General features: G+C 62.7%; 56 protein-coding genes (1 of these 56 only partly in view). 43 read left to right on the forward strand and 13 right to left on the reverse strand.

All coding sequences use genetic code 11. From position 1 onward, the window contains the following. Positions 1-232 precede the first annotated feature (232 nt). Entirely contained in the window at positions 233-3,109 is a 2,877-nt protein-coding gene (locus DK261_RS16720) for an ATP-binding protein (protein ID WP_110176031.1), read from the forward strand. A 364-nt stretch (positions 3,110-3,473) separates the two neighbouring features. Beyond that, positions 3,474-4,295, forward strand: coding sequence for an alpha/beta hydrolase (locus DK261_RS16725; RefSeq protein WP_110176032.1), 822 nt, complete (start codon positions 3,474-3,476; stop codon positions 4,293-4,295). Between the two features lie 77 nt (positions 4,296-4,372). Here DK261_RS16725 and DK261_RS16730 read toward each other — a convergent pair whose 3' ends face one another. From DK261_RS16730 to DK261_RS16740, 3 genes are all read right to left on the reverse strand, one after another. Next, complete coding sequence (locus tag DK261_RS16730) at positions 4,373-5,011, reverse strand: LysE family translocator (RefSeq protein WP_016702183.1); 639 nt, start codon at positions 5,009-5,011, stop codon at positions 4,373-4,375. Between the two features lies 1 nt (position 5,012). Continuing rightward, complete coding sequence (locus tag DK261_RS16735) at positions 5,013-5,783, reverse strand: 2OG-Fe(II) oxygenase (protein WP_009047808.1); 771 nt, start codon at positions 5,781-5,783, stop codon at positions 5,013-5,015. Positions 5,784-5,884: 101 nt separating this feature from the next. Then, positions 5,885-6,511 (reverse strand): hypothetical protein, encoded by a 627-nt coding sequence (locus DK261_RS16740; RefSeq protein ID WP_009047809.1) that lies wholly within the window; start codon positions 6,509-6,511, stop codon positions 5,885-5,887. Between the two features lie 91 nt (positions 6,512-6,602). Here DK261_RS16740 and DK261_RS16745 point away from each other — a divergent pair, with 91 nt between their 5' ends. Then, positions 6,603-7,586 (forward strand): LysR family transcriptional regulator, encoded by a 984-nt coding sequence (locus tag DK261_RS16745; RefSeq protein ID WP_009047810.1) that lies wholly within the window; start codon positions 6,603-6,605, stop codon positions 7,584-7,586. Between the two features lie 76 nt (positions 7,587-7,662). Here the strand turns inward: DK261_RS16745 and DK261_RS16750 are convergent, their stop codons facing one another. Together DK261_RS16750 and DK261_RS16755 are read right to left on the reverse strand one after the other, a co-directional pair. Further along, entirely contained in the window at positions 7,663-8,070 is a 408-nt protein-coding gene (locus tag DK261_RS16750; protein ID WP_007931642.1) for a PA2817 family protein, read from the reverse strand. A gap of 84 nt (positions 8,071-8,154) precedes the next feature. Beyond that, a complete protein-coding gene (locus DK261_RS16755; protein ID WP_101282015.1) occupies positions 8,155-10,602 on the reverse strand; it encodes an acyl-CoA dehydrogenase in 2,448 nt (815 codons plus the stop codon). Between the two features lie 245 nt (positions 10,603-10,847). Here DK261_RS16755 and DK261_RS16760 point away from each other — a divergent pair, with 245 nt between their 5' ends. The 4 genes from DK261_RS16760 (at position 10,848) to DK261_RS16775 (ending at position 14,014) form a co-directional block, all read left to right on the forward strand. Beyond that, complete coding sequence (locus DK261_RS16760; protein ID WP_038580923.1) at positions 10,848-11,507, forward strand: transglutaminase family protein; 660 nt, start codon at positions 10,848-10,850, stop codon at positions 11,505-11,507. Between the two features lie 42 nt (positions 11,508-11,549). Next, on the forward strand, positions 11,550-12,173 hold the full coding sequence (locus DK261_RS16765; RefSeq protein ID WP_053268525.1) for a glutathione S-transferase family protein: 624 nt from the start codon (positions 11,550-11,552) through the stop codon (positions 12,171-12,173). Positions 12,174-12,305: 132 nt separating this feature from the next. Further along, positions 12,306-13,238, forward strand: coding sequence for an ABC transporter ATP-binding protein (locus DK261_RS16770; protein WP_009047814.1), 933 nt, complete (start codon positions 12,306-12,308; stop codon positions 13,236-13,238). After that, the gene (locus tag DK261_RS16775; protein ID WP_007931651.1) at positions 13,235-14,014 is read left to right on the forward strand and encodes an ABC transporter permease; all 780 of its coding nucleotides are present in this window, start codon (positions 13,235-13,237) and stop codon (positions 14,012-14,014) included. Before DK261_RS16770 ends, DK261_RS16775 begins: the two co-directional genes overlap by 4 nt. A 48-nt stretch (positions 14,015-14,062) precedes the next feature. On the opposite strand, the gene DK261_RS16780 is transcribed toward DK261_RS16775, so the two are convergent. Further along, positions 14,063-14,578 (reverse strand): DUF2062 domain-containing protein, encoded by a 516-nt coding sequence (locus DK261_RS16780; RefSeq protein ID WP_009047815.1) that lies wholly within the window; start codon positions 14,576-14,578, stop codon positions 14,063-14,065. Positions 14,579-14,726: 148 nt separating this feature from the next. On the opposite strand from DK261_RS16780, the gene DK261_RS16785 reads away from it, so the two are divergent. From DK261_RS16785 to DK261_RS16840, 12 genes are all read left to right on the forward strand, one after another. After that, a complete protein-coding gene (locus tag DK261_RS16785) occupies positions 14,727-16,958 on the forward strand; it encodes a DNA internalization-related competence protein ComEC/Rec2 (RefSeq protein ID WP_110176033.1) in 2,232 nt (743 codons plus the stop codon). Between the two features lie 102 nt (positions 16,959-17,060). Then, a complete protein-coding gene (locus DK261_RS16790; RefSeq protein ID WP_009047817.1) occupies positions 17,061-17,696 on the forward strand; it encodes a MotA/TolQ/ExbB proton channel family protein in 636 nt (211 codons plus the stop codon). Next, entirely contained in the window at positions 17,693-18,121 is a 429-nt protein-coding gene (locus DK261_RS16795) for a biopolymer transporter ExbD (RefSeq protein ID WP_009047818.1), read from the forward strand. Before DK261_RS16790 ends, DK261_RS16795 begins: the two co-directional genes overlap by 4 nt. Continuing rightward, positions 18,121-19,131: a tetraacyldisaccharide 4'-kinase gene (gene lpxK / locus DK261_RS16800; RefSeq protein ID WP_028683134.1), complete on the forward strand. Its 1,011-nt coding sequence runs from the start codon at positions 18,121-18,123 to the stop codon at positions 19,129-19,131. The genes DK261_RS16795 and lpxK overlap by 1 nt, the downstream gene beginning before the upstream one ends. Before the next feature lie 23 nt (positions 19,132-19,154). Further along, on the forward strand, positions 19,155-19,340 hold the full coding sequence (locus DK261_RS16805; protein ID WP_007931663.1) for a Trm112 family protein: 186 nt from the start codon (positions 19,155-19,157) through the stop codon (positions 19,338-19,340). Next, positions 19,337-20,101, forward strand: a complete 765-nt coding sequence (kdsB, locus tag DK261_RS16810) for a 3-deoxy-manno-octulosonate cytidylyltransferase (RefSeq protein ID WP_028683135.1) — start codon at positions 19,337-19,339, stop codon at positions 20,099-20,101. The genes DK261_RS16805 and kdsB overlap by 4 nt, the downstream gene beginning before the upstream one ends. Next, on the forward strand, positions 20,101-20,565 hold the full coding sequence (locus tag DK261_RS16815; RefSeq protein WP_007931667.1) for a low molecular weight protein-tyrosine-phosphatase: 465 nt from the start codon (positions 20,101-20,103) through the stop codon (positions 20,563-20,565). The genes kdsB and DK261_RS16815 overlap by 1 nt, the downstream gene beginning before the upstream one ends. Next, complete coding sequence (murB, locus tag DK261_RS16820) at positions 20,562-21,581, forward strand: UDP-N-acetylmuramate dehydrogenase (protein ID WP_110176034.1); 1,020 nt, start codon at positions 20,562-20,564, stop codon at positions 21,579-21,581. The genes DK261_RS16815 and murB overlap by 4 nt, the downstream gene beginning before the upstream one ends. A gap of 248 nt (positions 21,582-21,829) precedes the next feature. Further along, entirely contained in the window at positions 21,830-22,300 is a 471-nt protein-coding gene (locus DK261_RS16825) for a (2Fe-2S)-binding protein (RefSeq protein ID WP_016702177.1), read from the forward strand. Next, entirely contained in the window at positions 22,297-24,615 is a 2,319-nt protein-coding gene (locus DK261_RS16830) for a xanthine dehydrogenase family protein molybdopterin-binding subunit (RefSeq protein ID WP_110176035.1), read from the forward strand. Before DK261_RS16825 ends, DK261_RS16830 begins: the two co-directional genes overlap by 4 nt. After that, entirely contained in the window at positions 24,615-25,610 is a 996-nt protein-coding gene (locus tag DK261_RS16835) for an XdhC family protein (RefSeq protein ID WP_038580895.1), read from the forward strand. The genes DK261_RS16830 and DK261_RS16835 overlap by 1 nt, the downstream gene beginning before the upstream one ends. Further along, positions 25,607-26,200, forward strand: a complete 594-nt coding sequence (locus tag DK261_RS16840) for an NTP transferase domain-containing protein (RefSeq protein WP_110176036.1) — start codon at positions 25,607-25,609, stop codon at positions 26,198-26,200. The genes DK261_RS16835 and DK261_RS16840 overlap by 4 nt, the downstream gene beginning before the upstream one ends. A gap of 103 nt (positions 26,201-26,303) precedes the next feature. Here the strand turns inward: DK261_RS16840 and rne are convergent, their stop codons facing one another. After that, positions 26,304-29,495, reverse strand: a complete 3,192-nt coding sequence (gene rne, locus DK261_RS16845) for a ribonuclease E (RefSeq protein WP_110176037.1) — start codon at positions 29,493-29,495, stop codon at positions 26,304-26,306. A gap of 716 nt (positions 29,496-30,211) precedes the next feature. Here rne and rluC point away from each other — a divergent pair. From rluC to sppA, 3 genes are read left to right on the forward strand one after another with little or no spacing between them, the layout of a single operon-like run. Next, positions 30,212-31,168, forward strand: a complete 957-nt coding sequence (gene rluC / locus DK261_RS16850; RefSeq protein ID WP_007928042.1) for a 23S rRNA pseudouridine(955/2504/2580) synthase RluC — start codon at positions 30,212-30,214, stop codon at positions 31,166-31,168. After that, positions 31,158-31,820 (forward strand): HAD-IA family hydrolase, encoded by a 663-nt coding sequence (locus DK261_RS16855; RefSeq protein ID WP_038631117.1) that lies wholly within the window; start codon positions 31,158-31,160, stop codon positions 31,818-31,820. Before rluC ends, DK261_RS16855 begins: the two co-directional genes overlap by 11 nt. Before the next feature lie 20 nt (positions 31,821-31,840). Then, positions 31,841-32,830 (forward strand): signal peptide peptidase SppA, encoded by a 990-nt coding sequence (gene sppA / locus DK261_RS16860; protein WP_038631119.1) that lies wholly within the window; start codon positions 31,841-31,843, stop codon positions 32,828-32,830. A 56-nt stretch (positions 32,831-32,886) separates the two neighbouring features. Here the strand turns inward: sppA and DK261_RS16865 are convergent, their stop codons facing one another. Then, positions 32,887-33,465: a nucleoside triphosphate pyrophosphatase gene (locus DK261_RS16865; protein ID WP_110176038.1), complete on the reverse strand. Its 579-nt coding sequence runs from the start codon at positions 33,463-33,465 to the stop codon at positions 32,887-32,889. A gap of 105 nt (positions 33,466-33,570) precedes the next feature. On the opposite strand from DK261_RS16865, the gene DK261_RS16870 reads away from it, so the two are divergent. From DK261_RS16870 to DK261_RS16925, 12 genes are all read left to right on the forward strand, one after another. After that, complete coding sequence (locus DK261_RS16870; RefSeq protein WP_009047832.1) at positions 33,571-34,098, forward strand: YceD family protein; 528 nt, start codon at positions 33,571-33,573, stop codon at positions 34,096-34,098. Positions 34,099-34,111: 13 nt separating this feature from the next. After that, complete coding sequence (gene rpmF / locus DK261_RS16875) at positions 34,112-34,294, forward strand: 50S ribosomal protein L32 (RefSeq protein ID WP_003179396.1); 183 nt, start codon at positions 34,112-34,114, stop codon at positions 34,292-34,294. 3 nt (positions 34,295-34,297) lie between these two features. Continuing rightward, complete coding sequence (gene plsX, locus DK261_RS16880) at positions 34,298-35,308, forward strand: phosphate acyltransferase PlsX (protein WP_080577934.1); 1,011 nt, start codon at positions 34,298-34,300, stop codon at positions 35,306-35,308. 126 nt (positions 35,309-35,434) lie between these two features. After that, positions 35,435-36,373 carry an ACP S-malonyltransferase gene (gene fabD, locus DK261_RS16885; protein ID WP_009047834.1) on the forward strand — a complete coding sequence of 313 codons (939 nt, stop codon included), beginning with the start codon at positions 35,435-35,437 and terminating at the stop codon, positions 36,371-36,373. 16 nt (positions 36,374-36,389) lie between these two features. Further along, entirely contained in the window at positions 36,390-37,130 is a 741-nt protein-coding gene (fabG, locus tag DK261_RS16890) for a 3-oxoacyl-ACP reductase FabG (protein ID WP_009047835.1), read from the forward strand. A gap of 197 nt (positions 37,131-37,327) precedes the next feature. Beyond that, entirely contained in the window at positions 37,328-37,564 is a 237-nt protein-coding gene (gene acpP, locus DK261_RS16895) for an acyl carrier protein (protein ID WP_003175607.1), read from the forward strand. Positions 37,565-37,675: 111 nt separating this feature from the next. Next, positions 37,676-38,920, forward strand: coding sequence for a beta-ketoacyl-ACP synthase II (gene fabF, locus DK261_RS16900; protein ID WP_009047836.1), 1,245 nt, complete (start codon positions 37,676-37,678; stop codon positions 38,918-38,920). Continuing rightward, a complete protein-coding gene (gene pabC / locus DK261_RS16905; protein ID WP_038631123.1) occupies positions 38,920-39,735 on the forward strand; it encodes an aminodeoxychorismate lyase in 816 nt (271 codons plus the stop codon). Before fabF ends, pabC begins: the two co-directional genes overlap by 1 nt. Before the next feature lie 3 nt (positions 39,736-39,738). Next, positions 39,739-40,971: an endolytic transglycosylase MltG gene (gene mltG, locus DK261_RS16910; protein WP_110176039.1), complete on the forward strand. Its 1,233-nt coding sequence runs from the start codon at positions 39,739-39,741 to the stop codon at positions 40,969-40,971. A gap of 19 nt (positions 40,972-40,990) precedes the next feature. Next, positions 40,991-41,623, forward strand: coding sequence for a dTMP kinase (tmk, locus tag DK261_RS16915; protein ID WP_110176040.1), 633 nt, complete (start codon positions 40,991-40,993; stop codon positions 41,621-41,623). Beyond that, a complete protein-coding gene (locus DK261_RS16920; RefSeq protein ID WP_016702167.1) occupies positions 41,616-42,602 on the forward strand; it encodes a DNA polymerase III subunit delta' in 987 nt (328 codons plus the stop codon). The genes tmk and DK261_RS16920 overlap by 8 nt, the downstream gene beginning before the upstream one ends. 82 nt (positions 42,603-42,684) lie before the next feature. Beyond that, positions 42,685-43,470 carry a TatD family hydrolase gene (locus DK261_RS16925; RefSeq protein WP_007928065.1) on the forward strand — a complete coding sequence of 262 codons (786 nt, stop codon included), beginning with the start codon at positions 42,685-42,687 and terminating at the stop codon, positions 43,468-43,470. A 217-nt stretch (positions 43,471-43,687) separates the two neighbouring features. Here the strand turns inward: DK261_RS16925 and DK261_RS16930 are convergent, their stop codons facing one another. Then, positions 43,688-44,821, reverse strand: coding sequence for an aminotransferase class V-fold PLP-dependent enzyme (locus tag DK261_RS16930; RefSeq protein ID WP_053268538.1), 1,134 nt, complete (start codon positions 44,819-44,821; stop codon positions 43,688-43,690). A 78-nt stretch (positions 44,822-44,899) separates the two neighbouring features. Here DK261_RS16930 and DK261_RS16935 point away from each other — a divergent pair, with 78 nt between their 5' ends. From DK261_RS16935 to DK261_RS16970, 8 genes are all read left to right on the forward strand, one after another. Further along, positions 44,900-45,538, forward strand: coding sequence for a TetR/AcrR family transcriptional regulator (locus DK261_RS16935; protein ID WP_007928069.1), 639 nt, complete (start codon positions 44,900-44,902; stop codon positions 45,536-45,538). Positions 45,539-45,677: 139 nt separating this feature from the next. Continuing rightward, positions 45,678-46,646 carry a GTP 3',8-cyclase MoaA gene (locus tag DK261_RS16940; RefSeq protein ID WP_009047842.1) on the forward strand — a complete coding sequence of 323 codons (969 nt, stop codon included), beginning with the start codon at positions 45,678-45,680 and terminating at the stop codon, positions 46,644-46,646. 234 nt (positions 46,647-46,880) lie between these two features. Further along, on the forward strand, positions 46,881-47,483 hold the full coding sequence (locus tag DK261_RS16945) for a DUF4823 domain-containing protein (RefSeq protein WP_009042857.1): 603 nt from the start codon (positions 46,881-46,883) through the stop codon (positions 47,481-47,483). Positions 47,484-47,504: 21 nt separating this feature from the next. Continuing rightward, positions 47,505-48,068, forward strand: a complete 564-nt coding sequence (locus tag DK261_RS16950) for a DUF1285 domain-containing protein (protein WP_110176041.1) — start codon at positions 47,505-47,507, stop codon at positions 48,066-48,068. 70 nt (positions 48,069-48,138) lie between these two features. Next, a complete protein-coding gene (locus DK261_RS16955; protein ID WP_101282024.1) occupies positions 48,139-48,852 on the forward strand; it encodes a GntR family transcriptional regulator in 714 nt (237 codons plus the stop codon). Then, positions 48,849-49,847, forward strand: a complete 999-nt coding sequence (locus tag DK261_RS16960; RefSeq protein WP_110176042.1) for an ADP-ribosylglycohydrolase family protein — start codon at positions 48,849-48,851, stop codon at positions 49,845-49,847. The genes DK261_RS16955 and DK261_RS16960 overlap by 4 nt, the downstream gene beginning before the upstream one ends. Positions 49,848-50,007: 160 nt before the next feature. Next, complete coding sequence (locus DK261_RS16965) at positions 50,008-51,474, forward strand: cytosine permease (RefSeq protein ID WP_009047846.1); 1,467 nt, start codon at positions 50,008-50,010, stop codon at positions 51,472-51,474. Then, a complete protein-coding gene (locus tag DK261_RS16970) occupies positions 51,467-52,399 on the forward strand; it encodes a PfkB family carbohydrate kinase (RefSeq protein ID WP_028683122.1) in 933 nt (310 codons plus the stop codon). Before DK261_RS16965 ends, DK261_RS16970 begins: the two co-directional genes overlap by 8 nt. A 70-nt stretch (positions 52,400-52,469) precedes the next feature. Here the strand turns inward: DK261_RS16970 and DK261_RS16975 are convergent, their stop codons facing one another. Beyond that, positions 52,470-52,850 carry a termination factor Rho gene (locus tag DK261_RS16975; RefSeq protein WP_110176043.1) on the reverse strand — a complete coding sequence of 127 codons (381 nt, stop codon included), beginning with the start codon at positions 52,848-52,850 and terminating at the stop codon, positions 52,470-52,472. Positions 52,851-53,250: 400 nt separating this feature from the next. Between DK261_RS16975 and DK261_RS16980 the strand changes: the two genes are divergently transcribed. Beyond that, positions 53,251-54,231 carry a DUF3829 domain-containing protein gene (locus DK261_RS16980; RefSeq protein ID WP_028683123.1) on the forward strand — a complete coding sequence of 327 codons (981 nt, stop codon included), beginning with the start codon at positions 53,251-53,253 and terminating at the stop codon, positions 54,229-54,231. A 69-nt stretch (positions 54,232-54,300) separates the two neighbouring features. On the opposite strand, the gene DK261_RS16985 is transcribed toward DK261_RS16980, so the two are convergent. The 3 genes from DK261_RS16985 to DK261_RS16995 all read right to left on the reverse strand — a co-directional run. Next, positions 54,301-54,555, reverse strand: a complete 255-nt coding sequence (locus tag DK261_RS16985) for a hypothetical protein (RefSeq protein WP_009042865.1) — start codon at positions 54,553-54,555, stop codon at positions 54,301-54,303. Positions 54,556-54,591: 36 nt separating this feature from the next. Beyond that, entirely contained in the window at positions 54,592-54,900 is a 309-nt protein-coding gene (locus DK261_RS16990; RefSeq protein WP_110176044.1) for a hypothetical protein, read from the reverse strand. An 86-nt stretch (positions 54,901-54,986) separates the two neighbouring features. Further along, positions 54,987-55,534, reverse strand: partial view of an MFS transporter gene (locus tag DK261_RS16995; RefSeq protein ID WP_110176045.1) — the 3' end only. The gene runs 667 nt beyond the window's last position; the window shows 548 of its 1,215 coding nt (coding positions 668-1,215); the start codon falls outside the window, past its right edge; its stop codon occupies positions 54,987-54,989.

Below are 55,534 nucleotides of genomic sequence, written 5' to 3' on the forward strand. Positions count from 1 at the left end.
CCAGCTTTTCCGAGCGCGCCAGAGAGCAAATGGAAGGCCGCTCAAGAGAGGTTCTCGCCGCTGATTTCACAACAGCCGGCGCCCGGCTAGAATACCGACGGATCACTCTTGATCCATCCCCTATTTGCCACAGATCAAAGCGTCACTTTCCATAAGAGGGTGATGCTGTTGTTCGTGGGGCAATGGCCCGCTTACTCCGGTTGCCGGGGTTCGAATTCCAGGAAGGTATTCCATGATTCCAGCGTGCTGTCGGATTGTCGTTCTCTGCCTGTTACTTGCTCCATCGCCGCTACTGCTCGCGCAGGAATCAGACATCTCGCTTATCGCAAGGGTGGCAGTGACCAGCCGACCATGGCTGAGCGAAGCAGACCGCCAGTGGCTGGCAAGCAGAGGTCCGCTCACGATCGGCGTGGCACTGCCCGACTACCCGCCGCTGGGCATGCTCGACGTCAATCGCTTTCAGGGAATCACCGCGGACTATCTGGCCTTGCTGTTCGAAATCCCCCCTCACGTCCGTCTGTTTGCTTCCCGGCAGGCGGCGTTGACCGCGTTGCACAATGGCGAGATCGACCTGGTCGGCGGCGGCTCCGCGGTGGATGCCGAGGACCACGGCCTGCTACTGACCCAGGCCTATGAACCGAACCAACCCGTGCTGGTAACAGCCGAGAGCCACCCCTTCGACCCAGAGAAAACCGGCACCCGGCTCGGCGTATTTGCCGGCTATCGTGCCGAGGAAAAAGTCTCCGCCGCTTATCCGAACAGCCAGGTCCTGCCCTTTGTCTCGCCGCTGCGCGCGCTCGAGGCATTGAGCCTGGGTGAGGTCGATGGGGTGATCGACGATGCGGTGTCGGCTCACTACCTGATCAACATCAACTACCTGCTGGACCTGCATATCGAAAACTTCGCTCCGGTGGAAAGCCGTGGTTTCGGTTTCCTGGTGCGCGCTTCCGATACGCGATTGCATGGCGTGATCGAACGCGCCTTGCCGTCCATACGCTCGCGGCATAGCGAAAAGATCCTGCGTAACTGGAGTGCGGGGAGCAGCCTGCGCCTGACCCAGCAGCGCGTGAAACTGACGCCCGCCGAGAACCGTTGGCTGGCGGCACACCCGGAAATCCCGGTGAGCGTCAGTGACTCTCTCGGAGCATTGGGGCAACTGGACAGCGGTGGGCAGGTACGGGGTATCGGCCCCGATTACCTCAAGTTGATCAGCCAGCGAAGCGGCCTGACGTTTCGCCCTGTCCGGGCGCAGAACTATACCGAGATGAAGGCGCAGATAACCCAGGGCCAGACCCTGATGACCTCGGTCACCTCGGCAGATCCTGATACCGAGGCGGATATGGATATCCTCCTTCCTTATCTGAGAAGCTCGGTCGTGCTGATGGCCGGACCACGATCCGCACGCACCCAGGGCAGCCCTTTTCATAGCCTTGAAGACCTGCAAGGCAAGCGCCTGGCCAGCGTCCCCGGCTACTTCATCAACCCGATCATCCAGCAGGACTATCCAGATATCCGGCTACAGATCTATCCCAACTTTTTGGAGGCCATGCGCAGTGTCGATGACGGACGTAGCGACGCGTTCATCGGCAGTGACTACACCGGCCGTTTCCTGTCCGCGCAGCGTTTCAACAATCGCTTGCGGGTGATCGGCATTCTCGACGAGTTCTCCCGGCCGGTCAGCCTTGGGGTGCTGAAGGGGCAGGAAGAGTTGCGCAGCATCCTGGAGAAGGCTCAGGTCGCCATTACCCCGGAGGAGGTGGCGGACATCGTGGCGCATTGGGAACCTCGTATTTCTACCACCGGCAGCCATTTCTGGCGTGATCACCGCAGTAATATCCTGCGGCTCGGCGGTGTATTCGGCTTGCTGGTCCTGCTGTCGCTGATCTGGGGTTTCTACCTGACCCGCCAGGTGCGCAAGACTCGCCAGGCCGAAGGCGAGCTGGCGCTGGCGCGGGAGAAGGCCGAAGCAGCCAACGAGGCCAAGAGCGTGTTCCTGTCCACCATGAGCCATGAGATCCGAACCCCGCTGAACGCCATCATCGGCCTGCAGGAAGTGGTGCAGCAGAAGGCCGAACGGGGCGAGCTGGACCAGGCTTCGCTGGCGATCGCGCAAGAGGCCGCGCAGGGGCTGCTGTTGCTGCTCGGCAATGTGCTCGACCTGACCCGGATCGAGTCCGGCATGATCGATTCCGCACCGGAGCCGGTGCAGCTCAAGGCGCAGATTGAAGCTATCGCGCCCCTGGTGGTCGGCATGGCGCGGCAGAAGCACCTGGCGTTCGAGATGCAGTTCACGGGCGACATGGAGCAATGGGTGCTGATCGATCCGCTGCATTTGAAACAGGTGCTGTTCAACCTGTTGAGCAACGCCATCAAGTTCACCGAGCGGGGCAGGGTGACGCTGCATGCCTCGGGCCGCCGGGAGGCAGAGCATCTGCACCTGGTGCTGGAGGTGATCGACAGCGGTATCGGTATCTCGGAGGAGGATCAGGCCAGGTTGTTCCAGCCATTCTCCCAGGTCGGCTCGGCCCAGGCCGGGCAAACCTTTGGCAGCGGCCTGGGGCTGAATATCACCCGGCAATTGGTCGAACTCATGGGCGGCAGCATCGTCCTGAGCAGCGAGCCGGATATCGGCTCCTGCTTCAGCGTGACCCTGCAACTGCCCCTGGTCGAGGCGCCTGCCGAAGCCGCGGCAGAAGTGCCACAAGCGATCACGGAGGCGCTTTCGCTGAACATCCTCGTCGCCGAAGACAATGCGTTCAGCCGGCTGACGCTGGAAGAGCAATTGCTGGTCCTGGGGCATCGCGTGACGCTGGTCGAGGATGGGCAGGCGGCCTGGGAAGCCTGGCTGGCTGCCGAGTACGACGTGTTGATCACCGACAGCCAGATGCCGCGCCTGGGCGGCTATGACTTGACCCTGCGCATCCGCCAGAAGGAGCGCGAGGAGGGGCGCAGGCGCTGCTGGATCCTTGGTGCGACCGCCAGCGCCGAGGATGCGGAAACCCAGCGCTGCCTGTCCGCCGGGATGGACGATGTGGTGTTCAAGCCCCTGACGCAGCAGGTGCTGCGACAGGCGCTGGAGAATACTCAACGCGATCCTGCGCGGGCTTGAGCACGACGAACTGATTACTAGGAAAGCATTCCGACAATCCCATCACGAACGATGGCGGCGCTGGTTGAGCTCGCCCAGCGCCGCCCGTTCGCTCAAGGTGGTTGGTAAGAAAAATCCTATAAGTTTTAAGAATCGACTGATTTACGTCTGACATGGGCTCCACTCACTCTTTAACGCATTCGCGCCGCGTTCTGCCCACCTTCCTGCCTACAACCCCCACCACGCGTGGCACTCCTCGCACAGAGAGCAGCCGTGGACAGCGAAGCCGATCCCCTGAAGTCACCCTGGCCAATACGGATAAGTCCGAACGAACCGCAGATCGCTGGCCAAGCCCTTTCAAACATTCCTTCCACCGGAGATGACAATGACCCTTCTCTATCGCGACATGAATCAAGCCCAACTCGATGCGGCGTACAACAATACGCAAGCGGTGCCGGATTTCCCCGGTATCTACGCCGCCTTGCAGGCGCGTAGCGCCAGTTTCTATGCCTCTGCGGCCGGTCGCCTCAACCTGCCTTACGGCACGGCGCCTCGACAGCGTTATGACTGGCTGCCTTGTGGAAAAGCCGACGCCCCGACGCTCATCTTCATCCATGGCGGGTATTGGCAGAATTGCAGCAAGGAAGACTTTGCATTCATCGCCGCCGGGCCCCTGGCGGCGGGGTTCAACGTCGTCCTGGCCGAATACACGCTTGCGCCGCAAGCCTCGATGACCCAGATCGTCAGCGAGATTGGCAGCCTGCTCGAGCATCTCCAGGCCGACGCCGATCAGCTGGGGATCGCAGGGCACAAGGTGGTCTTGAGCGGGCACTCGGCAGGCGGACACCTGGCGCTGCAGTTCCGCTCGCACCCATGGGTGACCGATGTCCTGGCCATCAGCGCACTGGTCGACCTGGAACCCATCAGCCTGTCGTGGCTGAACGAGAAGCTGAGTCTCTCGGAGGCGGAAATCGATGCGTATAGCCCGCTGTATCATATCGACAAGGGCGCGAATACATGGGTCGCGGTAGGCGCCGACGAGCTGTCGGAACTGGTCCGCCAGTCGGATGAATACGCCAAGCAGGCCTTGGCTCGAGGAGAGTCTGTGCAGCTGATTCACGTGCCGGGCTGCACGCACTTTTCAGTACTGGATGAAATGGCAAAACCGCAGGGAGCCCTGCTTCAGGCCCTGTCATCCATCCGTTGACCGTGGATCTGCACTGAGCAAAGTCTGGATCAAGCCGCCAGTTGCCGGCGGCTCGATCGAGCAGGGCGTTGGGAGGCTTACATCGACAGGATCAGGCGCCCGGCGAACAGAATCAGGATCACCCCCATGGTCCGTTCGAACCAATGGCCCATGCGCATGAACAGCAAGCGCACCCGCGGGCTGGAAAAGAACAGCGCGACGATCACGAACCACAGCGCGTTCACGCAACACATCCACACGCCGTAGAGCGCCTGCACCTTGAGGGGCGTGGTGGCGCTGATCACCGTGGTGAAAATCGCCAGGAAGAACAGCGTGGCCTTGGGGTTGGTGGCGTTGGTCAGAAAGCCGGTCATGAAGGCCTTGGGCAAAGTCTGCCGCTGTGCTTGATCATTACCCGCATCGCTGCCTTCGATCGAAGTCTTGGGCTTGCTGCGCAGCAGGCTGACTCCGAGATAAAGAATGTAGGCACCGCCCACCACCTTGGCCACACTCAGCAGCCATGGCGTGGTGTGCATCAGCGCACCGACCCCCAGCAGGGTGTACAGCACATGCACGGAAATCCCCGCGCCGATGCCGATGGCCGTGCACAGCCCGACCACCCGGCCAAAGCGCACGCTCTGGCGGATGGTCACGGCAAAGTCGGGCCCGGGAGCCACCACGGCGAGAAAGTGGATGGTCGCCAGGGCCAGGAATTCGCCTAGATAGTTGGAAAGCATTTCAACTCCAGAAGGTCAGGGGGGACGAGCTGCCGCGATAGCCGACAAAAAAGGAAAGGCTCAGGCGCGGGTTGGCCACCCCCGGGGTGACGGCGTGCATGCGCCTTGAATTGAACATGATGAAATCCCCGGGCTCCGGGCGGACTTCCAGCGAGGGTGTGCCGAGCAGGGTGGGATCGATGCCGTAGCTGTCGCCGCGCATCTCGTCGAACTGGTCGGGTGAAATATCGTGATTCCACATCTGCAGGGCGCCGCCGGCCTCGGGCATGTTCAGATAGAGGTTGCAGGCGAACTGCGCTTCCAGGCTGTGGGCCTGGAAGCTGTCGGGGGCGTCCTTGGCGAAAATGTCGTGATGGGCGAGGAAGCACACGCCGGGCTTCACCACCCGGGACAGGCCGACGTACATCTTGCGCCCGTACAGGTTTTCCAGGTGGGCGCCAGCGGGCCAGGACTCGTCGAGCATGCAGCGCAGGGTGTCGACAGGAGAGGCGTAGGGCGCGCAGCGCGAACGCAGTTCGTCGATGTTGGCGGTGGCGCGCTCGAAATAGTCCTCGATCAGCAGCGGCTGGTTTTCCGCTTCGTAAAACGCCATGCCGATACGGCCGATGCTGGGAGCGTTGATGTAGCCCTCGAAGCCGGGAGCGAGAATCTTGTCGCCCAGCTGGATCGCCTGGGCGTGCGGCAGGAAGTTCTTGATGCGCAGGGCGAGCACTTGTTCCTGGGCCAGTTTTTTTATGCACGTCTCATCGAGACGCTCGACGTCAAGCATCATCTGCAGATCCCTCTATCCGATAGTCGTCGAACCCGCGCACGCGGGTTTCCCCTGTGTCAGGCGATGCGTCGCGTGATGTGCAAGGCGACACCGCCGATGAATCAGTCCACGTGGTAGTGAACTGAAAGCATTCCTTTCTTTTGCGAGAGGGAGGCGATAGTGACGTTGCCCAATTCCTTCAGGCGCTTCACGTGGGTACCACCGCAACCATAGGCGGGAAGCTCGCCAAAACCGATTTCCCGCGAACCTTCACGCAGCGAGACCAGGCGCGGCAGGTCGGCGGCAATCCAGTGATCGATGCCATTCTGCAGGCTGTCGACGTCGAGTTCCTGCGGACTGTCGCCGGGCTTGAAGGACACGCGGCCCTCGCCAGGCCAGTGATGGGCCTTGACCGGGACCCAGCCGCGGGTTTCGCCGAAATGGCCGATCAGGTGCCCGGCCGAGTGCATGCGGGTATTGAACTGGCGGCGCTGTTCATCGACCTGGACCTGGACCATGCCCGGTTGCACCGGCTGGCTGACGTAATGAACGATCCGCTCGGGTTCCTGGACCACGCGCAATACCTGGCTTTCGCCGATCCAGCCGGTATCGCAGGGTTGGCCGCCGCCTTGGGGATGAAAAATCGTGGCACGCAGGACCACCGCGAATTCGTTGTCCTGCGGGGTGCATTCGAGCACTTCAACGTTGGCCTTGAGTTCATCATTATGAAAAAAGAGGCGAAGCGTCATATTCCGTGCCCTTATTAAAATGTCTTTTTTAATTATATGGTGCGGCGGAATTGCGTGATAATCCGTTCAAACCTCAAAGGACTGTTGTGCTGTGAGCATAAATCTCCCCCTTCCGCTGCTGGGTGAAATGGCGATTTTCGTCAAGGTCGTCGAGGTCGGCAGCTTCTCCGAAGCCGCGCGCCAGCTGGGCTCTTCACCGTCGGCGGTGAGCCGCAGCATTTCCCGGCTGGAGAAGGCGCTGGCAATTCGCCTGCTGCAACGCACCACGCGCAAGTTGCGCTTGAGCGAAGGGGGCGAGGAGGTGTTCAAGCGTTGCAGCGAGATGGTCAGCGCCGCCAAGTCGGTGATGGAAATCAGCGGTCAATTCACCCATGAGGCCGAAGGGCTGGTGCGGGTCAGCGTGCCCAAGGCGGTGGGGCGTTTTGTCGTGCATCCCTATATGCCCGAGTTTCTGCGACGCTATCCCAAGGTCGATGTCGAGCTGTTGCTGGAAGATCGCAACATCGACCTGATCGACGATAACGTCGACCTGGCCATCCGCATCACCGATCGACCGCCGGCGGGGCTGGTCGGGCGCCAGTTGCTGACCATCGACCATATGCTGTGCGCCACGCCGCAGTACCTGGCCGAGCACGGGACGCCGAGCCATCCCCACGACCTGCTCAACCACAGCTGCATTTACCTGGGCGAAACCCCCAGCGATGCGCGCTGGAAGTTCAAGAAGGGCAGCAAGTCGGTGACCGTCGGCGTGCGCGGGCGTTATGCGGCCAATCACACCGGGGTAAGGCTGGGAGCAGTGCTGGAGCATATTGGCATCGGCAGCTTGCCGTACTTCACCGCGCGGCATGCCCTGGAGCAGGGCTTGCTGGTGCAGGTACTGCCGGACTGGACGTTTCTCGCCTCCTACCATGGCGGCGCCTGGTTGCTGCATTCGCCGACCCGTTACCTGCCGCCGAAGCTGCGGGTATTCATCGATTACCTGGTGGAGTGCCTGGCCAAGGAGCCGACCTTGAGTCGGCAGGGCAAGCAGGAAGCCAAAGGCTACGAACAGCCCGAAGGCGATGGCGCCGGCTGAGCCAGCCGCTCATGGGCAGAAAAACAAAAGGCCCGCCGGTTCAACCGTGCGGGCCTTTGGAGTGTCCGGGCCGGACTCAGTGCTTGCTGTCCTGGGCGGAGAGCGCCAGCAGCTGCTTTTCCTGGTTCCAGTCGAACGGTTCATCGTTCTGCTCGGCCTCGTAGCGGCGTTCTTCAAGCGCCTGGTACAGGTCGATTTCTTCGTCGGGCATGTAGTGCAGGCAATCCCCGGCGAAGAACCACAGCAGGTCGCGCGGTACCAGATGGGCGACCTGTGGATAACGCTGCATCACCTGGCACAGCAGGTCCTGGCCCAGGTACTGGCTTTCGATCGGGTCGATCGGCAGCGAGGCGCGCAGTTCGTCGAAGCGTTCCAGGAACAAGGCATGGCTTTCTTCGGGAACCTGCTCGGCTTCACCCACGGCGACCAGGATACTGCGCAAATGGTCGAGCAGGACGAGGTGATCGGCGACGACGTTGGACATGACATGAGTCCTCAACAGCAAAACGGGCGCGGGAGTATATAGCTCCCGCGCCCGGTTTCATAATCCGCCTGACGGTCTTGCGCCTTAGCGGGTTTTCCCTTCGCTCAGGGTCAGCTCTTCCTTGGCAAAGTCATCGACGTCGATGACTTTGCGGCGGGCGGCTTCAGCCTCGCGCAGGGTCTGGGCTTCCACCGGTTGCAATACGCCGGCTTCCAGCGCGGCGTCGATGGCATGTTCGCCGGCGACCGGTTTGACCTGGCCGCTTTTCAGCGCCTCGTGCAGTTTTTTCTGCAGAGGATGGCTGGCGCTCAACAAGTCGAAGGCCTGTTGCAGGGCGCCGACCGGGTCCTCTGCCGATTGTGGGCGGTAGCAGCCAGCCAGCAGTTCTTCCAGGGTCGGGTCGCCCTTGGCCCGGCCGATGATCGCGGCGACCTCGGCATCCAGTTCATCGGACGGGCCTTTGTGACGGCGGCCGAACGGGAAGACCACCACCCGCAGCAGGCAGCCCAGCACCCGGTTCGGGAAGTTCTCGAGCAGTTCGTCCAGCGCCCGTTCCGACTGGCCGAGGCTTTCTTCCATGGCCCAGGTGAACAGTGGTTGCAGATGCTCCGGCGAATCCAGGTCGTGGTAGCGCTTGAGGGCGGCGGAGGCCAGGTACATATGGCTGAGCACATCGCCGAGGCGTGCCGACAGGCGTTCGCGACGTTTCAGTTCGCCACCCAGCAGCATCATGCTCAGGTCGGCCAGCATGGCGAAGGCCGCGGCCTGGCGATTGAGGGCTCGGAAATAACCCTGGCTGAGCTTGTCCCCCGGCGCTTGTTCCAAGTGCCCCAGGCCCAGGTTCAGCACCAAGGTGCTGGCCGCATTGCTCACGGCAAAGCCGATGTGCTTGAGCAGCAGGCCGTCGAATTCGACCAGCGCCTGATCGTGGTCTTCGCGCCCGGCCAGGGCCATTTCCTTGAGCACGAACGGATGGCAGCGAATGGCGCCCTGGCCGAAGATCATCAGGTTGCGCGAGAGGATGTTCGCGCCCTCCACGGTGATGAAGATCGGAGCGCCTTGCCAGCTGCGGCCCAGGTAGTTGTTCGGGCCCATGATGATGGCCTTGCCGCCGTGCACGTCCATGGCGTGGCTGATGCACTCGCGGCCGCGTTCGGTCAGGTGGTACTTGAGAATCGCCGACAGCACCGAGGGTTTTTCCCCCAGGTCGACGGCATTGGCCGTGAGCATGCGCGCGCTGTCCATCAGCCAGGCGTTGCCACCGATGCGGGCCAGGGCTTCCTGGATGCCTTCGAAGGCGTTGAGCGGGACGTTGAACTGCTCACGCACCTGGGCATATTGGCCGGTCACCAGGCTGGTGAACTTGGCCGCGCCGGTGCCGACGGCCGGCAGGGAAATGGAGCGGCCGACCGACAGGCAGTTCATCAGCATCATCCAGCCTTTGCCGAGCATTTCCTGGCCGCCGATAAGGAAGTCCAGGGGGATGAACACGTCCTTGCCGGAGTTCGGGCCGTTCATGAAGGCGGCGCCGAGCGGCAGGTGGCGGCGGCCGATTTCCACGCCGGGGGTGTCGGTCGGAATCAGCGCCAGGCTGATCCCCAAGTCTTCATCCTCGCCCAGCAGGTGGTCCGGGTCGTAGGCCTTGAAGGCGAGGCCGAGGAGGGTGGCGACCGGGCCCAGGGTGATGTAGCGCTTTTCCCAGTTCAGGCGCAGGCCGATGGTTTCCTCGCCTTGCCATTGGCCTTTGCAGATCACCCCGGTATCGGGCATGGCGCCAGCGTCGGAACCGGCCAGCGGGCCGGTGAGGGCGAAGCACGGGATATCGTCGCCACGGGCCAGCCGCGGCAGGTAGTGGTTACGCTGTTCGTCGGTGCCGTAATGCAGCAGCAATTCGGCCGGGCCGAGGGAGTTGGGGACCATCACGGTGGACGCCAGGTCGCCGCTGCGGGTTGCCAGTTTCATCGCCACTTGCGAGTGGGCATAGGCGGAGAAACCCTTGCCGCCGAACTCCTTGGGAATGATCAGGGCAAAGAAGCCGTGTTGCTTGATGTGCTCCCAGGCCGCGGGCGGCAGGTCCATGGACTGGCCGATCTGCCAGTCGCTGACCATGGCGCACAGTTCTTCGGTGGGGCCGTCGATGAAGGCCTGTTCCTCTTCGCTCAGTTGCGCTTTCGGGTAGGCCAGCAGTTTGTTCCAGTCCGGACGGCCGCTGAACAGTTCACCGTCCCACCAGACCGTGCCGGCATCGATGGCGTCGCGTTCGGTTTGCGACATCGGCGGCAGGACTTTCTGGAACCAGCTGAACAGCGGGGCGCTGAAGTACTTGCGGCGCAGGTCGGGCAGTAGCAAGGGCGCCGCCACCGCGGCCAGCAATACCCAGAAGATCAGCAGCAACCAGCCCGGTGCATGGCTGAAGGCGCCCATGGCCAGTAGGTAGACGGCCACCACGCCCAGGGCGGGCAGGGGGGCGATGCGGCGGTGGGCCAGGTAGGCAATACCGACCAGCAGAACCAGTATCCACAACAACAGCATATTTAATCCTCCGTGAAGCCAGGGGCAAAATCACCCAAAGAGCTTAGTCGGCATCCGACAAAAGGGGTGACAGGGCAGTGCGCTTGAAGCGGTAAGAAGAAGCGGACGCAGCGCGTCAGGCATCGGGTCAGCAGCTTGTCGATCTTGTCAGGCTCGAAGCGGCAGCCTCTGATGTTTGGCCGAAACGTCGTTATCGCTGGGATGAGGCCGTCGTTAGACTCGAGACTTCACTCGGAGATATCTCCATGCACGAGTACTTGAGTCCCAGCCGCTTCATCGATAGTGACCATCCCGCGGTGGTGGAGTTCGCGGAAACTCATCGTGGCCCCAGCAGCGATCCGCTGGAGCAGGCGGTGAGCCTCTATTACGCGGTGCGCGAGGCCGTGCGCTACAACCCCTACACCTTCAGTCGCGACCCCGAGACCCTGCGTGGCAGCCATGCCCTGGCCGCGGGCGAAAGTTACTGCGTGCCCAAGGCCACCCTGCTTGCCGGTTGCGCGCGGCATTGCGGGATCGCCGCGCGGATCGGCCTGGCGGACGTGCGCAATCACCTGTCGACCCCGCGTTTGCTGGAATTGCTGCGCAGTGACGTGTTTGCCATGCACGGTTATACCGAGCTGTACCTGCAAGGGCGCTGGGTCAAGGCCACGCCGGCGTTCAACCGGAAACTCTGCGAGATGTACGATGTGGCGCCACTGGAGTTCGATGGCCGCCACGACAGCGTATTCCACCCCTTCAACCGCCAGGGCGAGCAGATGATGGAGTACGTGCTGGACCACGGACAATTCGCCGATGTCCCCGAGACCTTCTTCTTCAAACACCTGGAAACCTGTTATCCGCACCTGTTCGGCGAGCAGATGCCGATGCTGCTGGGCGACATGCAGAGTGATTTGAGTCAGGTCTGATCCGGCGTAGACTGCCTCGGCATTCATCACTGAGGAGCGGTCATGCTGAAGATCTGGGGTCGGAAAAACTCGTCGAATGTCAGGAAAGCATTGTGGTGCGCCGAAGAACTCGGCCTGACCTACGAGGCGGTGGATGCCGGTGGTGCCTTCGGTGTGGTGGACACCCCGGCGTATCGGGCGATGAACCCCAATGGGCGGATTCCGCTGATCGAGGACGACGGCTTCGTGCTGTGGGAATCCAACACCATCGTGCGTTATCTCGTCGCGCGCCATGCCGCCGGTACGGCCTGGTACCCGGACGATGTGCGGGCGCGGGCCTCGGCCGAGAAGTGGATGGACTGGACCACCTCGACCTTTGCCGAACCCTTCCGCCACCTGTTCTGGGGTGTGCTGCGCACGCCGGCGCAGCAGCAGGACTGGGACAAGATCAATGCCGCGCTGCACAACTGCGGCGAACTGCTGGCAGTGGTCGACCAGGCCCTGGCCGAACATCCCTACCTGTCCGGCGACGAAATCGGCATGGGCGATATCCCCCTGGGCAGTTTCATTTATGCCTGGTTCGAAATGCCCATCGAGCGCCCGCCATTGTCTAATCTGCAAGCCTGGTACGCACGCTTGCAGCAGCGTCCGGCCTATCGCAAGGCGGTGATGACCGCGTTGACTTAATACTGACTATCAACACAGGTGACTGTACTTGTGCGGCGTCGGCAAGCACCATTGGGTGTATCCGGCGCCGTTGCAATGCAGGCGATCCGCTCTTACCTATAATGTTCTCCCTTCTTGGTGCGTAAATCCGATATGAGTTCCGCTCTGTCCATCCGGCAGCTAACCAAAACCTACGGCAACGGTTTCCAGGCCCTGAGTGGTATCGATCTGGATGTCGCCGAAGGTGACTTCTTCGCCTTGCTCGGCCCCAACGGTGCCGGCAAATCCACCACCATCGGCATCCTCTCGACCCTGGTGAACAAGACCAGCGGCACGGTGAGCGTCTTCGGCCATGACCTGGACCGCGAGCCCGCCGCGCTCAAGCGTTGCATCGGCGTGGTGCCGCAGGAGTTCAACTTCAACCAGTTCGAGAAGACCTTCGACATCGTCGTGACCCAGGCCGGTTACTACGGCATCCCGACCAAGGTCGCCAAGGAGCGGGCCGAGCAGTACCTGACCCAGCTCGGGCTGTGGGACAAGCGTGATGTGCCGTCGCGCTCGCTGTCCGGCGGCATGAAGCGCCGGCTGATGATCGCCCGCGCCCTGGTGCACGAGCCGCGCCTGTTGATCCTCGACGAACCAACCGCTGGCGTGGACATCGAGCTGCGTCGTTCGATGTGGACCTTCCTCACCGAACTGAACCAGAAAGGCATCACCATCATCCTCACCACCCATTACCTGGAGGAGGCTGAGCAGCTGTGCCGCAACATCGGCATCATCGACCACGGCACCATCGTCGAGAACACCAGCATGCGCCAGTTGCTCAGCCAGCTGCATGTGGAAACCTTCCTGCTCGACCTGAAGACCGACATGAAGGTGGCGCCGCAACTGATCGGCTATCCGAGCAAGCTGGTCGACAGTCACACCCTGGAAGTCCAGGTCGACAAGGCCGTGGGCATCACCGCGCTGTTCAGCCAGTTGGCCCAGCAGAACATCGAAGTGCTGAGCCTGCGTAACAAAACCAATCGCCTTGAGGAGTTGTTCGTGTCCCTGGTGGAGAAAAACTTGTCGAAGGTGGCGGTATGAGTTCCGAGCTACGGCCCAACCTTGTCGCGCTGAACACCATCGTCTATCGCGAAGTCCGGCGTTTTACCCGGATCTGGCCGCAAACCCTGCTGCCGCCGGCGATCACCATGGTTCTGTACTTTGTGATCTTCGGCAACCTGATCGGCCGGCAGATCGGCGACATGGGCGGTTTCACCTACATGGAGTACATCGTGCCGGGCCTGATCATGATGTCGGTGATCACCAACTCCTACGGCAACGTGGTCTCGAGTTTCTTCGGCAGCAAGTTCCAGCGCTCCATCGAGGAATTGATGGTGTCGCCGGTGTCGCCGCACACCATCCTCATCGGCTACACCCTGGGCGGTGTGCTGCGGGGGCTGGCGGTGGGCGTGATCGTGACGCTGCTGTCGCTGTTCTTTACCCATCTGCAAGTGCACCACCTGGGCATCACCTTGCTGGTGGTGGTCCTGACGGCGACCATCTTTTCGCTGCTGGGCTTTATCAACGCGGTATTTGCACGCAACTTCGACGATATCTCGATCATCCCGACCTTCGTGCTGACCCCGCTGACTTATCTGGGCGGAGTGTTCTACTCCATCACCCTGCTGCCACCGTTCTGGCAGACGGTGTCGCTGGCCAACCCCGTGCTGCATATGGTCAACGCCTTCCGTTTCGGCATCCTGGGGGTTTCCGACATCCAGATCAGCGTGGCCATTACCTTCATGCTGGTCGCCACCGTGGTCCTGTACTTCGGTTGTGCCCGCCTGCTGGTCAGTGGTCGCGGCATGCGCCAGTAAGCCTGCGCAGATACAACAACGGCCTCCCTCGGGAGGCCGTTTGCGTTTCTACAGCCGGCTCTGCCTGCGGCGGCGCCATTGCCGGCCGACCCACCAGCGCCAATACAGCATGGTCAGGCAATAGGCGAGGGCGCCCAGCACCAGGCCGGCCACCACCGAGCCCAGCAGGAAGGGTTGCCAGAGGGTCGAGAGTTCGCCGCTGATCCATTCCCAGGTCAGCTCGTCGGGCAGGGTCCGGGCGGGCACGTTCATCAACCAGGCACCGACCTGATAGGTGCAGAAAAACACCGGCGGCATGGTGATCGGGTTGGTCAGCCAGACCAGGCTCACGGCAATCGGCATGTTGCCGCGCACGGAAATGGCCAGCACCGCGGCCAGCAACATTTGCGCCGGGATCGGCATGAAGGCCGCGAACAGGCCGACCGCCATGGCGCGTGCCACGGAGTGCCGGTTGAGGTGCCAGAGGTTGGGGTCATGCAGCAACGTGCCAAGAAAGCGTAAGGACTTGTGTTCCCTGATGCTGGTTGGATCTGGCATGTAACGTTTGAATAGGCGCCGGGGCATAAGGCTTCTCGGTCAGTTCAAGCGGCAAGTATGCCCGGATTCTAGAAGGCGCCCATTCAGACTTTGTGACAAATGATAAAGCTGGCGCCCTGTCCGCTGAGCTAAGCCAGAGAGTGGGAACACTCAAAAACTGCTCAAGGACGGGCTTATGCGCACAGGGATGCTGGCGTTGGCGGCGGGGCTTTTGAGCCTGCGCTTTTTGCCGGCGCTGCCAGCGATCGGATGGCTGGCAGTGCTGCCGGTGGTGGCCTTGATGCTGCTGCCGTTTCGCACCTATCCATTGGCTTTTTTCCTGTTGGGCCTGGCGTGGGCTTGCGTGAGTGCGCAATGGGCGCTGGACGATCGTTTGCCGGAACCGCTCGACGGACAGACCCGCTGGCTTGAGGGCCGGGTAGTGGGACTGCCGCAGCAGGCCGAGGGCGTGCTGCGTTTCGAACTGGAAGGCGGGCGGGCACGGCGCGGACGGATTCCCCAGCGCCTGCGCCTGGCCTGGTATGGCGGGCCGCCGGTGCACAGCGGCGAACGCTGGCGCCTGGCGGTAAAACTCAAGCGCCCCGCTGGGCTGGTCAATCTGCAGGCCTTCGATCACGAGGCCTGGCTGCTGGCCCAGCGCATTGGCGCCACGGGCACGGTCAAGGATGGGCAACTGCTGGCCGCCACGCAGGAGAGCTGGCGTGCGCGCATTCGCCAACGCTTGCTGCAAGTTGATGCCCATGGGCGCGCCGGTGGCCTGGCGGCCCTGGTGCTGGGTGACGGCTCGGGGCTGAGCCGGGAGGATTGGCGTGTCCTGCAAGACACCGGGACCGTGCACCTGATGGTGATTTCCGGGCAGCACATCAGTTTGCTGGCTGCCGTAATGTATGCCCTGGTGGCGGGACTGGCCCACTACGGCCTGTGGCCCGGACGTTGGCCCTGGCTGCCCTGGGCCTGTGGGCTGGCGTTCGCTTCGGCCCTGGGGTACGGATTGCTGGCGGGCTTCGACGTGCCGGTGCGTCGCGCCTGTGTGATGGTTGCCCTGGTGCTGATCTGGCGCCTGCGCTTTCGTCACCTGGGGGCCTGGTGGCCGTTCCTGCTGGCGTTGAATGCGGTGCTGTTGTTCGAGCCCCTGGCCAGCCTGCAGCCAGGGTTCTGGCTGTCCTTTACCGCGGTGGCGGTGCTGATCCTGATCTTTGGCGGGCGTCTGGGGGGCTGGCGCTGGTGGCAGTCCTGGACCCGTATTCAATGGTTGATCGCCATCGGCCTGTGCCCGGTGCTGCTGGCGCTGGGGTTGCCCATCAGCCTCAGCGGGCCGCTGGCCAATCTGCTGGCGGAACCCTGGATCAGTCTGTTGGTGCTGCCGCCGGCGTTGCTCGGGACCTTGTTGCTGGCGGTGCCTTACCTGGGCGAAGGCCTGCTCTGGCTGGCCGGTGGTTTGCTGGATTTATTGTTCCGCGGTCTGGCGCTATTGGCTGCCCAATGGCCGGCGTGGATAGCACCGGCCATACCGCTCTGGGCCTGGAGCATCAGTGCGCTGGGGGCCTTTCTGCTGTTGTTGCCCGCGGGTGTGCCGCTGCGTCCCTTGGGATGGCCGATGCTGCTGTTGATGGTGTTCCCGCCGAAAAACACGCTGCCATACGGCGAGGCGGAAGTCTGGCAGCTGGATGTCGGGCAGGGGCTGGCGGTGCTGGTACGGACTCGCGAGCACGCGATGCTGTATGACGCCGGCCCGCGTTTTGGTGATTCCGACCTGGGCGCCCGGGTGGTACTGCCATCGTTGCGCAAGCTGGGCATCGCGCGCCTCGACCTGATGCTGCTCAGTCACGCCGATGCCGATCATGCTGGTGGCGCCGACGCCGTCCAGCGCGGCTTGCCGGTGGCCAGGCTGGTCAGCGGCGATCCCGAGGGCTTGCCGGCCTATTTGCCGGCAGAGCCTTGCGTCAGCGGCGAGCAATGGCAATGGGACGGAGTACGGTTTTCTTTGTGGCAATGGACGGATGCGCAGAACGGCAACCAGAAGTCCTGCGTGATGCAGGTCGAGGCCAAGGGCGAGCGTTTGTTGCTGACGGGGGATATCGATGCCCTGGCGGAACGCGCGTTGCTGGATACCCCGCTGGCCGTCGAGACCCATTGGTTGCAGGCGCCGCACCACGGCAGCCGCAGCTCGTCGTCCCCGGCCTTGCTCAAGGCCCTTGCGCCTTCGGCGGTGCTGATTTCCCGAGGGCACGGCAATGGCTTCGGGCATCCGCACCCGCAGGTCGTCGAGCGTTATCGCCAGCAAGGGACTGCCATTTACGACAGCGCGGAGCAAGGAGCACTACGGCTGATGTTGGGTTCCTACACCGAACCGACGAGCCTGCGGGCGCAGCGGCGCTTTTGGCGCAAATGGCCACTATCTCCTTAAATAACCGAGAGTTATTAAAGCCTGAAGGCATGCGACATCAGGTTCTTCGGTGCATTCGGCCCCTATGTTAGAGTGGCGCACTTTTTCGAGGGGACTGTCACTGTGTGGGAATTGGTCATATCCGGCGGCTGGATGATGTTGCCGATCATTCTGAGTTCCATTGTCGCGGTCGGCATCATTGCCGAGCGCCTGTGGACCCTGCGGGCCAGCCGTGTTACTCCGCCGCATCTGCTGGGGCAGGTGTGGCGCTGGATCAAGGACAAGCAACTCAATAAGGACAAACTCAAGGAACTGCGCGCCCATTCACCCCTGGGCGAGATCCTGGCCGCCGGCCTGGCCAACTCCAAGCATGGTCGCGAGGTCATGAAAGAGTGCATCGAGGAAGCCGCCGCCCGGGTCATTCACGAACTGGAGCGCTACCTCAATGCCCTCGGCACCATCGCCGCCATGGCGCCGCTGCTGGGCTTGCTGGGGACGGTGCTGGGCATGATCGATATTTTCAGCTCGTTCATGGGCTCGGGCATGACCAGCAACGCCGCGGTGCTGGCCGGTGGTATCTCCAAGGCGCTGATTACCACCGCGTCCGGCCTGATGGTCGGTATCCCGGCGGTGTTCTTCCACCGTTTCCTGCAACGCCGGGTCGATGAGCTGGTGGTTGGCATGGAGCAGGAAGCCATCAAGCTGGTCGAAGTGGTGCAGGGCGACCGCGACGTCGATCTGGCCGAGGGCAAAGCGTGAAATTCCGCCGCAAGCCACGGGAAACTATTGATATCAACCTTGCGTCGTTGATCGACGTGGTGTTTATCCTGCTGCTGTTTTTCGTCGTGACCACCACCTTTACCCGGGAAACCCAGTTGCGCGTCGAGTTGCCGGAGGCCGTCAGCGGCTCGCCGGCCGAAGACCAGCAGACCAAGCAGTTGGATATCGCCATCAGCGCCGACGGGGTGTTTTCGGTGAACAACCAGGTGCTGCCCAAGAGCGACCTGGCCAGCCTGATCGAAGCCTTGCAGAAGGAGTCGGCGGGTGACACCAACCTGCCGCTGTCCATCAGCGCCGATGGCAAGACCCAGCACCAGGCCGTCATTACCGCGATGGACGCCGCCGGCAAGCTCGGTTTCAGCCATCTGCGCATGACCACCGTCGAGGCGGCGCCAGCACCCTGATGGCCATGTCCGATCGTTTGCTTGCTGCCTGGTACAACGGCCATCCCGTGCTGAGCCTGTTGCGGCCCCTGGAATGGCTCTATCGCCGGGTGGTGGTGCGCAAGCGTGAACGCTTCCTGGCCGGCGAGGGCAATGTCTACCAGCCGCCGGTGCCGCTGGTGGTGGTGGGTAATATCACCGTGGGCGGTACCGGCAAGACGCCGCTGATCCTGTGGATGATCGAGCATTGCCAGCGCAGCGGGCTGCGGGTTGGCGTGGTCAGCCGTGGTTACGGCGCCAAGCCGCCGCAGTTGCCATGGCGGGTCGCCGCCGAGCAGAGCGCCGATATCGCTGGCGACGAACCCTTGCTGATCGTCCAGCGCACCGGCGTGCCGCTGATGATCGACCCCGACCGCAGCCGCGCCGTGCGGGCCTTGCTGGCCGCCGAGCCGCTGGACCTGATTCTCTCCGACGACGGCATGCAGCATTACCGCATGGCCCGCGACCTCGAACTGGTGCTGATCGATGCCGCGCGCGGCCTGGGCAACCGGCGCTGCCTGCCGGCCGGGCCGCTGCGCGAGCCGGTCGAGCGCCTGCAAAGCGTCGACGCAGTGCTCTACAACGGCGCCAGCGACGATCGTGAGGATGGGTTTGCCTTTCGCCTGGCGCCCACCGCCCTGGTCAATCTGCAAAGCGGCGAACGCCGCGGGCTTGAGCATTTCGCGCCAGGGCAGGCGGTACATGCGGTGGCCGGTATCGGCAATCCGCAACGTTTCTTCACTACCCTTGAAACGCTACACTGGCAGCCTGTCCCGCATGCTTTTGCCGACCACGCCGAATACAGCGCGCAGGCGCTGAGTTTCACCCCGTCGCTGCCGCTGGTCATGACCGAAAAGGATGCGGTGAAGTGCCGCACCTTCGCGGCTTCCGACTGGTGGTATCTGGCGGTGGATGCTGTGCCATCCCCGGCCTTCGTGGCCTGGTTCGATACACAGCTGATGCGCCTGTTGCCCGCTCGTCTTTTGCCTTAAACGCTTCTATCCAGGGAATTCTCATGGACACCAAATTGCTCGATATCCTCGCTTGCCCGATCTGCAAGGGACCGCTGAAGCTCAGCGCCGACAAGACCGAGCTGATCAGCAAGGGCGCCGGCCTGGCCTATCCGATTCGCGATGGCATCCCGGTCATGCTGGAAAGCGAAGCCCGCACCCTCAGCACCGACGAGCGCCTGGATAAATGACCACAGCCTTTACCGTTGTCATTCCAGCCCGATTCGCCTCCACCCGCCTGCCGGGTAAACCGCTGCAGTTGATCGCCGGCAAGCCGATGATCCAGCACGTCTGGGAACAGGCCTGCAAGAGCGCCGCCCAGCGCGTGGTGGTGGCGACCGACGATGTGCGTATCGTCGAGGCCTGCCAGGGTTTCGGTGCCGAAGCGGTGCTGACCCGCGAAGACCACAATTCCGGGACCGATCGCCTGGCGGAAGTCGCCAGCCAGCTGGGCCTGGCGGCAGACGCCATCGTGGTCAATGTCCAGGGCGACGAGCCGTTGATCCCGCCGGCGGTGATCGATCAGGTGGCCGCCAACCTGGCCGCCCACACCGAAGCAAGCATGGCCACCCTGGCCGAGCCGATCGAAGATGTCGAAACCCTGTTCAACCCGAACGTGGTCAAGGTGGTCAGTGACATCAACGGCCTGGCCCTGACCTTCAGCCGCGCCACGTTGCCCTGGGCGCGCGACGCCTTTGCGAAAAACCGCGACCTGCTGCCGGAAGGCGTGCCTTATCGCCGCCATATCGGCATCTATGCCTACCGCGCCGGCTTCCTGCATGACTTCGTCAGCTGGGGCCCGTGCTGGCTGGAAAACACCGAGTCGCTGGAGCAGTTGCGGGCCTTGTGGCACGGCGTGCGCATCCATGTCGCCGATGCCCTGCAAGCACCGCCCGGTGGCGTCGATACCGCCGAAGACCTTGAGCGCGTTCGTCGCCTGCTGGAGGCCTGATGCGGGTTCTGTTTGTCTGCCTGGGCAATATCTGCCGTTCGCCGACGGCGGAAGGCGTATTGCGCCACAAGTTGCGCGAAGCGGGGCTGGCCGATCGGGTCGAAGTCGCGTCCGCCGGGACCGGCGAATGGCACATCGGCAAGGCGCCGGACAAGCGCAGCCAGCGCGCAGCGCTGTTGCGCGGTTACGACCTGTCGGCCCAGCGCGCCCAGCAGGTCAGCAGTGCGGACTTTGCCCGCTACGACCTGATCCTGGCCATGGACGAGAGCAACCTGCGCAACCTCAAGGCGCTGCAGCCGGCCCAGGGCAAGGCCGAGCTGGACCTGTTCCTGCGCCGCTACGAAGCGGCGGTGGACGAGGTGCCGGATCCTTACTACGACGGTGAGCAAGGTTTCGAGCAGGTGCTGGACTTGATCGAGTACGCCAGCGACCGGCTGGTCATCGAGCTGAAGGGGCGCCTATGAGCTTGCATCTGCAGTCCCAGGTTTCCCTCAAGCCCTTCAATACTTTCGGTGTCGATGTGCGCGCGCAGCTGTTCGCCGAGGCCTACAGCGACGCCGACGTGCGTGAGGCGCTGGCCTATTCGGCGCAGCACCGACTGCCGCTGCTGGTGATCGGCGGCGGCAGCAACCTGCTGTTGACCGCTGATATTCCGGCGCTGGTCTTGCGCATGAGTACCCGGGGCATTCGCCTGCTGAGCGACGATGGCCAGCAAGTGGTGGTCGAGGCCGAGGCCGGCGAGACCTGGCATCCGTTCGTGCAATGGACCCTTGAGCAGGGCTTGTCCGGCCTGGAAAACCTCAGCCTGATCCCGGGGACCGTGGGCGCGGCACCGATGCAGAACATCGGCGCCTATGGGGTCGAGATCAAGGATGTGTTCGCCGGCCTGACCGCGCTGGATCGGCAGAGCGGCGAGCTGCGCGATTTCAGCCTGGAACAATGCCAGTTCGCCTACCGCGACAGCCTGTTCAAGCAAGAGGCCGGCCGCTGGCTGATTCTGCGGGTGCGGTTTGCCCTGGCCCGCAGCGAGCATCTGCATCTGGAGTACGGCCCGGTGCGCCAGCGTTTGAGCGAGCAGGGCATCGAGCAGCCGACGGCCAGCGATGTCAGTCGCGCCATTTGCAGCATCCGCAGCGAAAAGCTGCCGGACCCGACCGTGCTGGGCAATGCCGGCAGCTTCTTCAAGAACCCGGTGGTGCCCGCGGCGCTGGCGGCCGAGATCAGGCAGCGGCATGTGGGGCTGGTGGGTTATCCACAGGCGGATGGACAGGTGAAACTGGCAGCTGGCTGGTTGATCGAGCAGGCGGGCTGGAAAGGGTTTCGCGATGGCGATGCCGGGGTGCATCGCTTGCAGTCGCTGGTGCTGGTCAACTATGGCGGTGCCACGGGCTTGCAGTTGTTGAGCCTGGCGCGAAGGATCCAGCAGGATATCGCGGAGCGCTTCCATGTTCAGCTGGAGATGGAGCCCAATCTCTATTGAGCCCGTTGAGCTAAGCTCAGAGCGCACTAGCAAAGCCTTGCACGGGTTCACACCCTGCAAGGCTTTTTTGTTAATCGCGGCTTAACTTAGCCTGCTAACAATGCAACTATTTGTACCTCCAAAGGCCCGGTGAAGACGTCCCGTCTTCATAAGAGAGCCCATTAGCCTGAGTCGATCTGCTCCTGCAAGTCGTTGTACTCAACGGCAGATTGCTCGACCCCATAAACGGAAAATATGCGGGCGTGCCCATGATTACTCTGAAACTCAACGGTCAAGATCACCAACTGGATGTCACCGAGGACATGCCGCTACTCTGGGCCATCCGCGACGTGGCGGGCTACAACGGCACCAAGTTCGGTTGCGGCATGGGCCTGTGCGGTGCGTGCACCATCCATATCGACGGCTCCCCGGCGCGCAGTTGCATCACGCCGATCGGCTCGGTGGTCGGGCAGAACGTCAGCACCATCGACAACCTGCACAGCGACCCGGTCGGCAAAGTCGTGCAGCAGGCCTGGCTGGACAGCGCGGTGGCCCAGTGCGGCTACTGCCAGGGCGGGCAGATCATGTCGGCCACCGCCTTGCTCAAGGTCAACCCCAACCCCAGCGACGAACAGATCGAAGCCGCCATGGTCGGCAACATCTGCCGTTGCGGCACTTACAACCGGATCAAGACCGCGATCCGCCAGGCGTCCACCCACCTGAAGGAGGCCAAGGCATGAGCCAGCTGCCGAATGATTTTGCCTTGAGCAACCTCAGCCGCCGCGGTTTTCTCAAGGGCGCCGGCGCCACCGGTGCGCTGGTGCTGGCGGCCAGTTGGGGTTGGCAGGATGCCTTTGCCGAAGAGAAGAAATTCGGTGCCGATGGTATGCCCCATGGCTGGGTCGATGACCCCAAGGTGTACGTGAGCATCGCCGCCGATGGCAGCGTGACCGTGCTCTGCAACCGTTCGGAAATGGGCCAGGGCGTGCGTACCAGCCTGAGCATGGTGGTCGCCGACGAACTGGAGGCCGACTGGGCGCTGGTGAAGGTCAAGCAGGCACCGGGCGACGAGGCGCTGTTCGGTAACCAGGACACCGACGGTTCGCGCAGCATGCGCCATTGGTACGAGCCGATGCGGCGCTGCGGCGCGGCCGCCCGGACCATGCTTGAACAAGCGGCGGCCGAGCAGTGGAAAGTCCCGCTGGCCGAGTGCCGGGCGCAGTTGCATAAAGTGATCCACCAGCCGAGCGGCCGTGAACTGGGCTACGGCGCCCTGGCCGCCGCGGCGAGCGCCCTGGCGGTGCCGGCCCGTGACAGTCTGCGCTTGAAGCAGCCGGGCGAATTCCGTTACATCGGCAAGGAGGGCACCCGCGCCATCGACGGTGCGGACATCGTCAACGGCCAGGCGGTCTACGGCGCCGATGTGCATTTCGACGGCATGCTCTTCGCCACGGTTGCGCGCCCACGGGTCTATGGCGGCAAGGTCAAATCCTTCGATGGCAGCGCGGCGCTGAAGGTCCCGGGGGTGATCAAGGTGCTGCAGATCGACAGCCGTCCGCTGCCGTCCGAGTTCCAGCCGCTGGGAGGTGTGGCGGTGATCGCCAGCAACACCTGGGCGGCGATCAAGGGCCGCGAGGCGCTGAAGATCGAATGGGACGATGGCGTCAACGCCGGCTACGACTCGATTGCCTACCGCAAGGAGCTGGAAGCCGCGGCGCTCAAGCCGGGCAAGGTAGTACGCAGCACCGGCAATATCGACGAAGCCATGAGCAGCGCCGACAGCAGCCTGGAAGCCTCCTACTACCTGCCACACCTGGCGCAGGCGCCGATGGAGCCAATGGTCGCCGTGGCGCGCTTCAAGGACGGCCAGTGCGAAGCCTGGGCCCCGAGCCAGGCGCCACAGGTGACCCGCGAACGTATCGCCGAGCGCCTGGGTATTCCCTTCGACAAGGTGACGGTCAACATCACCCTGCTCGGCGGTGGCTTCGGGCGGAAATCCAAGCCCGATTTCATCCTCGAGGCGGCGATCCTCGCCAAGGAAGTGCCGGGCAAGGCGGTGCGGGTGCAATGGACCCGCGAAGACGACATTCACAGCTCTTACTTCCACACCGTGTCGGCGGAATACCTCAAGGCCAGCCTGAACAAGGACGGCATGCCGTCCGGCTGGCTGCACCGCACCGTGGCGCCGAGCATCACTGCGCTGTTCGCCCCGGGCATGAACCATGAGGCCGCCTTCGAGCTGGGCATGGGCTTTACCAACCTGGCCTATGCGATTCCCAACGTGCGCCTGGAAAACCCCGAGGCCGCCGCGCATACCCGGGTTGGCTGGTATCGCTCGGTGTCGAACATCCCCCACGGTTTCGCCATCCAGAGCTTTGTCGACGAACTGGCCCACAAGGCCGGTCAGGACCCGTTGAAGTACCAGCTCAAGCTGCTGGGGCCGGATCGCCGGATCGATCCACGGACCTTGAGCGAAGAATGGAACTACGGTGAGTCGCCGGAGCGTTACCCGATCGACACCGCCCGCATGCGCGGCGTGCTGGAGACCGCGGCCAAGGCGGCGGGCTGGGGACGCAGCCTGCCCAAGGGCCGTGGCCTGGGGCTGGCGGTGCACTACAGCTTCGTCACCTATGTGGCGGCGGTGATCGAGGTCGAGGTCAAGGATGATGGCACCCTGATCGTGCACAAGGCCGATATCGCCGTGGACTGCGGTCCGCAGATCAACCCCGAGCGTATCCGCTCGCAATTCGAGGGCGCCTGTGTGATGGGCCTGGGCAATGCGGTGGTGGGCGAGATCAGCTTCAAGGACGGCAAGGTCCAGCAGGACAACTTCCATATGTATGAAGTGGCGCGCATGTCCCTGGCGCCGAAGGAGGTTGCCGTGCACCTGGTGACGCCGCCGGGCGATGTGCCGTTGGGCGGTGTCGGTGAGCCGGGCGTGCCGCCGATCGCGCCGGCCCTGTGCAATGCGATCTTTGCCGCCACCGGCAAGCGCATCCGCAACCTACCCGTGCGTTACCAGCTGCAAGGCTGGCAACAAGCGGGTAAGGCCTGATGGACAGCGTTGATCTGAATGTCCTGCGCAGCGTGCTGGAATGGCGCCGCGCGGGGCAGCGCGTGACCTTGTACAGCGTGGTCCAGACCTGGGGCAGCGCGCCGCGGCCACCGGGCGCCATGCTGGCCTTGCGCGAAGACGGCATGGTGATCGGCTCGGTCTCGGGTGGTTGTATCGAGGACGACCTGATCGCCCGTTTGCACGATGGCCGCCTGCCTCAGGACGGGCCGCCGGTCCAGCTGGTGACCTATGGCGTGACCCGCGAGGAGGCTGCGCGTTTTGGCCTGCCTTGCGGCGGCACCCTGCGCCTGACCGAGGAGCGGGTTGGCGATCCGGCCTGGGTCGCCGAACTGCTGGCGCGTTGCGAGGCGCATGAGATTGTTGCCCGGGAGTTGAACCTGAGCAGCGGCGAAGTGCTGCTGAAGCCGGCCAGCAAGACCGACGTGCTGAGCTTCGATGACACGACCCTGCGGGCGATCTATGGCCCGCGCTGGCGGCTGTTGCTGATCGGCGCCGGGCAGTTGTCGCGGTATGTGGCGGAAATGGCGCGGCTGCTGGACTTCGAAGTGCTGATCTGCGATCCGCGCAAGGAGTTCGTCTACGGCTGGGAAGAGCAGCATGGGCGTTTTGTGCCGGGGATGCCGGACGATGCGGTGCTGAGCATCGAGACCGACGAGCGTACCGCCATTGTCGCGTTGACCCATGACCCGAGGCTGGATGACATGGCGCTGCTGACCGCGCTCAATTCCCGGGCGTTTTACGTCGGGGCGCTGGGTTCTCGGGTCAACAGTCAGAAGCGTCGGGAGAACCTAGCCCAGCTGGGGCTGGAGCCGCAGGCCATCGAACGCTTGCACGGGCCTATCGGCCTGCATATCGGCAGCCATACGCCGGCGGAGATTGCCTTGTCGGTGATGTCGGAGATCGTCGCCATCAAGAACGGCATCGACCTGCTGCAGAAAAAGCCGTCTCAAGTCACTGCGCAGGTGAGCGCTTGAGTCAGTCGCTGTGCGCGGTGGTCCTGGCCGCGGGGCAGGGCAGCCGTTATCGGCAGGCGGCAGGGGTCGAGCAGGACAAGTTGCTGGCTCCATGCCAGGGGCGGGACAGGGTGGTCAGGCCGGTAATCGAGCAAGTCTTGAAGAGCTTGCCCGCGCTGTTGGCTCGTAGGGTGTTGGTGACAACACCGGAGCGCCGCGAAGTGATTGCCCTGGCTGAAGCCTATGGCTGCCAGGTGGTGCTTCTGGATTCGCCGGGCATGGGCGACAGCCTCGCGGCTGCCGTCGGAGCCTGTACCGATGCCAGTGGCTGGCTGGTGCTGCTGGGGGACATGCCCTTTATCCTGCCGTCGAGTATCGAAAGTGTGGCGCGGGGGCTGGGCGAGCGGATGATCAGGGTACCTGTGCATGACGGTGCCTATGGTCATCCGGTGGCTTTTGGCGCGGCCTTTGGGCAGGCGTTGCAGGGCCTGTCCGGGGATCGAGGTGCCAGGCCATTGTTTGCCGCGGGGCAGGTTGTCGAGGTAGAACTGGCGGATGCAGGCGTGTTGTGGGACGTGGATGTGCCGCAGGCGTTGGTTTTTACCGGTTGAGATCGTTGTGTTCGCTCTCGCGGCGGGCGTGATGATCAAAGAATCGCAGGCATAAAAAAGCCCCGCCTGGGTGACCAGGCGGGGCTTTTTATCGGGCTAGGAATCAGACGAGAGGTTTAGGCTCGTGCTCTTCTTCCAGGGCCTTTGGCTTGTGCTCTACCACTTCTTCGACGGAGCGTGGGGCTTCGTCGGCAGCAGGGGCAGGTTGCTCGATGGCCGGTTCGGCAGCAGGAGCAGCCTCGACCACCTCGGCAACCACCGGCGCAGGCTCGGCAGCCACTACGGCTTCTACCGGAGCTTCAGCGGCGGCAGCGGCAGCCAGTTCGGCTTCCTTCAGCAGACGCTCGGCTTCGCGCTTGCGACGACGCACTTCACGTGGGTCGTTTGGTGCGCGACCGGTGCTGGTCAGGGCGCTGACCGGTGCGGCCTCGACAACCGGCGCAGCCACTTCGGCGGCAGGTGCTTCAACTGGTGCTGCCGGTGCGGTAACCACAGGCTCGGCAACTACAGGCTCAGCAGCCACGATTTCTGCGACTGGCGCAGGCGCTTCGGCAACGATCGCCTCGGCGGCACGCTCGAAGGCACGAGGCGCTTCCTGGGCTGGCTCTGCCGCTGGTGCTTCTGCGACTGGCGCTTCGATCACTGGCTCGGCAACCACTGCGGGTTGTTCTGCAACAACAGCAGGTTGCGCGGTCTGTTCTTCACGCTGTTCTTCACGGGCCTGGGCGACTTCAACAGCCGGTGCTGCTGGAATCTCTACCGCAGTGGTGGCCTCGACGACCGGTGCTTCGACGGTCGGTGCGGCTTCCTGGACGGCAGCGGTGGCACGTTCGGCCTGCTCGTGAGCCTGGGCTTCGGCCGGGGCGCTGATCACGGTGCTGGCAACGGCGGCGGTTACCGCCAGGCCTGCGGCCAGATCGGCGCTGCTTGGCTCTTCGCTGTTCTCTTCCGAACCTTCGATCACATTGCCGTTGGCGTCACGCTGGCGCTCACGACGGTTGCTGCGACGACGCTGGCCACGGGAGCGGCGGCGTGGACGATCGCCTTCGGCGTTCTCCTGGCCGTCTTCCTGCAGTTGCTCTTCGTTCGGCAGCAGCTCTTCTTCAGCGACGGCAGCGGCCTGTTCGGCGCGTGGTTGACGCTCTTCACGCGGTGGACGCGGTTGACGCTCTTCGCGTGGCTGGCGAGCCGGACGCTCTTCAGCGGTAGCGGCAGGAGCAGCGTCCAGCGGTTCGCGCAGTTCGCGCACACGCTCTTCACGCTCGCCACGTGGCTTGCGGTCTTCGCGTGGTGGGCGTGGTTGACGCTCTTCCCGTGGCGGACGTGGCGCGCGCTCTTCGCGAGCGGTGGCCTGGACTTCCTCGCGAGCCTCGCGGACTTCACGTGGCTGACGCTCTTCGCGGGCTTCACGCGGTGCGCGCTCTTCACGAGGGGCGCGTTCTTCGCGTGGCTTGCGTTCTTCGTCGCGGCGACCGTTACGGTTGCGGCTCTGCTGGCGACCGTTGCGGCGTTCTTCATTGCGCGCAGGACGCTCGGTGGCCGGTTTTTCAACCACGACCGGAGCGGCTGGCTCTTCCTTGGTGGCGAACAGGCTGACCAGGGACTTCACCAGGCCCTTGAACAGGCTTGGCTCGGCAACGGCGGCCGGGGCGGCAACAGGAGCTGCGGCAACTTCGGTTGGAACCGGTGCGTTGGCGCGGGCTGGAGCAGTCTTGACGGCGGCTTCCTGGCGAACCAGGGTGCGGGTCGCGGCGGCTGGCTGGACTTCTTCGGCTTCGGCAGCGGCAGCGGCGATTTCGTAGCTGGACTGGTTGATGCTGGCTTCCGGGCTGTCATCGCGCAGACGCTGGACTTCGAAGTGCGGCGTTTCGAGATGGTCGTTCGGCAGAATGACGATACGAGCACGGGTGCGCAGTTCGATCTTGGTGATCGAATTGCGTTTTTCGTTGAGCAGGAAGGCCGCGACCGGAATCGGCACTTGGGCGCGAACTTCGGCGGTGCGGTCTTTCAGGGCTTCTTCTTCGATCAGGCGCAGGATCGCCAACGACAGCGATTCGACGTCGCGGATGATGCCGGTGCCGTTGCAGCGTGGGCAGACGATGCCGCTGCTTTCGCCGAGGGATGGGCGCAGGCGCTGACGGGACATCTCCAGCAGGCCGAAGCGCGAGATGCGACCGACCTGGACGCGAGCGCGGTCGGCTTCCAGGCATTCGCGGACTTTCTCTTCCACGGCGCGCTGGTTCTTGGCCGGGGTCATGTCGATGAAGTCGATGACGATCAGGCCGCCGATGTCACGCAGGCGCAGCTGGCGAGCGATTTCTTCCGCTGCTTCCAGGTTGGTCTGCAGGGCGGTTTCCTCGATGTCGCTGCCTTTGGTGGCACGGGCCGAGTTGATGTCGATGGACACCAGGGCTTCGGTCGGATCGATGACGATGGAGCCACCGGAAGGCAGTTCGACGACGCGCTGGAAGGCGGTTTCGATCTGGCTTTCGATCTGGAAACGGTTGAACAGCGGGACGCTGTCTTCGTACAGCTTGATCTTGCTGGCGTACTGCGGCATCACCTGGCGGATGAAGGTCAGGGCTTCGTCCTGGGCTTCAACGCTGTCGATCAGCACTTCGCCGATGTCCTGGCGCAGGTAGTCGCGGATGGCGCGGATGATCACGTTGCTTTCCTGGTAGATCAGGAAAGGCGCTGCGCGGTCCAGCGAGGCTTCTTTGATGGCGGTCCAGAGTTGCAGCAGGTAGTCGAGGTCCCACTGCATTTCTTCGCTGCTGCGGCCCAGGCCGGCAGTGCGCACGATCAGACCCATGTCGGCAGGGGCTACCAGGCCGTTCAGGGCTTCGCGCAGTTCATTGCGCTCTTCGCCTTCGATGCGACGGGAGATGCCGCCGGCACGCGGGTTGTTCGGCATCAGCACCAGGTAACGACCGGCCAGGCTGATGAAGGTGGTCAGGGCTGCGCCCTTGTTGCCACGTTCTTCTTTTTCGACCTGAACGATGACTTCCTGGCCTTCGCTCAGGACGTCCTTGATATTGACGCGGCCTTCGGGGGCTTTCTTGAAGTATTCGCGGGAGATTTCTTTGAGGGGCAGGAAGCCGTGGCGCTCAGAGCCGAAATCGACAAAGGCAGCCTCGAGGCTTGGTTCGATGCGAGTGATACGGCCTTTATAGATGTTGGCCTTCTTCTGCTCGCGTGCACCGGATTCGATGTCCAGGTCGTAGAGGCGTTGGCCATCTACCAGTGCAACACGCAACTCTTCGGGTTGAGTTGCGTTAATCAGCATTCTTTTCATGTAGTACCGTCGGTTTCCGGGCTGCCGGAAACGGCGTTCGGCACACACGACTTCTCACGGTCGGTGTCAGGTGCGTCAGGAGCGGTTGGCCGCTCCAGTGTCTAGCGAAATCCGGCCAGTTGGGGCGAACTCGCGACTCACGCGTCCTGCTTGCTGGGGTGACAAAAGGCACCTCTTAAGCAAAAGCTCAATCAGGAGGAGGAATCAACCGGCGACTGTGGACGAGATGAAGCGTCTTGATAAAGCCTAATGCTACACAGTCCGACGGTTGTGCATCTCCACCCTACACGTATCCCTGATAATTCGGGTGCTGCCGCGCGCAGAATCCGCAGCGGGTTGGCATTTACCGTGAGCTCCGAAAGGGGAGCTCACGCATCATGGCTAATTTAGGCGGTGTTTCCGAAGCGCTCGCTCGGGTTCGTTCGTAGCTGACTGCACTTTGTGAACTGGCCGTGAATATTTGCTCGAAAGGCGAGTGGGAACTCTGCTTTTCGGCGTGCTTCAGGCCTCATGTCACCTGCGCTTGTTACAACTGCAAAACTCCACCGTTCGTAGCGAAAGCCCCGTAGGACGGCCTCGCATCCTGGTGAATTGCGTTGGTCAGGGCCGGCTGTTGGCCGTTGGTCCGCTGTCCAGGCCGCTTTTGGCGGCGTTCGCGACTATAGCAGTAATCATTAAGTGCTTCAATTCCATAAAAAATTGTTATCATTTGCGCCATGACGACTACTGCCCCCTCGACCCCAGGCGTTCAACTGCTTGAGGTCTCGCCGGAATATGCCGGCCAACGAATCGACAATTTCCTCCTCGCTCGGCTCAAAGGCGTGCCCAAGACCTTGATTTACCGCATTTTGCGCAAAGGCGAAGTGCGAGTGAACAAGGGTCGGATCAAGCCCGAATACAAGCTGCAGGCCGGCGATATCGTGCGCGTGCCGCCGGTGCGCGTGCCTGAGCGCGACGAACCTGTGCCGGTGGCGCAGGGGCTGTTGCAGCGCCTGGAGGCTTCGATTGTCTATGAAGACAAGGCCCTGATCGTGATCAACAAGCCCGCCGGCATCGCCGTGCATGGCGGCAGCGGTCTGAATTTCGGGGTGATCGAAGCCTTTCGTCAGTTGCGCCCGGACGCCAAGGAACTGGAACTGGTTCACCGCCTCGACCGCGATACTTCCGGTCTGCTGATGATCGCCAAGAAGCGCAGCATGCTGCGCCATCTGCATGAAGCCTTGCGCGGCGATGGTGTCGACAAGCGCTACATGGCGCTGGTGCGTGGGAACTGGGCGACCTCGATCAAGCAGGTCCGTGCGCCATTGCTCAAGAGCAACCTGCGTTCCGGCGAGCGTATGGTCGAAGTGAACGAGGAGGGCAAGGAGGCCTTGACCGTGTTCAAGGTGCTGCGCCGCTTCGGTGACTTCGCCACCATGGTCGAAGCCAAACCGGTAACCGGCCGTACTCACCAGATCCGTGTGCATACCCTGCATGCCGGGCATTGCATTGCTGGCGACAGCAAGTACGGCGACGACGATTTCACCAAGGAAATTCGTGACCTGGGCGGTAAGCGCCTGTTTCTGCATGCCTACATGCTGACCGTGCCGCTGCCCGATGGCGGCGAGCTGAAATTGCAGGCACCGGTGGATGAAATGTGGGCCAAGACCGTGGAGCGCCTGAGTGCACCCTGATTACAAGCTGCTGATCTTTGACTGGGACGGCACCCTCGCCGACTCCATTGGTCGGATAGTCGAGGCGATGCATGTGGCCTCCGATCGCTCGGGATTTGCCCGGTGCGACGATTTTGCGGTCAAGGGCATCATCGGCCTGGGGTTGCCGGAGGCGATCCGCACGCTGTATCCACACATCAGCGATGCCGAGCTGGTGGATTTCCGCCAGCACTATGCCGATCACTACATTGCTCTGGAGGCCGAGCCTTCTCCGTTGTTTGCCGGGGTAGTGCAGTCTCTCGAAGCTTTCCGGCGCGAGGGATATCATCTGGCGGTAGCGACCGGTAAAGCGCGTCGTGGCCTGGACCGGGTGTTGAAGGCCCATGGCTGGGAAGATTATTTCGACATCACTCGCGCTGCCGACGAAACCGCGAGCAAGCCTCATCCGCTGATGCTCGAGCAGATCCTGGCGCATTGCGAGGTGCGCCCCGAGCAAGCGTTGATGGTCGGGGATTCCTCCTTCGACCTGCTGATGGCGCGTAACGCGGGCATGGCATCGGTTGCGGTCAGTTATGGCGCGCAATCGCTGGCAGCCTTGCAGGCTTATGAGCCGCGCCTGTCTATCGATAGTTTTCCTCAATTGCATGCCTGGCTCGGCCGGCGGGGCAATTGAGCCTTTTGGGGTAAAGAAGCATGAGCGACGAATGGAAAGCGCCGAGCAAATCGGCTGCCGACGGTGCTGACGACAAGAGCTGGAAGCTGCTGGAAAAGACCCTGCTGGCCGGTGTGCAGGAGCAGCGGCGCTCGCGGCGCTGGGGGATTTTCTTCAAGCTCCTGACCTTTGTTTATCTGCTTGTGGCCCTGGCGCTGTTTACGCCGTTGATGGATATGGAAAAAACCGCCACCCGCGGGGCCGGTTACACGGCATTGATCGAGGTGACGGGTGTGATCGCGGACAAGGAGTCGGCGAGCGCCGACAACATCGTGACGGGCTTGCGTGCCGCTTTCGAGGATTCGAAGGTCAAGGGCATTGTGCTGCGTATCAACAGCCCTGGCGGCAGTCCGGTGCAGTCGGGTTATGTCTATGACGAAATCCGTCGCCTGCGTGGCCTGCATCCGGATATCAAGGTCTATGCGGTGATTTCCGATCTGGGGGCTTCCGGCGCCTACTACATTGCCAGTGCTGCCGATCAGATCTATGCCGACAAGGCGAGCCTGGTCGGTTCCATCGGTGTCACGGCCGCCGGTTATGGTTTCGTCGGCACCATGGAGAAGCTGGGGGTGGAGCGTCGTACCTACACCTCGGGTGAGCACAAGTCGTTCCTGGACCCGTTCCAGCCACAGAAGCCCGAGGAAACCCAGTTCTGGCAGGGCGTGCTGGATACCACTCATCGCCAGTTCATCGCCAGCGTCAAGCAGGGGCGTGGCGAGCGTCTCAAGGACAAGGAGCATCCGGAGCTGTTCTCCGGTCTGGTCTGGTCCGGCGAGCAGGCGCTGCAGTTGGGCTTGATCGATGGTCTGGGCAGTGCCAGCTCGGTTGCCCGGGATGTGGTCGGCGAGAAGGAGTTGGTGGACTTCACCGTTCAGGAGTCGCCTTTCGATCGCTTCTCGAGAAAGCTGGGTGCCAGTGTTGCCGAGCATCTGGCCATGTGGATGGGGTTTCAGGGGCCAACGCTGCGCTGAATGCGCTGCTTTCAAAAAAAGCCGGCCTTGTGGTCGGCTTTTTTATGGGTGGTCGGTCAGGGGATTTCCACGCCTTCGGCGAGCAGCATGTCTACCAGGCGGATCAGTGGCAGGCCGATCAGGCTGCTGGCGTCGCTGCCCTCGGTGCTGAGGAACAAGCTGATGCCCAGGCCTTCGGCCTTGAAGCTGCCGGCGCAGTCGTAAGGCTGTTCGGCGTGCAGGTAGCGCTCGATGCGGGCGGGGTTCAAGTCGCGCATGTGCACGGTGAAGGGTACGCAGTCGACCTGGCAGTGGCCGCTCTTGCTGTTGAGCAGGGCCAGGCCGGTAAGAAAGGTCACGCTGGCGCCGCTGGCAGCGAGCAACTGTTCGCGCGCCTTTTCGAAAGTGTGGGGCTTGCCGATAATGCGCTCGCCGAGCACCGCGACCTGGTCCGAGCCAATGATCAGGTGTCCTGGGTGGGTGGCGGCCAGCGCTCGGGCTTTCTCTTCGGCGAGACGCTTGACCAGCTCGGTGGCGGATTCCCCGGGACGGTGGCTTTCATCGATATCCGGTGAGCAGCAGGTGAATGGCAGGCGCAGGCGGGTGAGCAATTCGCGGCGGTAGGCCGAGCTTGAGGCAAGTAATAAAGGCAGCATGCGCATCTCCTGAGGCTGGCCGCGAATTCTAGCGGGGCTTGCAAGTGACGGACAGGGCTGAATTTCCTTTGACATGGCCGGGGGCATCCCTATAATGCTGCGCCTATGTTGAATGACCCGATTCCACCTCACGTTGACCCGCGCAAATTGGCTGACCGTGGCACCACCCTCCAAGGTGAACTGCTGCTGGCTGATTTGGAGAGACTCTGCGACCCGCTTTCCGACAATGTCGGTACGGTGCAGGCTAAATTCGTTTTCGAGCGTGACGAACGTAAAGCTGTAGTTATCCACAGCTCCATCGACGTCGAAGTCAAAATGGTTTGCCAGCGTTGTCTTGAGCTGGTCACCCTGCCGATCCATAGCGAGTGCAGTTATGCTGTGGTGAAGGAGGGTGCGAATACCCAGTCGTTGCCGAAAGGTTATGACGTGCTGGAACTGGGCGAAGATCCTTTGGATCTGCAGGCTTTGATCGAGGAGGAGCTTTTGCTCGCCTTGCCCATCGTGCCTGCTCATCATCCGGAAGAATGCCAGCAGCCGGCGGGTCTCGATGAGCCCGAACCGAGCGAGGACGAGGTAACGCGGTCCAACCCGTTCAGTGTATTGGCGCAGTTAAAGCGTGACCCAAACGTTTAGGAGTTAATCAATTATGGCTGTTCAGCAGAACAAAAAATCCCGCTCTGCCCGTGACATGCGTCGTTCGCACGACGCTCTCGAGGCTAGCACCCTGTCCGTAGAAAAGACCACTGGTGAAGTTCACCTGCGTCACCACGTATCGCCAGAAGGCGTATACCGTGGTCGTAAAGTGATCGACAAGGGCGCTGACGAGTAATCCTTGTCCGCTCAAGTCATCGCGATTGACGCAATGGGCGGGGACTTCGGTCCCCGCAGCATTGTTCAGGCCAGCCTTGCTTGCCTGTCTGCCACCCCCTCGTTGCACCTGGCCCTCGTCGGCCAACCTTTCCTTCTAGAAGAACTGATTTCCGGTCATTCGGCTGTGGATCGCGCGCGCCTGACGGTTGTGCCCGCCGCAGAAGTCATTGGCATGGATGAAAAGCCTTCCCAGGCTCTGCGTGGCAAGCCGGATTCCTCCATGCGGGTGGCGCTCGAGCTGCTGCGCGATGGCAAGGTCCAGGCCTGTGTCAGTGCCGGCAATACCGGAGCGCTGATGGCGTTGTCGCGCTATGTGCTGAAAACCCTTCCGGGCATCGATCGTCCGGCGATGGTGGCGGCCATTCCGACCCAGCGCGGTTATTGTCAGCTGCTGGATCTGGGTGCCAATGTCGATTGCAGTGCCGAGCACCTGTTCCAGTTCGCTGTCATGGGATCGGTGGCGGCCGAGACATTGGGGGTCGTTCGTCCGCGAGTGGCATTGCTCAACATCGGTACCGAAGACATCAAGGGCAATCAGCAGGTCAAGCTGGCGGCGAGCCTGTTGCAGAATGCCAGGGGGCTGAATTACATCGGTTTTGTCGAGGGTGACGGCTTGTATCGCGGCGAGGCGGATGTGGTGGTATGCGACGGTTTTGTCGGCAATATCCTGCTCAAGTCCAGCGAGGGGTTGGCGACCATGATTGCTGCGCGTATCGAATCGCTGTTCAAGCAAAACGCGGTTTCCCGTGTGGTCGGCGCCCTGGCGTTGCCGCTGATGCGGCGCCTGCAGGCCGATCTGGCGCCGGCGCGGCATAATGGTGCGAGCTTTCTCGGCTTGCAGGGAATAGTCGTGAAAAGCCACGGTTCGGCAGGGGTTCAAGGCTTCCAGAGTGCGATTCAACGGGCATTGATCGAGATCCAGGAAAACCTCCCGGAGCGCCTGCACGGCCGGCTCGAAGATCTGTTGCTTTAGGCGTTTGCACTCGGAAATGCTTAAATGTGACCGCTCAGTTCAATTGGCCATCCAACTCTCAGTTTCTTGCGTCCACCACGGTGCGGCGTCAATTCTCCGACGACAAGATCATTAGGGGCTTGTTACATGTCTGCATCCCTCGCATTCGTCTTTCCAGGACAGGGCTCGCAGTCCCTCGGCATGTTGGCCGAGTTGGGCGCGCAGTACCCGTTGATCCTCGAAACCTTCAAAGAAGCTTCCGATGCTCTGGGCTACGATCTCTGGGCCTTGACCCAAGAGGGTCCCGAAGAGCTGCTCAATCAAACCGATAAAACCCAACCGGCCATCCTGACCGCCTCCATCGCCCTGTGGCGTCTGTGGCTGGCGGAAGGCGGTGCGCGCCCGGCATTCGTCGCCGGCCACAGCCTGGGTGAATACAGCGCACTGGTTGCCGCTGGCAGTCTGACTCTGGGCGAGGCCGTGAAGCTGGTAGAGCGTCGCGGTCAATTGATGCAGGAAGCCGTTCCTGCGGGGCAGGGTGGCATGGCGGCGATTCTCGGCCTGGAAGATGCCGATGTGCTGGCCGCTTGTGCCGAAGCCGCGCAAGGTGAAGTGGTCAGCGCGGTCAACTTCAACTCCCCGGGCCAGGTGGTGATCGCCGGTGCCAAGGCCGCTGTCGAGCGCGCCATCGAGGGTTGCAAGGCGCGTGGCGCCAAGCGCGCCATGCCATTGCCGGTCAGCGTGCCATCGCATTGCGAGCTGATGCGTCCGGCCGCCGAGCGCTTCGCCGAGTCGATTGCCGCCATCAACTGGCAGGCACCACAGATTCCATTGGTACAGAACGTCAGCGCCGATGTGGCGCCGGATCTCGAAACCCTCAAGCGTGACCTGCTGGAACAGCTGTACAAGCCGGTGCGTTGGGTGGAGTCGGTGCAGACTCTGGCAGCCAAGGGCGCTACCCAATTGGTCGAGTGCGGTCCGGGCAAGGTCCTGGCGGGTCTCAACAAGCGCTGCGCCGAAGGCGTATCGACCTCTAACCTGAACACCCCAGATGCCTTCGCTGCCGCTCGCGCAGCGTTGGTCTGAATTAGGAGAAGCCTGCATGAGTCTGCAAGGTAAAGTTGCATTGGTTACCGGCGCCAGCCGCGGTATTGGCCAGGCCATCGCCCTTGAACTGGGTCGCCTGGGCGCGATCGTTGTGGGTACCGCAACTTCCGCTTCGGGTGCCGAGGGCATTGCTGCCACCTTGAAGGAAAACGGCATTCAAGGCACCGGCCTTGAGCTCAACGTCACCAGCGACGAGTCCGTTGCTGCCGTACTGGCCAGCATCCAGGAGCAGTTCGGCGCGCCGGCGATCCTGGTGAACAACGCCGGTATTACCCGTGACAACCTGATGATGCGCATGAAAGACGACGAGTGGTACGACGTGATCGATACCAACCTGAACAGTCTGTATCGCCTGTCCAAGGGCGTTCTGCGCGGCATGACCAAGGCTCGCTGGGGTCGAATCATCAGTATTGGTTCGGTGGTGGGTGCCATGGGCAACGCTGGCCAAGTAAACTACGCCACCGCCAAGGCCGGTCTGGAAGGTTTCAGCCGTGCTCTGGCGCGTGAGGTTGGCTCGCGGTCGATTACCGTGAACTCGGTGACCCCGGGTTTCATCGATACCGACATGACCCGCGATTTGCCTGAAGCGCAGCGTGAAGCGCTGCAAACCCAAATTCCGCTGGGTCGTCTGGGGCAGGCTCAAGAGATCGCGCAAGTGGTCGCTTTTCTTGCATCCGACGGTGCGGCATACGTGACCGGGGCTACAATCCCGGTGAACGGCGGGATGTACATGTGAGTTAAATGTGACGGATTGCTTCAAAAAAATGTCATACGAGCTGTCTAAAATCCGTTATAAAGCTGCAATCAATTTATAGGGCAGGTGGCCAAAGGGTTTGAGGAGTGAAGCTTTCAGTTGAAAAGCTGAAAAGCCTTTCTATACACTTACCCACTGGCCAGCTGCCTGAATTTGTCCATTAGGAGTGAAAACAAGGTATGAGCACCATCGAAGAGCGCGTCAAGAAAATCGTTGCTGAGCAACTGGGCGTTAAGGAAGAAGAGGTTGTTAACACCGCTTCCTTCGTTGAAGACCTGGGTGCCGACTCCCTTGACACCGTTGAGCTGGTGATGGCTCTGGAAGAGGAATTCGAGACCGAAATCCCTGACGAAGAAGCTGAAAAGATCACTACCGTTCAAGCAGCTATCGACTACGTTACCAGCCACCAGGCTTAATCGTATTTAGTCGTCTTTTGCTGTCATGGAAAAACCGCACTGCCGTCACGGCGTGCGGTTTTTTCTTTAGGCCTGATGCAAAGTGTCGTCATTAGAAAAAAGGAGAGTGCTGTGTCGCGTAGACGCGTCGTAGTCACCGGTATGGGTATGTTGTCGCCACTGGGTACGGATGTTCCGAGCAGCTGGCAGGGCATTCTGGCTGGCCGCAGTGGCATTGGTCTGATCGAACACACCGACCTTTCTGCCTATTCCACCCGTTTTGGCGGCTCGGTAAAGGGCTTCAATGTCGAGGAATACCTGTCGGTCAAAGAGGCCCGCAAACTCGACCTGTTCATTCAATACGGCTTGGCGGCCGGTTTTCAGGCAGTGCGTAATGCCGGCCTGGAAGTGACCGATGCCAACCGTGAGCGAATCGGCGTTGCCATGGGTTCGGGTATTGGCGGTTTGACCAATATCGAAGAAACCAGCCGCACGCTGCATGAATCCGGCCCGCGTCGAATTTCTCCGTTCTTCGTGCCTGGCTCGATCATCAATATGATTTCCGGATTCCTGTCCATCCATCTGGGTGCCCAGGGGCCGAACTACGCCATTTCCACGGCCTGTACCACGGGAACCCACTGCATTGGCATGGCGGCCCGCAACATTGCCTTTGGCGAAGCCGACGTGATGATCGCCGGTGGCGCTGAAATGGCCGCCTGCGGCCTGGGCATGGGCGGCTTTGGCGCATCCCGCGCGCTGTCGACCCGTAACGACGAGCCGACCCGTGCCAGCCGTCCTTGGGACAAAGGCCGTGATGGCTTCGTGCTGTCCGACGGTGCCGGCGCGCTGGTGCTCGAAGAACTGGAGCACGCCAAGGCCCGTGGCGCGACCATCTATGCCGAACTGATCGGTTTTGGCATGAGCGGCGACGCCTACCACATGACTTCGCCACCCGCCGATGGCGCCGGTGCGGCGCGCTGTATCGCCAATGCGCTGCGTGACGCCAAGCTGAACGTCGAGCAGGTGCAGTACATCAACGCCCACGGTACCTCGACCCCTGCCGGTGACCTGGCGGAAGCCGAGGCGATCAAGAGCGTGTTCGGCGATCACGCCTACAAACTGGCCATCAGCTCCACCAAGTCCATGACCGGCCACCTGCTGGGTGCGGCGGGCGCGATCGAGGCTATCTTCAGCGTGCTGGCGATCAACAGCCAGGCAGCGCCGCCGACCATCAACCTCGATGAGCCGGACGAAGGTTGCGACCTGGATTTCGTGCCGCACACCGCACGCAACATGGACATCGACGTGGTGTTGTCCAACTCCTTCGGGTTTGGTGGTACCAACGGCTCCCTGGTGTTCCGCCGGTTCGCCGGCTGATGGACAGCTGGGTCGACGGTCAGCCGGCTGACGTTCTGTCGCTCAAGGACCGCGGCCTGGCTTATGGCGATGGTCTGTTCGAGACCATCGCGGTGAAGGCGGGCCAGCCCTTGTTGCTGGAGCGACACCTGCTGCGCCTGGCCGAGGGCTGTTCGCGCCTGGCCATCGCTGCCGATCAAGCCTTGATCCGCAGCGAACTCACGGCCTACGCCTCGCTGCTGGGGGAGGGCGTGCTCAAGCTGATCCTCACCCGTGGCGATAGCCTGCGCGGTTATGCCGCCGACCCGCGAGCGCAGCCGCGGCGAATCCTCCAAGGCAATGCGCCAGCGGCTTACCCGGCAGAGCATGCCGAGCTGGGGATTCGACTGTTCCCTTGCACCACCCGTTTGTCCGAGCAGCCCCTGCTCGCCGGCCTCAAGCACCTCAACCGACTGGAGCAGGTTCTCGCCCGTTCCGAGTGGCAGGACAGCGAGCATGCCGAAGGCTTGATGCTCGATGTTTCCGGACGGGTGATCGAGGGGGTGTTCAGCAATCTGTTCCTGGTGCGCGACGGTGCCTTGTTCACGGCCGATTTGAGCCGTTGCGGGGTCGCCGGAGTGATGCGCGCTGAAATATTGTTTCAGGCCGCGTCGTTGGGGATCCCCACGGAAATCGCCGACATCAGTCTCGAACAGTTGCAACAGGCCGACGAAGTCTTTGTCTGCAACAGCGTTTATGGCATTTGGCCGGTGCTTGCCTGTGGCGCGCTGCGCTGGTCGGCCGGACCGCTCACCCGTAAACTGCAACGCATTGCCCGCACGCTACTGGATGCCTGATTTGTGAGACGTAAACTATTGCTTCTGCTGGAGACCGGACTGGTTCTGGCAGGTCTGGCGCTGGGCGCCTCGGCCTGGAAGTTGAATTCGGCGCTGGAGCAGCCTCTCAACCTGACCCAAGAGCAATTGCTCGACGTGCCGGCCGGTTCGACGCCTGGCGGTACCTTCAACCGTATGGAAGCCAATGGCGTTCTCAAGGACGCGTTCTGGCTGCGCCTGTACTGGCGCTTCAACATGGAAGGGCAGCCGCTGCACAGCGGTGAATACCGCATGACTCCTGGGATGACCGCGCAAGGCCTGATCGGGGTCTGGCAGCGCGGTGAAGTGGTGCAGTACAGCCTGACCCTGGTGGAGGGCTGGACCTTCCGCCAGGTACGTGCCGCGCTGGCCAGGCATGACAAGCTCGAGCAGACCCTGAATGGGTTGAGTGACAGCGAAGTCATGGAAAAGCTCGGCCACGGCGGCGTTTTCCCCGAGGGCCGGTTCTTTCCCGATACCTACCGTTTCGTGCGCGGGATGACCGATGCCGAGCTGTTGGAAAAGGCCTACAACCGCCTGGACGAGGTGCTGGCCAAGGAATGGAACAAGCGCTCGGCCGATGTGCCTTACACCGAACCTTATCAGGCGCTGATCATGGCCTCGCTGGTGGAGAAGGAAACCGGCGTGCCCCAGGAGCGTGGACAGATTGCCGGGGTATTCGTGCGCCGCATGCAGGTTGGCATGTTGCTGCAAACCGATCCGACGGTGATCTATGGTCTGGGCGAGCGTTACAACGGTAAGTTGACCCGCGCTCTGCTGAAGGAAGCGACCCCTTACAATACCTACGTGATCAGTGGCTTGCCGCCGACCCCGATCGCCATGGTTGGCCGCGAGGCGATCCATGCCGCGCTCAACCCGGTGCCGGGCAGCAGTCTGTATTTCGTGGCGCGTGGCGATGGCAGTCACGTGTTCTCCGACGATCTGGATGCGCACAACAATGCCGTGCGCGAGTTCCAGCTCAAGCGTCGCGCCGATTATCGTTCCAGCCCGGCACCGACGGGCAGCCCGGCAGCTTCCGAGACTCCGGAGTCGATTCCGGCGCCGTCCCCCGATACGGCGCCCGAGGCGGTTCCGCAGGTGGCGCCTCAAGAGCCCTCTGAGGAGCCCTCTCAGGAGGCTCCCCAGGTGAGCCCGGAAGCATCGCCGCAAGCACCGGTCGAAACTCCCGTCGAGCCCGAGCCGAAAAGCCCGCAATGACTTTGATTAAGGACTGCCTGTGACTGGCTTGTTTATTACTCTGGAAGGCCCGGAAGGCGCGGGTAAAAGCACCAACCGCGAATACCTGGCCGAGCGCCTGCGCGCGGCCGGCATCGAGGTCTTGCTGACCCGCGAGCCGGGCGGCACGCCTTTGGCCGAGCGGATCCGCGAGGTGCTGCTGACCCCCGGCGACGAGGTCATGAATCCTGATACCGAGTTGTTGCTGGTGTTCGCCGCGCGTGCCCAGCATCTGGCCGAGGTGGTTCGCCCGGCATTGGCGCGTGGCGCGGTGGTGTTGTGTGACCGTTTTACCGATTCCACCTACGCCTACCAGGGCGGTGGTCGTGGTTTGTCCGTCGAGCGCATCGCGACCCTGGAGCAGTTTGTTCAGGGTGAGCTGCGGCCTGATTTGACCCTGGTGTTCGACCTGCCGGTCGAGGTGGGGCTGGCCCGCGCTAGCGCCCGTGGCCGCCTGGATCGTTTCGAGCAGGAAGGCCGGGTGTTCTTCGACGCGGTACGCCAGGCCTACCTGAAGCGTGCGGCGGCCGACCCGGCGCGTTACCTGTTGGTGGATGCGGCGCAACCACTGTCCCAGGTCCAGCAGGCGCTGGACGCCCTGTTGCCGAAATTGCTGGAGTTGCACCGTGGCTGAGGCCTTTCCCTGGCAGGACGAGCTCTGGCAGCAACTGGCGGGCCGTGCGCAGCATGCCCATGCCTATCTGCTCCATGGTCCGGCGGGCATCGGCAAGCGTGCGCTGGCCGAGCGCCTGATGGCGCGCCTGCTGTGCCAGCATCCGGCGGGGCTGGATGCCTGCGGGCAGTGCAAATCGTGCCTGCTGCTGCAGGCCGGCAGCCACCCGGACAACTACGTGCTGGAGCCGGAAGAAGCGGACAAGGCGATCAAGGTCGATCAGGTGCGCGAGCTGGTCAGCTTCGTGGTGCAGACCGCGCAGCTGGGCGGGCGCAAGGTGGTGCTGATCGAGCCGGTGGAGTCTATGAACATCAACGCTTCCAACGCGCTGCTGAAAAGCCTCGAAGAGCCGTCCGGCGATACGGTGTTGCTGCTGGTCAGCCACCAGCCGAGCCGCTTGTTGCCGACCATCAAGAGTCGCTGCGTGCAGCAGGCCTGTCCTCTGCCCAGTGAGGCCATGAGCCTGCAATGGCTGAGCAAGGCCCTGCCGGACTGCTCGGAAGAGGAGCGGGTCGAGCTGTTGACCCTGGCGGCCGGTTCGCCCCTGGCAGCTGTCAGCCTGCAAGCCCAGGGCGCGCGCGAGCAGCGGGCGCAGGTGGTCGACGGGGTGAAGAAGTTGCTCAAGCAGCAGCAATCGCCGACCCAGCTGGCCGAAGGCTGGAATGCGATACCCTTGCTGTTGCTGTTCGACTGGTTTTGCGACTGGTCGAGCCTGATCCTGCGTTATCAGCTGACGCAGGACGAGGAGGGGCTGGGGTTGGCCGATATGCGCAAAGTGGTGCAGTACCTCGCGCAGAAATCCTCCCAGGCCAAGGTTCTGGAGATCCAGGACTGGATCCTTGCGCAACGCCAGAAGGTGTTGAACAAGGCCAACCTCAATCGGGTGCTGTTGCTCGAAGCCTTGCTGGTGCAGTGGGCCGCCCTGCCTGGCCGCAACTGACGGCGGCGCCTGGAAACAAACCGAATCGCCGGCTGCTGCTCGGGCCGGCCTGTTCATTGACCGAATGTGGTTGTCGCTTCTTATGCTTGTAGATTCCCATTGTCACCTCGATCGCCTCGACCTTGCCGCGCACGACGGCTCCCTTGACGCCGCCCTGGACGCGGCTCGTCAGCGCGGTGTCGGGCATTTCCTGTGTATTGGCGTCAGTGCCGACAATGCGGCCGACGTCAAAGCCCTGGCCGAGCGTTATGACGATGTCGACTGCTCGGTGGGTGTCCATCCCCTGGATGTCCAGCCCGGCGCCGCACCAGCCCTCGACTGGCTGCTGCAGGAACTGAACCACCCGCGGGTGGTGGCCATCGGCGAGACCGGCCTGGATTACCACTACGAACCGGAAGCCGCGCAGTTGCAGCAGGAGTCTTTCCGCCTGCACCTGCAAGCCGCCCAGCAGACCGGCAAGCCGGTGATCGTCCATACCCGTGGCGCGCGCGCCGATACCCTGACCCTGCTGCGCGAAGCGGCGTTGCCGCAAGCCGGGGTCCTGCACTGCTTCACCGAAGACTGGGACATGGCCAAGGCCGCTCTGGACCTGGGTTTCTACATTTCCCTGTCTGGAATCGTCACCTTCCGCAATGCCGATGCGCTGCGGGACGTGGCACGCCAGGTGCCGGCCGACCGTTTGCTGGTGGAAACCGATTCGCCGTATCTGGCGCCGATTCCTTATCGCGGCAAGCCCAACCTGCCGCAGTACGTGCGTGAAGTCGCCGAGTTCCTGGCCATGTTGCGTGGGGAGCCCTACGAGCGTTTTGCCGAGCAGACCACCGAGAACTTCAAGCGTCTGTTCCCGCTGGCGCACGTCAAGGGCTGAATCGCAGGCAAAAAAAACCCGGGTTCTGGGGGGTGAATCCGGGTTAAGACCATTAGGAGTAAAACAAAGGCACGCCATCCCTTGGTACCTTCATCGGCGCTTCACTTGGGGGAGATGTCACGCCGACAGTTCAAGTATTGATCACTATTGAATTCAGTCCAGTTGGCCTTGCTCGTTTTTTAAACAAATTTGGAATACGAGCGCTTCGCTTGAGTTCTCATTGCCGGGCGATTTCCGCCACGATGGCGAGAGTTTCGTCGATCACGCGTTTTTCGGTATAGAAATGTGGTGAAAATCTAACCCCGGGGCCGCGGGGGATGCACACCACCTGTTGCTGTTGCAGCGCCTCATAAACCGCCTGATTATCGATGCCATCGATACTGAACGAGAAAATTCCGCCGCGACGGGCAGGGTTGAGCGGGGTGTGCAGGCGTACGCCGGGGATAGCATTCAAGCCGTCCTGAAGCCACTGGACCCGTTCGGCGATCAAGGTCGCCACGTGCTCCATGCCTACTTCTTCCAATAACGACAGGCTGGCTTCCAGGGCCATGGCGCCGAGCATGTTCGGGCTGCCGCATTCGAAGCGCCGGGCACTCTTGGCCGGTTCCCATTCGCTGCGGCTGTAATCGCCCATGTGTTCCAGCATGTGCCAGCCGAACTCATGGAGCTTGAGCTGCGCACGCAGCTCGCTGCGGCAATAGAACACGCCGAGGCCTTCAGCCCCGAGCATCCATTTGTGGCCGTCGGCCATGGCGAAGTCGCATTGATAGGCCTGGACATCGAAGGGTTGCGCGCCCAGTTGCTGGATGGCGTCAATGCAGAACAGCACGTTCTGTTGTTTGCAACCTGCGCCCAGGCGCTGCAGGTCCAGGCGCAGGCCGCTGGCGAATTGCACCGCGCTGATCGCCATCAGCCGGGTGCGCGGTCCGCAGGCGGCCAGCAGCGCGCCTTCCGGGTCGTCGCCCTTGAGGCTCACCTGAAGCACTTCCACGCCCTGGCTGGCCAGGGCTTCCCAGACGATACGGTTGGAGGGGAATTCTTCGTCGCTGATGACGATCTGGTCGCCTTTTTCCCAGGACAGGCCAAAGGCGACGAATGACAGTGCTTCCGAAGTATTTTTGACCAGCGCGATGTCATCCGTTGACGGTGCATTTAGCAGGCGCATCAGGCGTTCGCGCAGGCGTTGCTCAAGGGCCATCCAGTCCGGATAATCCCGCGCACCCAGCAAAACGTTCTCTTTGGCGAAGCGCGCCACGGCTTCGGCGGCCCGATTCGGCCAGGGGGCGACAGCTGCATGGTTCAAATAACGCAGGCCCGGGGCCTGTACAAATTCATCAAGAAACATAGTCATGGTCGGATGATCCGTGCATTTTGGCGCAATTTAGGCATAATACGCGGCTTCGATTTTGACCCCGACAGACCTTTTCTTATGCAGAAAGAACCTCGTAAGGTCCGTGAGTTTCGTCGCCGCGAGCAAGAAATTCTCGATACCGCGCTCAAGCTGTTCCTCGATCAAGGTGAAGACAGCGTCACCGTCGAGATGATCGCTGATGCCGTTGGTATCGGCAAAGGGACCATCTACAAGCACTTCAAGTCCAAGGCGGAGATCTATCTGCGCCTGATGCTCGATTATGAGCGCGACCTGAACGAGCTGCTGCACTCTGCCGATGTCGACAAGGATAAGGAAGCCCTGTCCCGGGCCTACTTCGAATTCCGCATGCGCGACCCACAGCGTTACCGGCTGTTCGATCGCCTGGAAGAGAAGGTGGTCAAGGGCAACCAGGTGCCGGAAATGGTCGAGGAGTTGCACAAGATCCGTGCTTCCAACTTCGAACGCCTGACCTTGTTGATCAAGGGCCGCATCAGCGAAGGCAAGCTCGAAGACGTGCCGCCTTACTTCCACTACTGCGCGGCCTGGGCGCTGGTGCACGGCGCGGTAGCGCTGTACCACTCGCCGTTCTGGAGCAACGTGCTGGAAGACCAGGAAGGCTTCTTCCAGTTCCTGATGGACATCGGCGTGCGCATGGGCAACAAGCGCAAGCGCGACCCCGATAGCTCCGGCAGTTGATTCATTCAGTTGCCTTATGGCGCCATGATTTCTCTATATGGCGCAGTGTCCCAGGAATATACTCAGGCATGGGACTTGCCAAAACTTGATTTTTGAGTCAGGTTTTGGTCGGTTCACTCTTCCTTCGCCGGAGTCATCCATGATCGTTGACCGTCAAGGCAGGCGTTTTCGCAATCTGCGTATCAGCCTGACTTCTGCCTGCAACTACGCCTGTACCTACTGCGTGCCCAACGGCAAGCGGCTGGTGGCTGCCCAGGACGAGTTGTCGGCCGAGGCCATGGCGCGCGGCGTGGCCTACCTGATCGAGGCGGCAGGCATCGAACGCCTGCGCATCACCGGCGGCGAGCCCCTGGTCAGCCCGAAACTCGAAGCCTTCATGGGCGCGGTGGGGCAAATGGGCCTGGAAGACATCAGCCTGACCACCAACGGCCAGTTGCTCGCACGCAAGCTGCCGCTACTGGTGGATGCCGGTATCCGGCGCATCAACGTTTCCCTCGACACCCTGGACGCCTCGGCTTTCCGCAGCATCGCCCGTGGCGGCGATCTGGCGACGGTGCTCGACGGCATGGACCAGGCTCGCGCGGCGGGCATGAAAATCAAGGTCAACATGGTGCCGCTGCGCGGGCAGAACCTGGATCAGGTAATGCCGTTGCTCGACTACTGCCTGGAGCGTGGTTATGAGCTGCGCTTTATCGAGCTGATGCGCATGGGCCACCTGGCCAGCGACTCCAACGCCTTCCTGCAGCAATTCGTCAGCCTGCAGCAGTTGCTGAGCCTGATCGGCGAACGCTACGAATACCTGCAGGCCGATGCGCCGGTGGATGCCACGGCCGTGCGTTATGAAATTCCGGGGCTGGGCCATTTCGGCGTGATCGCCAACGAAAGCGTGCCGTTCTGCCGGACCTGCTCGCGCCTGCGGTTGTCGTCCACCGGCTGGTTGCACGGTTGCCTGTCGTCGAGCAACCGGCATTACGTCGGCGACCTGCTGGACAAGCCGCGCCATCAAGCCTTGCCGGCCTTGCAGCGCCTGCTGGTCAAGGCCCTGGGCGACAAGCAGGATGTGGCATTCTCCGGTGGTGCGACGGTGATGAAAATCATCGGCGGCTAAACCCCATCTCTCTGATCCCCGTCCTCTGTAGCCGCTGCCGCAGGCTGCGATCGAGGGCGTAGCCCTCGCCAATCCAGACGACCCATTTCTCTCCAGCCAATAGCCTTCAACGGGTTTGTGGCTGCTGCGCAGCCATTCGCAGCTACGGCCGCGGCTACAGGCGCCCGAGCTGGCGCGGAAGCTGCATCTCGTGGCCATTCGCCGGTTTTCCGTCACCGGCTTCTGGAGGGAAGGATGCGTAGCCTGGTTTTGCTGCTGGCTTTTTTGGGGCTCGGTGGCTGCATGAATGTCAGCGATATGGGCGAGGGTGTTCGCTATCACATGAGTGATGCGGGTTTCCTCGATCACAGTAATACCCAGCGCTCCAACTCGTTCCGCGTTCAGCCGGACTCATTCATTTTCATCGCCCAGGGCGCCTTTGCTCCGCCGGGCAGCGCCTACCCGCGCCCCAACGTGGTGGCCGAGGAAGCCTTCAAGGGTTTTATCGAATACTTCCCCATGGTCCGCCGCGCCCGGGCGCCGGAAGGCCTGGACCAGGCCATGGCCGAAGCCCGTGAAGTGGGCGCGCATTACCTGCTGTACACCCGTTTCGCCAAGGCCGACGACCGTATCGGCAACTCCGATGAGTGGTTCGACCAGGAAGCCGTGGATCGCCTGGGGATCGACAACGGCGTGATTCAGATCATGCTGATCGAGACCAGTACCCAGTATCTGATCGACACCGCGCGGATTCGCAGTCGTGGCGGTTTACTGACGTTCCACGACAACAAGCCGGAAGACCTGCTTGGCCCGCCGCTCGAACAATACGCCCGCAGCCTGTTAGGCTTGAGCGATTAAGCCAAGCACGAGGAGAGCAGCATGAGTGGTCCGGGCAAAGCCAACGATCTGTTGGCGCAGATTCCCAAGGCGGAGAAGGGTTTGCCGCCGGTCCACCTGTGGAATCCCGACTTCTGTGGCGATATCGATATGCGTATCGCCCGCGATGGCACCTGGTACTACCTGGGTACCCCCATTGGCCGCAAACCCATGGTCAAGCTGTTCTCCACCATCATTCGCCGCGACGGCGACGACTATTTCCTGATCACCCCGGTGGAAAAGGTCGGCATCAAGGTCGATGACGCGCCTTTTGTCGCTGTCACCCTGGAGGTCGAAGGCGAGGGTGAGGAGCAACTCCTGCGCTTTACCACCAATATCGACGAGCAGGTCAGCGCCGGCAGCGAGCATCCGCTGCGGGTGGTGATCGACCCGCAGACCCTGGAGCCGGCGCCTTACGTTCACGTGCGCAGCAACCTGGAAGCACTGGTGCACCGCAACGTGTTCTACCAACTGGTGGAGCTGGCGGTGAGCCGTCCGATCGACGGTCAGAACTGGCTGGGCGTCTGGAGCGGCGGGGTGTTCTTCCCGATCGGCCTGGAGCCCTGAGCTCCGAAATACCTTGTTTCCCGAATAAATATCTTGCGACGAAGATCCCGTTTCGGGTATCAATTTGTACATGATTAGACATGTTCGATTTGACAAGAAAAAACGCGTGGTCGATGAACTGATCCGACGCATCGAAAGCGGCCTCATGGAGGACGGTTTCCTGCTGCCGGGCGAGCATCAGTTGGCCCAGGAATTCTCGGTGAGTCGTGGCACCCTGCGTGAGGCCCTGGCCGAACTCAAACGCCGCAACTACATCGCCACCCAGAGCGGGGTCGGCTCCATCGTCACCTTTGACGGTGTAGTGCTGGACCAGCAAAACGGCTGGGCCCAGGCCCTGGCGGACAGCGGGGCGCTGATCAACACCGAGCTGTTGCGCCTGGAGGCGGTGCAACGTCCTGACCTGTTCAGCCATTTCGGCACCGACCAGTTCATTGCCCTGGACCGGCGCCGGCGTTCTACCGACGGCACCGTGGTTTCCCTTGAACGTTCCCTGATGCCCGCCACCGGAGGCCTGGAGAGCCTGCCGCGAGTAGGGCTGATCGATGATTCCCTGACCATTACCCTGGCCGCCTACGGCTATATCGGCGAGCGCGGCGATCAATGGATCGGCGCCGAGCCACTGGGTGAAGAAGAGGCCCGACTGTTGGGGCGTCCGGCCGGCAGTGTGTTTCTCAAGGCCCTGCGGACCACTTATGACCGCCGCGGGCGTTTCATGGAGCAGGTGGAAAGTTTTCTCGACCCGCTGCACTTTCGCCTGCACCTGGAATTCGGAGCGCAGAAATGATTCCCCTGGACCACGCTCTGGGCGCCTTTTATGGGCTGGCGCTGGGCGACGCCCTGGGCATGCCGACCCAATCCTTGAGCCGGCAGCAGATCAAGCAGCGCTTCGGTGCCATTCGCGGCCTGGAAGACGCCGGCCCCGATCAACCGATCGCCGCCAACATGCCCAAGGGCTCGATCACCGACGACACCGAGCAGGCGATCCTGGTCGGCGACCTGCTGGTCGCGGGCAAGGGCCGGATCGAACCGGCAGCGTTGGCCCACAGCCTGATCGAGTGGGAAGCGGCGATGCAGGCCAAGGGCTCCCAGGATCTGCTGGGCCCTTCGACCAAACGCGCCATCGAAATGATCCTCGCCGGGCATACCGCGGAAGAAGCCGGGCGCTATGGCACCACCAACGGCGCGGCGATGCGCATCACTCCGGTGGGCATCGCGGCGAATGTCGACGATGCCCAGGCCTTTATCCGTGCGGTGGTGGAGGCTTGCCAGGTCACCCATAACACCACGCTGGGCATCTCCAGCGCGGCGGCGGTGGCGGCGGTGGTATCCGCCGGGATCAATGGCGTGCCGCTGGGCGATGCCTTGCAGGTCGGCGTGCAGATCGCCCAGGAGGCGGAGCGGCATGGCCACTGGGTGGCCGGCGGGCGTATCGCCACGCGCATCAGTTGGGCGCGCAGCCTCAGTGTCGAAAGCGACAAGGCGCTGCTGGCCGATCTGCTGTACGACCTGATCGGTACTTCCGTCGCTTCCCAGGAATCGGTGGTGGTCTCCTTTGCCCTGGCGCATCAGGTGGCCATCGGCGAACTGCAGGCGTTCGAAGCGCTGTGCATGGCCGCCAGCCTGGGGGGCGACACCGATACCATTGCCGCCATCCTCGGCGCGATGCTCGGTGCCTGCCAGGGGATGGAGTGCTGGCCGGCCGCCTTGATAGAGCAGATCAAGCAGGTCAATGACCTGGATCTCGAACCGCTGGTGCAGGGGCTGCTGGCCCTGCGTTAAGGGGCGCGAGGCTGCATGATCAAGGCTCCCACCCCCTGTGCGCGAGCCGTCGCTGAGGCCTATTTGCCATGGATAGCAGGAATACGGCGAGGAATGCCGGGACGTCTGATCGACTTCCGAAATTGCCGACAATCACAACAAAGGCAACAGGAGTGTTTTCATGAGTGCATCGAACCCCGGGCAAAGCGCCGGGCAGCTGGAAACCCGTGGCATCGAGCCGGTGCCGGAAGGCGAGTGCAACGGCCATCCGCTGCAACTGTTCTGGGTCTGGTTCGCCGCCAATATCAGCATCCTCGGCTTGCCGCTGGGGGCGACCCTGGTGGCTTTTCGTGGCCTGTCGATCGGGCAGGCGATCATCGTCGCTATCCTCGGTGCCGCCGGTTCGTTCGCGGTGGTGGGGATCATCTCCATCGCCGGGCGTCGCGGGCGGGCGCCGAGCCTGACGCTATCGCGGGCGATCTTCGGCGTGCGCGGCAATATCGGCCCGACCCTGGTGTCGCTGATGTCGCGGGTGGGCTGGGAAACCGTCAACACCACCACCGCTGCCTTCGTCCTGCTGTCGCTGTGTTCGATCCTGTTTGGCTCGCCGGTGGAAGCCAAGAGTGCGCCGCTGCTGACCCTGCTGTTCATCGGCATTTTCGTGCTGCTGACCCTGGCCGTCTCCGGCCTCGGCCACGCGACCCTGCTGGTGATCCAGAAGTGGGCCACCTATGTGTTCGGCGCGCTGAACCTGCTGGTGGGCGGCTTCCTCTGTGCCACCATCGACTGGAGCGCGGTGTTCAACGCCACCCCGGCGCCGTTGAGCGCGATGATCATCGGTATCGGCACCATGGCCGCGGGCACCGGTATCGGCTGGGCCAATACCGGTGCCGACATGTCGCGTTACCAGCACAGCAGCGTCAAGGCCTCGCGCCTGGTGGCATCGGCGGCCTTCGGCGCCGGCATTCCGCTGGTGCTGCTGATTACCCTGGGTGGCCTGCTGTCGGTGGGCAACGATGACCTGGCCTCGGCCACCGACCCGATCGTGGCGATCCGCGACATGCTGCCGACCTGGATGGCGGTGCCCTACCTGATCACCGCTTTCGGCGGCCTGCTGTTGTCGAACAACCTGTCGGTGTACTCGGCCGGCCTGACCACCCTGACCCTGGGGCTCAAGGTCAAGCGGGTGTACGCGGTGGTGGTGGACATCGTGGCGATCTTCGCCGGCTCCATCTACTTCATGCTGATCGCCGAGAGTTTCTACGGGCCGTTCATTACCTTCATTTCCTTGCTGGCAGTGCCTCTCACCGCCTGGGTCGGGATCTTCGTGGTCGACCTGATCCACCGTCACTACTACAGCCCCAAGGACCTGCTGGACGTCAGCCCGAGCAGCGCCTACTGGTATCGCGGCGGTGTCGAATGGCGGGCCTTCGGTGCCTGGGCACTGGCCATAGTGCTGGGTTTCAGCTTCACCACCATCGGCACCAGCGCCGAGAACGTCTGGTTCGCCGGGCCGCTGGCCGATTCCTGGCTGGGCCATAACGGCCTGGGCTGGATCGTCACCTTCCTGGTAGCCGGTGGCGTGTATGCCGTGCTGGGTGGGGCCAGGGATCGCCGCGGCGCTTTTGTCGAGAATGCCAATGCCTAGAATGCTGCACACCGGCCAGGTCATCGTCGATCTGGTGATGTCCGTAGACCGCCTGCCGAGCTCCGGCGGCGACGTGCTGGCACAGTCCGCCAGCTTCGAGGCCGGCGGCGGCTTCAACGTGATGGCTGCCGCCCAGCGAAACGGCTTGCCGGTGCTGTACCTGGGGCGGCACGGCAACGGCCGCTTCGGGGCGCTGGCGCGGGAGGCGATGCGTGCCGAGGGCATCCAGGTCACTCTCGAGGCCAGCCGCACCGAGGACACCGGCCTGTGCGTGGCGCTGACCGAAGCCACGGCCGAACGCAGCTTCATTTCCTACATCGGGGCGGAAGGCCAACTGTCGGCCCAGGACCTGGCCGGTGTCGCGGTGCAGGCCGACGACTTTGTCTATGTCAGCGGCTACAGCCTGCTGCATGCCGGCAAGGCCGAGGCCTTGCTGGACTGGCTGCTGGCCTTGCCACGGGCGATCCGGCTGGTGTTCGATCCGGGCCCGCTGGTGGATTCGCCGGACTCCGTGGCGATGCGCCGGCTGCTGCCGCGTATCGATCTCTGGACCAGCAACAGCGTCGAGGCCTTGCGCTTCACCGGGACCACGAGCATCGGCGCAGCCCTGCGACGCCTGCATGAGGGGCTGCCGCAGGAGGTGTTGCTGGTGGTCAGGGACGGCCCGCAAGGCTGCTGGGTCAGCCAGCATGGCCACAGCGCCCATGTACCGGGCTTCAAGGTCCAGGCGGTGGACAGCAACGGCGCTGGCGATGCCCATGCCGGAGTCTTCGTCGCAGCCCTGGCGCAGGGGCTGGAGCCGTTGCAGGCGGCGCGTCGTGCCAATGCCGCGGCGGCCCTGGCGGTGACCCGCTGGGGCCCGGCCACCGCGCCGGGGGCGGCGGAGGTGGATGCGTTGGTCAATGGGAACGGCGTCCACGCCTGACACTTGCTGACGGAGTGAGGGGATCGCGAGCAAGCTCGCTCCTACAGGGAGCACTGCTCGCGATCGCGGTTTATCCCGCCTTGCGCAATGCGTCGATCAACTCCTGCTTGCTCATGGTCGAGCGGCCGCGGATGTTCTTCACCCGGGCTTCCTTCAGCAGGCTGTCTTTGGTCTGGGTACTCAGCGAAGCCTGGCTGTTACGGGCGTACCCCTCACGGCTGGCGGCGGCACGCCTGGCCGAGGAGTGGCGTGCGGCGGCCTTTTCCGAGGCCGGTGTGCGTTGCCCGGAGCCGCCAGCCCGTTCCCCTCCACCGGACTGCTTGTTCACCGTAGCCCAGGCGCGCGTTTCGGCCTCGTCCTTGGGCACGCCCTTGGCTTCGTAGCCGGCTTCGATATGCGCGGCCTTGCGCTTCTGTTCGGCGGTGTATTTGGCTTTGCTTCCACGAGGCATGAGGGCTCTCCTTTGGCAATGGGTACCTGAAGTTGGGTCGGGAGGAAGGCCGATAAGTGCCCGGGAATCGACGAATGGGGCTCTCGACGCCAGTGCCAGAGGGGTGTGATCGCTGTCACAGAAGCACAGCATTGCGCACAAAAGCGGCAGGCCAGGGCGGCCCGAGGTTTGCCAGGGCGGGGGAAGTCTCGCACAATGCCTGCCCCGGAAATGGATGCGTCTGACGAGTTGTCAGGCCTTTTCGCGAGATGCTCATGGATGATTCTTACGCCCCAGATCAGGGGCGGCTGATCGATACAGTACGCCCGCTATCAATCCCCTGTTGCGCAAATCCAACCCCGTCACCGGTCTGCCGCTGCCGTGCGGTGTGGTCGTGGCCTGTTTTTAAAGGAATGAACCAATGAATACCCGGATGTTTTTGGCTGCGGCCCTGTTGGGCGGCAGCGTGCTGCTGGCCGGTTGTGGCGACAAGACTGAAAAGGTCAGCCAGCCTGCGGCACAGGTCGATGCCAAGCAGCAGGAAATCGATAAATACAACCAGTACGTCGGTGCGGCGAACAGCATCAGCGAATCCTTCCAGACGTTCCTCCAGCGTTACCAGCAGTACGAGGTGCCAGCCTTGGCGGGCAAGGCGCCGATCAGCGCTTTCAGCGTCGGCAACGATATCCTCATCGATCGCCTGAGCCAGGCCCTGGATGGCGCCCTGGCCATCGATACACCAATCCCGGAAGTGGATCAGGCGGCCCAGGCCTTTTCCGCGGCGCTGAAAACCCTCTCGCCGCTGAGTCATGAGCTGCAGAACTACGCGACTTCCAAGGGCTACCTGAGCGACAACGGCGAGCTGGCCCGTCGCCAGAGCCAGGCCTATCTGGCCGCCCTGACCGCGGTCAGCGAAAAGGAGCAGGACTTCTACGCAGGTCTTGGCGCGCGTGACCTGGCGCTGACCAAGCAAGCCTTCGACGAGGCGCCGAAAGACACCGCGGCCTACTACCGTGCCGGGTTGATCTACTACGGCAAACTCAACACCGCCGATGCCGAGACGCTGTTCGCCGAACCGAACGATCCGCAGGCCCTGGCGGCTTTCGAGAAGTCCCTGGCACTGGTGGCCGACGCGGCCGCGGGCTGGAATGGCAAGGTCAGCGCCCAGGCGGCGCAGAGCGGCAAGTCGTGCGGTGGCGGCATGCTGGAAATCAATGAGTTCATCGGCCAGTCGCGTTCGATCATCCGCGACGTCAAGGACGGGGTGTACAAGCGCGCTCCCGAAGGCGCGATGAAGAACCTGCCGGCGCATATGCAGAGCTCGAGCATCGTTCGCTCGGCCAACCGCTACAACCGCACCTACGGCAACATGATCAATCGCTTCAACCATCCGACCTGCTGAATCGGCGCTGGCGGCACCCGCGTCGCGACGCGGGTGCCGGTGGGCGCAAACGAACGCCCGGGCCTTCGATCAGGCGTCCAGCTTGCGGGCCGCTTCCACTCCGGAAGCGGTCAGCTTGATCGGCAGGTTCAGGGCATGTTCGCCCGCCGGGTTGAGGGTGACATGGCCCTCCTTGATCAAGCCGCGTTCCTGCAACATTGCCAGGGTACTGGCCACGACTCTTTCGCCGCGATAGTTATCCAGCACCTCCTTGCCCAGGCCGTTGGGGTGGGCGTGCAGCAAGCGGGTGAGCACTTCTTTTTCCAGCTCTTTGTCGACGTTCATGCGGACCTCTGTGTGGGGGAAGGGTGCGTGCCTGGTTCATTGGTCGGTGCCGTGGCCTTCGGAGCCTGTGCCGCCGGTGGTGGTTTTCGGCTTGCTGTCCGGCGGGTCGGTGTCCAGGGTACCGGCGCGGCCGGTGTCGTTGCCCTGGATGCGCGGATCGGTACCCGTGGCGGGGGGCAGGGTGCTTTCGTCCACCTGCGGCGGGTTGATATTGATGCTCGGCGAGCCTTGGGTGGCCGGGGACTTTGGCCGTTCCACCGGATCGATGGGGCCGCTGGCGCCGGCGAAGGCCGCCGAGGACAGCAGCCCGGCCAGGGCGAGGAGCGTCAGCCTGGATTTGATCATGATGTCGCCTCCATTCGTTTTTAGAGTCGCTACCTGATCTTGGGCTGCCGGCGATTTTGATTGGTGCCTGATGAACGACGAACGGTTCAGGCGTTCTGCGCCACCCCGTCGGGTTTCAGCCCGCGCCAGACCAGGCGCCCGACGCTGATCAGCCAGTTCAGCAGGGCGATGCCCAGCACCGTGAGCATCAGGGCCGGCATGCCCTGTTCGACGATGATCCGGCCGGCCAGCAGCGGAAAGCCGAACACCCCGATGAAATAGGCCAGGCTGAACAGCAGCAAGGCTTGCGAGGTGTCGCCGGGCGGCGCTTCGTTGGCGGCCAGGCCGTTGATCACCGAGTAGGTCAGGCCGTAGCCGACCCCCAGGACCACGGCGGCCAGCAGATAACTCGTCGCGTCATCGACCAGCAGCTGGAACATCAGGATCGACCCCAGCATCAACCCCGAGAGCAGGCACGCCGTGCGATAGGCGTCGCGCTTGACCACGAAGCCGGCGATCAGCAGGCGGCTGCCGATGGCGGCCACCATGAAGCCGAGAAAGAACAGCGAATAGTCCAGCGAGCGGGAGGCCGCGTAGCTGGTCTGGAAACTCGACAGGCCGCCGAATACGCAGCCGCCGAGACCGACCATGAGGA

Origin of the sequence: Pseudomonas sp. RW409 (assembly GCF_003184125.1) — a bacterium.
Lineage (GTDB): Bacteria > Pseudomonadota > Gammaproteobacteria > Pseudomonadales > Pseudomonadaceae > Aquipseudomonas > Aquipseudomonas chlororaphis_I.

What these genes read in the sequence shown, in the direction of transcription:
- DK261_RS16975 (WP_110176043.1), bottom strand. Translation starts at nt 52,850, where the DNA reads ATGCCTCGTGGAAGCAAAGCCAAATACACCGCCGAACAGAAGCGCAAG.
- DK261_RS16970 (WP_028683122.1), top strand. Translation starts at nt 51,467, where the DNA reads ATGCCTAGAATGCTGCACACCGGCCAGGTCATCGTCGATCTGGTGATG.
- DK261_RS16925 (WP_007928065.1), top strand. Translation starts at nt 42,685, where the DNA reads ATGCTTGTAGATTCCCATTGTCACCTCGATCGCCTCGACCTTGCCGCG.
- DK261_RS16765 (WP_053268525.1), top strand. Translation starts at nt 11,550, where the DNA reads ATGCTGAAGATCTGGGGTCGGAAAAACTCGTCGAATGTCAGGAAAGCA.
- DK261_RS16825 (WP_016702177.1), top strand. Translation starts at nt 21,830, where the DNA reads ATGATTACTCTGAAACTCAACGGTCAAGATCACCAACTGGATGTCACC.
- DK261_RS16950 (WP_110176041.1), top strand. Translation starts at nt 47,505, where the DNA reads ATGAGTGGTCCGGGCAAAGCCAACGATCTGTTGGCGCAGATTCCCAAG.
- DK261_RS16775 (WP_007931651.1), top strand. Translation starts at nt 13,235, where the DNA reads ATGAGTTCCGAGCTACGGCCCAACCTTGTCGCGCTGAACACCATCGTC.
- DK261_RS16720 (WP_110176031.1), top strand. Translation starts at nt 233, where the DNA reads ATGATTCCAGCGTGCTGTCGGATTGTCGTTCTCTGCCTGTTACTTGCT.
- DK261_RS16955 (WP_101282024.1), top strand. Translation starts at nt 48,139, where the DNA reads ATGATTAGACATGTTCGATTTGACAAGAAAAAACGCGTGGTCGATGAA.
- DK261_RS16940 (WP_009047842.1), top strand. Translation starts at nt 45,678, where the DNA reads ATGATCGTTGACCGTCAAGGCAGGCGTTTTCGCAATCTGCGTATCAGC.
- DK261_RS16755 (WP_101282015.1), bottom strand. Translation starts at nt 10,602, where the DNA reads ATGCTGTTGTTGTGGATACTGGTTCTGCTGGTCGGTATTGCCTACCTG.
- acpP (WP_003175607.1), top strand. Translation starts at nt 37,328, where the DNA reads ATGAGCACCATCGAAGAGCGCGTCAAGAAAATCGTTGCTGAGCAACTG.
- DK261_RS16960 (WP_110176042.1), top strand. Translation starts at nt 48,849, where the DNA reads ATGATTCCCCTGGACCACGCTCTGGGCGCCTTTTATGGGCTGGCGCTG.
- DK261_RS16830 (WP_110176035.1), top strand. Translation starts at nt 22,297, where the DNA reads ATGAGCCAGCTGCCGAATGATTTTGCCTTGAGCAACCTCAGCCGCCGC.
- rluC (WP_007928042.1), top strand. Translation starts at nt 30,212, where the DNA reads ATGACGACTACTGCCCCCTCGACCCCAGGCGTTCAACTGCTTGAGGTC.
- fabD (WP_009047834.1), top strand. Translation starts at nt 35,435, where the DNA reads ATGTCTGCATCCCTCGCATTCGTCTTTCCAGGACAGGGCTCGCAGTCC.
- DK261_RS16815 (WP_007931667.1), top strand. Translation starts at nt 20,101, where the DNA reads ATGCGGGTTCTGTTTGTCTGCCTGGGCAATATCTGCCGTTCGCCGACG.
- rne (WP_110176037.1), bottom strand. Translation starts at nt 29,495, where the DNA reads ATGAAAAGAATGCTGATTAACGCAACTCAACCCGAAGAGTTGCGTGTT.
- DK261_RS16770 (WP_009047814.1), top strand. Translation starts at nt 12,306, where the DNA reads ATGAGTTCCGCTCTGTCCATCCGGCAGCTAACCAAAACCTACGGCAAC.
- DK261_RS16985 (WP_009042865.1), bottom strand. Translation starts at nt 54,555, where the DNA reads ATGAACGTCGACAAAGAGCTGGAAAAAGAAGTGCTCACCCGCTTGCTG.
- rpmF (WP_003179396.1), top strand. Translation starts at nt 34,112, where the DNA reads ATGGCTGTTCAGCAGAACAAAAAATCCCGCTCTGCCCGTGACATGCGT.
- DK261_RS16870 (WP_009047832.1), top strand. Translation starts at nt 33,571, where the DNA reads ATGTTGAATGACCCGATTCCACCTCACGTTGACCCGCGCAAATTGGCT.
- kdsB (WP_028683135.1), top strand. Translation starts at nt 19,337, where the DNA reads ATGACCACAGCCTTTACCGTTGTCATTCCAGCCCGATTCGCCTCCACC.
- pabC (WP_038631123.1), top strand. Translation starts at nt 38,920, where the DNA reads ATGGACAGCTGGGTCGACGGTCAGCCGGCTGACGTTCTGTCGCTCAAG.
- DK261_RS16965 (WP_009047846.1), top strand. Translation starts at nt 50,008, where the DNA reads ATGAGTGCATCGAACCCCGGGCAAAGCGCCGGGCAGCTGGAAACCCGT.
- sppA (WP_038631119.1), top strand. Translation starts at nt 31,841, where the DNA reads ATGAGCGACGAATGGAAAGCGCCGAGCAAATCGGCTGCCGACGGTGCT.
- DK261_RS16785 (WP_110176033.1), top strand. Translation starts at nt 14,727, where the DNA reads ATGCGCACAGGGATGCTGGCGTTGGCGGCGGGGCTTTTGAGCCTGCGC.
- DK261_RS16735 (WP_009047808.1), bottom strand. Translation starts at nt 5,783, where the DNA reads ATGATGCTTGACGTCGAGCGTCTCGATGAGACGTGCATAAAAAAACTG.
- DK261_RS16835 (WP_038580895.1), top strand. Translation starts at nt 24,615, where the DNA reads ATGGACAGCGTTGATCTGAATGTCCTGCGCAGCGTGCTGGAATGGCGC.
- lpxK (WP_028683134.1), top strand. Translation starts at nt 18,121, where the DNA reads ATGGCCATGTCCGATCGTTTGCTTGCTGCCTGGTACAACGGCCATCCC.
- DK261_RS16750 (WP_007931642.1), bottom strand. Translation starts at nt 8,070, where the DNA reads ATGTCCAACGTCGTCGCCGATCACCTCGTCCTGCTCGACCATTTGCGC.
- DK261_RS16935 (WP_007928069.1), top strand. Translation starts at nt 44,900, where the DNA reads ATGCAGAAAGAACCTCGTAAGGTCCGTGAGTTTCGTCGCCGCGAGCAA.
- DK261_RS16725 (WP_110176032.1), top strand. Translation starts at nt 3,474, where the DNA reads ATGACCCTTCTCTATCGCGACATGAATCAAGCCCAACTCGATGCGGCG.
- fabG (WP_009047835.1), top strand. Translation starts at nt 36,390, where the DNA reads ATGAGTCTGCAAGGTAAAGTTGCATTGGTTACCGGCGCCAGCCGCGGT.
- DK261_RS16980 (WP_028683123.1), top strand. Translation starts at nt 53,251, where the DNA reads ATGAATACCCGGATGTTTTTGGCTGCGGCCCTGTTGGGCGGCAGCGTG.
- DK261_RS16930 (WP_053268538.1), bottom strand. Translation starts at nt 44,821, where the DNA reads ATGACTATGTTTCTTGATGAATTTGTACAGGCCCCGGGCCTGCGTTAT.
- DK261_RS16865 (WP_110176038.1), bottom strand. Translation starts at nt 33,465, where the DNA reads ATGCTGCCTTTATTACTTGCCTCAAGCTCGGCCTACCGCCGCGAATTG.
- DK261_RS16730 (WP_016702183.1), bottom strand. Translation starts at nt 5,011, where the DNA reads ATGCTTTCCAACTATCTAGGCGAATTCCTGGCCCTGGCGACCATCCAC.
- DK261_RS16945 (WP_009042857.1), top strand. Translation starts at nt 46,881, where the DNA reads ATGCGTAGCCTGGTTTTGCTGCTGGCTTTTTTGGGGCTCGGTGGCTGC.
- DK261_RS16740 (WP_009047809.1), bottom strand. Translation starts at nt 6,511, where the DNA reads ATGACGCTTCGCCTCTTTTTTCATAATGATGAACTCAAGGCCAACGTT.
- murB (WP_110176034.1), top strand. Translation starts at nt 20,562, where the DNA reads ATGAGCTTGCATCTGCAGTCCCAGGTTTCCCTCAAGCCCTTCAATACT.
- DK261_RS16780 (WP_009047815.1), bottom strand. Translation starts at nt 14,578, where the DNA reads ATGCCCCGGCGCCTATTCAAACGTTACATGCCAGATCCAACCAGCATC.
- DK261_RS16990 (WP_110176044.1), bottom strand. Translation starts at nt 54,900, where the DNA reads ATGATCAAATCCAGGCTGACGCTCCTCGCCCTGGCCGGGCTGCTGTCC.
- DK261_RS16805 (WP_007931663.1), top strand. Translation starts at nt 19,155, where the DNA reads ATGGACACCAAATTGCTCGATATCCTCGCTTGCCCGATCTGCAAGGGA.
- DK261_RS16760 (WP_038580923.1), top strand. Translation starts at nt 10,848, where the DNA reads ATGCACGAGTACTTGAGTCCCAGCCGCTTCATCGATAGTGACCATCCC.